The sequence below is a fragment of the Streptomyces ficellus genome, assembly GCF_030406405.1.
GTDB lineage: Bacteria > Actinomycetota > Actinomycetes > Streptomycetales > Streptomycetaceae > Streptomyces > Streptomyces ficellus_B.
The window spans coordinates 1-57,117 of record NZ_JAUEPL010000016.1 but is presented as its reverse complement, the minus strand read 5'-3'; the positions used below and the strand labels follow the sequence as shown (position 1 = coordinate 57,117).

49 protein-coding genes and 1 pseudogene (1 of these 50 only partly in view) are annotated in these 57,117 nt (G+C 70.9%); 26 read left to right on the top strand and 24 right to left on the bottom strand.

Translation table 11 applies throughout. From position 1 onward, the window contains the following. The 3 genes from QWM81_RS13355 to QWM81_RS13345 form a co-directional block, all read right to left on the bottom strand. Positions 1–1,045, bottom strand: the 5' portion of a protein-coding gene (locus tag QWM81_RS13355) for an acyclic terpene utilization AtuA family protein (RefSeq protein ID WP_290112060.1). 626 nt of this gene lie to the left of the window's left edge; the window shows 1,045 of its 1,671 coding nt (coding positions 1–1,045); its start codon is at positions 1,043–1,045; the stop codon falls past the left edge of the window. After that, the gene (locus tag QWM81_RS13350; protein ID WP_290112059.1) at positions 1,042–1,956 is read right to left on the bottom strand and encodes a TIGR03084 family metal-binding protein; all 915 of its coding nucleotides are present in this window, start codon (positions 1,954–1,956) and stop codon (positions 1,042–1,044) included. Before QWM81_RS13350 ends, QWM81_RS13355 begins: the two co-directional genes overlap by 4 nt. A 102-nt stretch (positions 1,957–2,058) precedes the next feature. Continuing rightward, positions 2,059–2,988 (bottom strand): EamA family transporter, encoded by a 930-nt coding sequence (locus QWM81_RS13345; RefSeq protein ID WP_435372363.1) that lies wholly within the window; start codon positions 2,986–2,988, stop codon positions 2,059–2,061. A 316-nt stretch (positions 2,989–3,304) separates the two neighbouring features. Between QWM81_RS13345 and QWM81_RS13340 the strand changes: the two genes are divergently transcribed. The 3 genes from QWM81_RS13340 to QWM81_RS13330 all read left to right on the top strand — a co-directional run bounded on the left by QWM81_RS13340 (position 3,305) and on the right by QWM81_RS13330 (position 6,012). Continuing rightward, entirely contained in the window at positions 3,305–3,895 is a 591-nt protein-coding gene (locus QWM81_RS13340; RefSeq protein WP_290112058.1) for a GTP-binding protein, read from the top strand. A 108-nt stretch (positions 3,896–4,003) separates the two neighbouring features. Beyond that, positions 4,004–5,122, top strand: coding sequence for a phosphoserine transaminase (serC, locus tag QWM81_RS13335; protein WP_290112057.1), 1,119 nt, complete (start codon positions 4,004–4,006; stop codon positions 5,120–5,122). Positions 5,123–5,334: 212 nt separating this feature from the next. Next, entirely contained in the window at positions 5,335–6,012 is a 678-nt protein-coding gene (locus QWM81_RS13330; RefSeq protein ID WP_290112056.1) for a DUF4360 domain-containing protein, read from the top strand. A 203-nt stretch (positions 6,013–6,215) separates the two neighbouring features. Here the strand turns inward: QWM81_RS13330 and QWM81_RS13325 are convergent, their stop codons facing one another. The 3 genes from QWM81_RS13325 to QWM81_RS13315 all read right to left on the bottom strand — a co-directional run bounded on the left by QWM81_RS13325 (position 6,216) and on the right by QWM81_RS13315 (position 9,841). Then, positions 6,216–7,535, bottom strand: coding sequence for a UDP-glucose dehydrogenase family protein (locus QWM81_RS13325; RefSeq protein ID WP_290112055.1), 1,320 nt, complete (start codon positions 7,533–7,535; stop codon positions 6,216–6,218). A 73-nt stretch (positions 7,536–7,608) separates the two neighbouring features. Further along, on the bottom strand, positions 7,609–8,046 hold the full coding sequence (locus QWM81_RS13320) for an NUDIX hydrolase (protein WP_290112054.1): 438 nt from the start codon (positions 8,044–8,046) through the stop codon (positions 7,609–7,611). Positions 8,047–8,074: 28 nt separating this feature from the next. Next, positions 8,075–9,841, bottom strand: a complete 1,767-nt coding sequence (locus QWM81_RS13315; protein WP_290112053.1) for an asparagine synthetase B family protein — start codon at positions 9,839–9,841, stop codon at positions 8,075–8,077. A gap of 334 nt (positions 9,842–10,175) precedes the next feature. Here QWM81_RS13315 and QWM81_RS13310 point away from each other — a divergent pair, with 334 nt between their 5' ends. Next, complete coding sequence (locus QWM81_RS13310; RefSeq protein ID WP_290112052.1) at positions 10,176–11,567, top strand: NsdA family TPR-like regulatory protein; 1,392 nt, start codon at positions 10,176–10,178, stop codon at positions 11,565–11,567. A gap of 412 nt (positions 11,568–11,979) precedes the next feature. On the opposite strand, the gene QWM81_RS13305 is transcribed toward QWM81_RS13310, so the two are convergent. Next, positions 11,980–12,999: an SdiA-regulated/phytase-like domain-containing protein gene (locus QWM81_RS13305; RefSeq protein WP_435372362.1), complete on the bottom strand. Its 1,020-nt coding sequence runs from the start codon at positions 12,997–12,999 to the stop codon at positions 11,980–11,982. Positions 13,000–13,058: 59 nt separating this feature from the next. Between QWM81_RS13305 and QWM81_RS13300 the strand changes: the two genes are divergently transcribed. After that, entirely contained in the window at positions 13,059–13,745 is a 687-nt protein-coding gene (locus tag QWM81_RS13300) for a GDSL-type esterase/lipase family protein (RefSeq protein ID WP_290112050.1), read from the top strand. A gap of 18 nt (positions 13,746–13,763) precedes the next feature. On the opposite strand, the gene QWM81_RS13295 is transcribed toward QWM81_RS13300, so the two are convergent. The 4 genes from QWM81_RS13295 to QWM81_RS13280 form a co-directional block, all read right to left on the bottom strand. After that, positions 13,764–16,649: a beta-L-arabinofuranosidase domain-containing protein gene (locus QWM81_RS13295; protein ID WP_290112049.1), complete on the bottom strand. Its 2,886-nt coding sequence runs from the start codon at positions 16,647–16,649 to the stop codon at positions 13,764–13,766. A 261-nt stretch (positions 16,650–16,910) separates the two neighbouring features. Next, entirely contained in the window at positions 16,911–17,807 is an 897-nt protein-coding gene (locus tag QWM81_RS13290) for an RNA polymerase sigma-70 factor (RefSeq protein ID WP_290112048.1), read from the bottom strand. Between the two features lie 92 nt (positions 17,808–17,899). Next, positions 17,900–19,108 (bottom strand): NAD(P)/FAD-dependent oxidoreductase, encoded by a 1,209-nt coding sequence (locus QWM81_RS13285; RefSeq protein ID WP_290112047.1) that lies wholly within the window; start codon positions 19,106–19,108, stop codon positions 17,900–17,902. A gap of 478 nt (positions 19,109–19,586) precedes the next feature. After that, entirely contained in the window at positions 19,587–19,997 is a 411-nt protein-coding gene (locus QWM81_RS13280; protein ID WP_290112046.1) for a hypothetical protein, read from the bottom strand. A gap of 82 nt (positions 19,998–20,079) precedes the next feature. On the opposite strand from QWM81_RS13280, the gene QWM81_RS13275 reads away from it, so the two are divergent. The 3 genes from QWM81_RS13275 to hemC all read left to right on the top strand — a co-directional run bounded on the left by QWM81_RS13275 (position 20,080) and on the right by hemC (position 22,272). Then, positions 20,080–20,901, top strand: a complete 822-nt coding sequence (locus QWM81_RS13275) for a helix-turn-helix domain-containing protein (protein ID WP_290112045.1) — start codon at positions 20,080–20,082, stop codon at positions 20,899–20,901. After that, complete coding sequence (locus QWM81_RS13270) at positions 20,898–21,146, top strand: DUF397 domain-containing protein (protein ID WP_290112044.1); 249 nt, start codon at positions 20,898–20,900, stop codon at positions 21,144–21,146. The genes QWM81_RS13275 and QWM81_RS13270 overlap by 4 nt, the downstream gene beginning before the upstream one ends. A 190-nt stretch (positions 21,147–21,336) precedes the next feature. Next, complete coding sequence (gene hemC, locus QWM81_RS13265; protein WP_290112043.1) at positions 21,337–22,272, top strand: hydroxymethylbilane synthase; 936 nt, start codon at positions 21,337–21,339, stop codon at positions 22,270–22,272. A gap of 27 nt (positions 22,273–22,299) precedes the next feature. Here hemC and QWM81_RS13260 read toward each other — a convergent pair whose 3' ends face one another. Beyond that, positions 22,300–22,905, bottom strand: a complete 606-nt coding sequence (locus tag QWM81_RS13260; protein ID WP_290112042.1) for a hypothetical protein — start codon at positions 22,903–22,905, stop codon at positions 22,300–22,302. Between the two features lie 213 nt (positions 22,906–23,118). On the opposite strand from QWM81_RS13260, the gene QWM81_RS13255 reads away from it, so the two are divergent. Both QWM81_RS13255 and QWM81_RS13250 read left to right on the top strand, forming a co-directional pair. Beyond that, entirely contained in the window at positions 23,119–23,748 is a 630-nt protein-coding gene (locus QWM81_RS13255) for a flavodoxin family protein (RefSeq protein WP_290112041.1), read from the top strand. 192 nt (positions 23,749–23,940) lie between these two features. Next, positions 23,941–24,220, top strand: a pseudogene (locus QWM81_RS13250) (transposase); the annotation flags it as partial. 15 nt (positions 24,221–24,235) lie between these two features. On the opposite strand, the gene QWM81_RS13245 reads toward QWM81_RS13250, so the two are convergent. Together QWM81_RS13245 and QWM81_RS13240 are read right to left on the bottom strand one after the other, a co-directional pair. Beyond that, complete coding sequence (locus QWM81_RS13245) at positions 24,236–24,646, bottom strand: hypothetical protein (protein WP_290112040.1); 411 nt, start codon at positions 24,644–24,646, stop codon at positions 24,236–24,238. A 66-nt stretch (positions 24,647–24,712) separates the two neighbouring features. Further along, on the bottom strand, positions 24,713–25,021 hold the full coding sequence (locus tag QWM81_RS13240) for a hypothetical protein (RefSeq protein ID WP_290112039.1): 309 nt from the start codon (positions 25,019–25,021) through the stop codon (positions 24,713–24,715). A gap of 745 nt (positions 25,022–25,766) precedes the next feature. Here QWM81_RS13240 and QWM81_RS13230 point away from each other — a divergent pair. The 3 genes from QWM81_RS13230 to QWM81_RS13220 are packed head-to-tail and all read left to right on the top strand — an operon-like array spanning position 25,767 to position 28,835. After that, entirely contained in the window at positions 25,767–26,891 is a 1,125-nt protein-coding gene (locus tag QWM81_RS13230; protein ID WP_290112038.1) for a tyrosine-type recombinase/integrase, read from the top strand. Next, positions 26,888–27,220 carry a helix-turn-helix domain-containing protein gene (locus tag QWM81_RS13225; protein WP_290112037.1) on the top strand — a complete coding sequence of 111 codons (333 nt, stop codon included), beginning with the start codon at positions 26,888–26,890 and terminating at the stop codon, positions 27,218–27,220. The genes QWM81_RS13230 and QWM81_RS13225 overlap by 4 nt, the downstream gene beginning before the upstream one ends. Before the next feature lie 4 nt (positions 27,221–27,224). After that, positions 27,225–28,835, top strand: a complete 1,611-nt coding sequence (locus tag QWM81_RS13220) for a tyrosine-type recombinase/integrase (protein WP_290112036.1) — start codon at positions 27,225–27,227, stop codon at positions 28,833–28,835. An 83-nt stretch (positions 28,836–28,918) separates the two neighbouring features. On the opposite strand, the gene QWM81_RS13215 is transcribed toward QWM81_RS13220, so the two are convergent. After that, complete coding sequence (locus QWM81_RS13215) at positions 28,919–29,284, bottom strand: YybH family protein (protein ID WP_290112035.1); 366 nt, start codon at positions 29,282–29,284, stop codon at positions 28,919–28,921. A 98-nt stretch (positions 29,285–29,382) separates the two neighbouring features. Here QWM81_RS13215 and QWM81_RS13210 point away from each other — a divergent pair, with 98 nt between their 5' ends. Then, on the top strand, positions 29,383–30,324 hold the full coding sequence (locus QWM81_RS13210) for a LysR family transcriptional regulator (protein WP_290112034.1): 942 nt from the start codon (positions 29,383–29,385) through the stop codon (positions 30,322–30,324). A gap of 95 nt (positions 30,325–30,419) precedes the next feature. Here QWM81_RS13210 and QWM81_RS13205 read toward each other — a convergent pair whose 3' ends face one another. Further along, complete coding sequence (locus tag QWM81_RS13205) at positions 30,420–31,334, bottom strand: recombinase family protein (protein ID WP_290112033.1); 915 nt, start codon at positions 31,332–31,334, stop codon at positions 30,420–30,422. A 201-nt stretch (positions 31,335–31,535) separates the two neighbouring features. Next, a complete protein-coding gene (locus tag QWM81_RS13200) occupies positions 31,536–32,111 on the bottom strand; it encodes a helix-turn-helix domain-containing protein (RefSeq protein ID WP_290112032.1) in 576 nt (191 codons plus the stop codon). 121 nt (positions 32,112–32,232) lie between these two features. On the opposite strand from QWM81_RS13200, the gene QWM81_RS13195 reads away from it, so the two are divergent. The 3 genes from QWM81_RS13195 to QWM81_RS13185 are packed head-to-tail and all read left to right on the top strand — an operon-like array spanning position 32,233 to position 34,492. After that, positions 32,233–33,069, top strand: coding sequence for an EamA family transporter (locus QWM81_RS13195; protein ID WP_290112031.1), 837 nt, complete (start codon positions 32,233–32,235; stop codon positions 33,067–33,069). 28 nt (positions 33,070–33,097) lie between these two features. After that, entirely contained in the window at positions 33,098–33,745 is a 648-nt protein-coding gene (locus QWM81_RS13190; protein ID WP_290112030.1) for an FMN-binding negative transcriptional regulator, read from the top strand. Between the two features lie 39 nt (positions 33,746–33,784). Next, the gene (locus QWM81_RS13185; protein ID WP_290112029.1) at positions 33,785–34,492 is read left to right on the top strand and encodes a B3/B4 domain-containing protein; all 708 of its coding nucleotides are present in this window, start codon (positions 33,785–33,787) and stop codon (positions 34,490–34,492) included. A gap of 65 nt (positions 34,493–34,557) precedes the next feature. Here the strand turns inward: QWM81_RS13185 and QWM81_RS13180 are convergent, their stop codons facing one another. Next, positions 34,558–37,701: a Tn3 family transposase gene (locus QWM81_RS13180; RefSeq protein ID WP_290112028.1), complete on the bottom strand. Its 3,144-nt coding sequence runs from the start codon at positions 37,699–37,701 to the stop codon at positions 34,558–34,560. Positions 37,702–37,834: 133 nt separating this feature from the next. On the opposite strand from QWM81_RS13180, the gene QWM81_RS13175 reads away from it, so the two are divergent. From QWM81_RS13175 to QWM81_RS13165, 3 genes are all read left to right on the top strand, one after another. Continuing rightward, entirely contained in the window at positions 37,835–38,530 is a 696-nt protein-coding gene (locus QWM81_RS13175) for a helix-hairpin-helix domain-containing protein (protein ID WP_290112027.1), read from the top strand. Between the two features lie 114 nt (positions 38,531–38,644). After that, positions 38,645–39,235 (top strand): Uma2 family endonuclease, encoded by a 591-nt coding sequence (locus QWM81_RS13170; protein ID WP_290112026.1) that lies wholly within the window; start codon positions 38,645–38,647, stop codon positions 39,233–39,235. A 62-nt stretch (positions 39,236–39,297) separates the two neighbouring features. Then, positions 39,298–40,287, top strand: a complete 990-nt coding sequence (locus QWM81_RS13165) for an aldo/keto reductase (RefSeq protein ID WP_290112025.1) — start codon at positions 39,298–39,300, stop codon at positions 40,285–40,287. Between the two features lie 200 nt (positions 40,288–40,487). Here the strand turns inward: QWM81_RS13165 and thpR are convergent, their stop codons facing one another. Genes thpR through QWM81_RS13150 form a run of 3 tightly spaced genes read right to left on the bottom strand, consistent with a single transcriptional unit; the run spans position 40,488 to position 42,929 of the window. Then, positions 40,488–41,057, bottom strand: coding sequence for an RNA 2',3'-cyclic phosphodiesterase (gene thpR, locus QWM81_RS13160; protein WP_290112024.1), 570 nt, complete (start codon positions 41,055–41,057; stop codon positions 40,488–40,490). A gap of 31 nt (positions 41,058–41,088) precedes the next feature. Continuing rightward, positions 41,089–42,438, bottom strand: a complete 1,350-nt coding sequence (locus tag QWM81_RS13155) for an MFS transporter (RefSeq protein ID WP_290112023.1) — start codon at positions 42,436–42,438, stop codon at positions 41,089–41,091. 44 nt (positions 42,439–42,482) lie between these two features. Next, complete coding sequence (locus QWM81_RS13150) at positions 42,483–42,929, bottom strand: MarR family winged helix-turn-helix transcriptional regulator (protein WP_290112022.1); 447 nt, start codon at positions 42,927–42,929, stop codon at positions 42,483–42,485. Positions 42,930–43,059: 130 nt separating this feature from the next. On the opposite strand from QWM81_RS13150, the gene QWM81_RS13145 reads away from it, so the two are divergent. Next, positions 43,060–43,242 carry a ribbon-helix-helix protein, CopG family gene (locus QWM81_RS13145; RefSeq protein ID WP_290112021.1) on the top strand — a complete coding sequence of 61 codons (183 nt, stop codon included), beginning with the start codon at positions 43,060–43,062 and terminating at the stop codon, positions 43,240–43,242. A gap of 1 nt (position 43,243) precedes the next feature. Here QWM81_RS13145 and QWM81_RS13140 read toward each other — a convergent pair whose 3' ends face one another. Beyond that, positions 43,244–44,698 (bottom strand): NCS2 family permease, encoded by a 1,455-nt coding sequence (locus QWM81_RS13140; RefSeq protein WP_290112020.1) that lies wholly within the window; start codon positions 44,696–44,698, stop codon positions 43,244–43,246. Between the two features lie 213 nt (positions 44,699–44,911). Between QWM81_RS13140 and QWM81_RS13135 the strand changes: the two genes are divergently transcribed. From QWM81_RS13135 to QWM81_RS13125, 3 genes are all read left to right on the top strand, one after another. Then, positions 44,912–45,184, top strand: a complete 273-nt coding sequence (locus QWM81_RS13135; protein WP_290112019.1) for a DUF2530 domain-containing protein — start codon at positions 44,912–44,914, stop codon at positions 45,182–45,184. Between the two features lie 117 nt (positions 45,185–45,301). Beyond that, positions 45,302–47,752, top strand: coding sequence for an HAD-IC family P-type ATPase (locus QWM81_RS13130; protein WP_290112018.1), 2,451 nt, complete (start codon positions 45,302–45,304; stop codon positions 47,750–47,752). 130 nt (positions 47,753–47,882) lie between these two features. After that, entirely contained in the window at positions 47,883–50,426 is a 2,544-nt protein-coding gene (locus QWM81_RS13125; RefSeq protein WP_290112017.1) for a hypothetical protein, read from the top strand. A gap of 89 nt (positions 50,427–50,515) precedes the next feature. Here the strand turns inward: QWM81_RS13125 and QWM81_RS13120 are convergent, their stop codons facing one another. Both QWM81_RS13120 and QWM81_RS13115 read right to left on the bottom strand, forming a co-directional pair. Beyond that, the gene (locus QWM81_RS13120) at positions 50,516–53,620 is read right to left on the bottom strand and encodes a sacsin N-terminal ATP-binding-like domain-containing protein (RefSeq protein ID WP_435372361.1); all 3,105 of its coding nucleotides are present in this window, start codon (positions 53,618–53,620) and stop codon (positions 50,516–50,518) included. Between the two features lie 263 nt (positions 53,621–53,883). After that, positions 53,884–54,807, bottom strand: a complete 924-nt coding sequence (locus tag QWM81_RS13115) for a DUF3027 domain-containing protein (protein ID WP_290112016.1) — start codon at positions 54,805–54,807, stop codon at positions 53,884–53,886. Positions 54,808–55,094: 287 nt separating this feature from the next. Here QWM81_RS13115 and QWM81_RS13110 point away from each other — a divergent pair, with 287 nt between their 5' ends. Both QWM81_RS13110 and QWM81_RS13105 read left to right on the top strand, forming a co-directional pair. Next, positions 55,095–56,441 (top strand): MFS transporter, encoded by a 1,347-nt coding sequence (locus QWM81_RS13110; protein WP_290112015.1) that lies wholly within the window; start codon positions 55,095–55,097, stop codon positions 56,439–56,441. Positions 56,442–56,468: 27 nt separating this feature from the next. Next, a complete protein-coding gene (locus QWM81_RS13105; RefSeq protein WP_290112014.1) occupies positions 56,469–56,951 on the top strand; it encodes a DUF2771 domain-containing protein in 483 nt (160 codons plus the stop codon). The last annotated feature ends 166 nt before the right edge of the window (positions 56,952–57,117 follow it).

Genomic DNA, 57,117 nt, shown 5'->3' with positions numbered 1-57,117 from the left:
TCGCCGTCTCCTCGGTGCCGGCGTCCGCGCGGTCGGTGCGGGCCAGCTCCCACCGCACGTCGGCGCTCTTCGCGACGGCGCCCGCCAACTGCTCGCGCACCAGCCGCGCCTTGGCCTCGATGTCGAGTCCCGTCAGCACGAACACGACCTCGTTGCGCCAGCCGCCGAGCCGGGTCAGCCCGGCCTTCAGCGTCGGGGGCGGCGCCTCGCCGCGTACGCCGGAGATCCGCACCCGGTCCGGGCCGTCCCGGTCGAGGCGTACGGTGTCGAGGCGCGCCGTCACGTCGGGTCCCGCGTACCGCGCGCCCGCCGTCTCGTACAGCAGTTGCGCGGTGACCGTCCCGATGTCCACGACCCCGCCCGTACCGTCCTGCTTGGTGATGACGCACGACCCGTCCTCGTGCAGCTCGGCGACCGGGAAGCCGGGCCTGCGTACGTCATGGCCGGTGAAGAAGGCGTAGTTGCCGCCCGTCGCCTGCGTCCCGCACTCCAGGACGTGCCCGGCGACCACCGCGCCCCCGAGCCGGTCGTACTCCTCGGGCCCCCACCCGTGCCACCACGCCGCCGGCCCGCTCACCAGCGCCGCGTCCGTGACCCGTCCGGTCACCACGACGTCGGCGCCGCCCCGCAGGCAGGCCGTGATGCCGCCGCCGCCCAGGTACGCATTGGCCGTCAGCGCCCCGTCCGGCACCGGCAGCCGGTCGCCCTCCACATGCCCGACGCGCGCCGGAACCCCCAGCCGGCGGGCCAGGGCGCCGAGCGCCTCGGCAAGCCCGGCCGGGTTGAGGCCGCCCGCGTTGGCGACGATCCGCACGCCCCGCTCGTGGGCGAGCCCGAGGCCCTCCTCCATCTGCCGCAGGAACGTCTTGGCGTAGCCGAGCCCCGGGTCCTTGAGCCGGTCGCGGCCGAGGATGAGCATGGTGAGCTCGGCGAGGTAGTCCCCGGTCAGGACGTCCAGTTCGCCACCGGTGAGCATCTCGCGTACGGCGTCGAAGCGGTCGCCGTAGAAGCCGGACGCGTTCCCGATCCGCAGCGGCCGCTTCACGCGGCCCCCTTCGGCGCCCGGCCCGCTCCGGCCGGGCCCGCGAAGGCCTGGGCGATGTCCAGCCACCGGTCGGCCTCGGCGCCCTCGGCCCGTACCGCCAGGTCGTCGCGGTGGGCCCGCTGGGTGACCAGCAGGCAGAAGTCCAGGGCGGGGCCGGTGACCTTCTGGGCGGCGTCTTCGGGCCCGTACGCCCATGTCGTCGAACCGTTCGAACCGCCCGAACCGCCCGTACCTTCCGGACCTTCCGGACCTTCCGGACGGTCCGAACCTTCCGGACCTTCCGGACGGTCCGAACCTTCCGGACCTTCCGGACGGTCCGTACCGTCCGGACCGTCCGGCGCGGTCAGCTCCACACGGAAGGGCTCCTCGGGCGCCGGGATGCCCCGCACCGCGTAGGCGTAATCCCGCGCCCGTACGCCGATCCAGGCGACGTGCCGGAGGCGGGCGGTCGGCCGGCGTACGGCGCCGAGGGCGTCAGCGACGTCCTGGCCGTGCGCCCAGGTCTCCATCAGGCGGGCGGTCGCCATGGACGCGGCGCTCATGGGCGGCCCGTACCAGGGGAAACGGGCATCGGCGGGGGCTTTGCGAAGGGCGTCCTGGAGGCGGTCGCGGCCCTCGCGCCAGCGGGCGAGGAGCTGGGCGGGCGGTTGCGCTGCGCCCGCGTCGGCGCCCTCGTCGACGAAGGCCTCGGGCGCGGCGCGCGCCTTCTGGGCCTGCGCCGCGAAGCCCTCCGCGTCCGTGACGGCGAGCAGCGCGGCGGCGTCCGTCCATGCCAGGTGCGCGATCTGATGGGCGACCGTCCAGCGGGGCGCGGGGGTGGGCGTGGCCCAGCCTTCCGGTTTCAGGTCCGCGACGAGCCGGTCCAGCTCCTCGCTCTCGTCACGCAGATCGTCCAACAGGGCACGGGACACGGTGCGTCGCTCCCTCCGGGGCACGGGGCACGGGGCACGGGGCACGGCAGTGCGTGCCCCGGAGCATGGCAGCACCCGGAGAAACAAGCAAGCATGCTTGCTTTACAAGTCTGGCGCTCGGCCGCGCACCGCGCCCATGCTCGCCGCGATGACCAGCGCGATCGCCAACGCGTCGGTGACGGAAAGGGCTTGGTGCAGGACCAGGAAGCCGGCCGCCGCCGCGATCGCCGGCTCCAGACTCATCAGCACGGCGAAGGTCGAGGCGGGCAGGCGGCGCAGGGCGAGCAGTTCGAGGGTGTACGGCAGGACGGACGACAACAGCGCGACACCGAGGCCCAGCGCGAGCGTGGACGGCACGAGCAGCTTGGACCCGGCCTCCGCGACGCCCAGCGGCAGCGTGAGCACCGCGCCCACGGCCATCGCCAGCGCCAGCCCGTCGGCCTGCGGGAAGCGCCGCCCCGTACGGGCGCTGAAGACGATGTACGCGGCCCACATCGCGCCCGCCGAGAGCGCGAACGCCGCGCCGACCGGATCGAGCCGGTCGAACCCGCCCCCGCTGAGCAGCACCACCCCGGCCAGGGCGAGCCCGGCCCACACGAGGCTGATCGGCCTGCGGGAGACGATCACCGACAGGGCGAGCGGCCCGAGCACCTCCAGCGTGACCGCCGCGCCGAGCGGGATACGGTCGGCGGCCTGGTAGAACAGCACGTTCATCGCGGCCATGACGGCGCCGAACGCCACCACCGTGCCCCAGTCGGCGCGTGTGTGCCCGCGCAGCCGTGGGCGGCAGACGACCAGCAGCACGGCGGCGGCGAGGATCAGCCGCAGCGTGACGACACCGAGTGCCCCGGCGCGCGGCATGAGCAGTACGGCGATGGCCGCGCCGAACTGCACGGACAGCCCGCCGGCCACCACGAGCGCCACGGGCCCCACCGCCCGGCCCCGCCCCCGGACGGCGCCCTCGGGGTGCGCGGCGGCGGTCTCGGGCAGCGTGACGGCGGAGGCGTCAGCGGTACGGGACGTGTCGTTCACCGGGCGATCCTCATGACTCTCTTCACCAAGCACATTGCAATGGACTAGCCAGTCCAACATACTGGACCAGATCCAGGACCCCCATCCACCGTAAGCAATTACGGAGCCGCCCACGGAGCCGGCCACCGGAGAGGCCCAGGGAGCCGGCGATGCGGCGGGCACGCCCGGAACGGCTCTCGCGACGGCTCCGCGATCTCTGCGAGAAAGCCCACGAAGACTTCCCCAATTGATCGCCAACTCTCCTATAGTGACCCGCAATTGCCCGCGCATTGACGGCTCCAGCTCCCCATGCCCCCAAGCCCTGAGGACTGACGATTTGCGCCCCCTCACCAGCCCCGCCGGCGACGGTCTGAAGATCGTGATCGTCGGCGGCTTCGGGGTCGGCAAGAGCACCCTCGTCCGGTCCGTCAGCGAGATCCGGCCCCTCTACACCGAAGAGCGGATCACCCGCGCGGGCGAGGCCCCCGGCACCGCCCAGGCGCACACCGCCCCGGCGCACACCAAGACCTCCACCACGGTCGCCTTCGACTTCGGCCGCATCACGCTCGACCCGCGCAACGTCCTGTACCTCTTCGGCGCCCCCGGCGAGGAACGCTTCCGGTTCCTGTGGGACCGGCTCTTCTCCGGCGCCCTCGGCGCGGTCGTCCTCGTGGACACGCGCCACCTGGCCGACTCCTGGTACGCGAGGTACGCCATCGACCGGCTGGAGCGCCACGGCACGCCGTTCATCGTCGCGTGCAACGACTTCGGCGGCCCGGCCCACACCGAGCAGGAGATCCGCGAGGCGCTCGGCCTCGCCGCTCACGTACCGCTGGTGGAGTGCGACGCCCGCGACCACTCCTCCAGCAAGTACGTCCTGATCAACCTCCTCGGCCACCTCCGCGCCCCGCGCCGGCAGAGCCCGTAGCGCCCGCGGACCCCGGCGCACACCCCCGCGTCCCACCGGTCTCATTTCCACGTCTCACCGGACGGACACGGTCCTCGGCCGCGTCCGTGACGGGCTAGGCTCCGAATCGTGGCTGAGATCCGGATTCCCGCTGACATCAAGCCCGCCGACGGCCGTTTCGGCGCGGGCCCCTCCAAGGTGCGTACGGAGGCGCTGGACGCCCTGGCCGCCACCGGCACTTCCCTCCTCGGTACGTCCCACCGCCAGGCCCCGGTCAAGAACCTGGTCGGCGAGGTCCGCGCGGGCGTACGCGACCTGTTCTCCCTCCCCGAGGGCTACGAGGTCATCCTGGGCAACGGCGGCTCGACCGCCTTCTGGGACATCGCGACCCACGGACTGATCGAGAACAAGTCGCAGCACCTCTCCTTCGGCGAGTTCTCCTCCAAGTTCGCGAAGGCCTCGAAGCTGGCCCCGTGGCTGGCCGAGCCGACCGTGATCTCCTCCGACCCGGGCACCCACCCGGAGCCGGCGGCCGAGGCGGGCGTCGATGTGTACGCGCTCACGCACAACGAGACCTCCACCGGTGTCGCCGCCCCGGTCAAGCGCGTCGCGGGCGCCGACGAGGGCGCCCTGGTCCTCGTCGACGCGACCTCCGGCGCGGGCGGCCTGCCGGTCGACATCACCGAGTCGGACGTCTACTACTTCGCGCCGCAGAAGTCGTTCGCCTCGGACGGCGGCCTGTGGATCGGCGTCTTCTCGCCCGCCGCGCTGGACCGCGCCCAGCGCATCCACGCCTCGGGCCGCCACGTCCCGGAGTTCTTCTCCCTCCCCACGGCGATCGACAACTCGCTGAAGAACCAGACGTACAACACCCCGGCCCTCGCCACCCTCTTCCTGCTCAACGAGCAGCTGAAGTGGATCAACGGCCAGGGCGGCCTGGACTGGTCGGTGGGCCGCACCGCCGCCTCCGCGCGCACGCTGTACGGCTGGGCCGAGGAGTCCAAGTACGCCACGCCGTTCGTCGCGGACCCCGCGAAGCGTTCGCAGGTCATCGGCACGATCGACTTCTCGGACGAGATCGACGCGGCGGCCGTCGCCAAGGTGCTGCGCGCCAACGGCATCGTGGACACCGAGCCGTACCGCAAGCTGGGCCGCAACCAGCTGCGGATCGCGATGTTCCCGGCGATCGACCCGGCGGACGTCGAGGCGCTGGCGGCGTGCGTGGACTACGTGATCGAGAAGCTGTAAGCGGTACGCGTACGGAAAGGGGCCCGGCCCGGCGGTTGACCGTCGGACCGGGCCCTTTTCGTATGCGGCCGATAACCGCTCTATCGGCCCCCGGTCCCCTTCCCTACCATCCGAAGCACTCCGTGAGCAGCCCGGTGAACCACCGGCTAGTTGTCATGCTCACGACTCTCATGGTTGACCCCCCACGTCGGCCGGCAACCGATTGGATCACTATGTCCGCGATCTCCAGATCCTTACCCGTCTGCGGCGCGGCCGCGGCGGTCCTCGCCACGACCCTCCTCGCACCGGGCGGCGCCTCGGCCGCCCCAGCCGCCCCGCGCGGCATCGTGGCCCCGCCCGACAAGATCGTCATCGAGATCGCGACGGTCAACGGCTCGGGTTGCCCGCAAGGGACGACCGCCGTCGCCGTCTCACCGGACAACACGGCCTTCACCGTCACCTACAGCGACTACCTCGCCCAGGTGGGCGTGGGCGCGCAGCCCACGGACTTCCGCAAGAACTGCCAGCTCAACCTGATCGTGCACGTCCCCCACGGCTTCACCTACGCCGTCGCCAGCGCGGACTACCGCGGCTACGCCCACCTCCAGCCCGGCGCGAGCGCGGTCCAGAAGGCGTCGTACTACTTCCAGGGCTCCCCCGACACGGCGTCCCGAAGCCACCCCTTCCGCGGCCCGTACGACAACAACTGGCAGGCGACCGACGAGACCGACTGGGGCCAGCTGGTCTGGGCCCCCTGCGGCGTGAAGCGGAACTTCAACATCAACACCGAGCTCCGCGTCAGCGCGGGCACCTCGGACCCGGCCAAGACCAACAGCTTCATCGCCATGGATTCGACGGACGGCGACATCAAGACCATCTACCGCCTGGCCTGGAAGGAATGCCCCAAGTAGGCGCCCCGCCGACCGGGTGGGCCCGCGCCCCCTCCGAGGGCCCACCCCCCTGGCAGTGAGTTCAGGTGATCACGCAGTGATCCGCGTTTGCACACTTCGGTAGAGAGCTCATGAGACCAGTGTGACGGTCGCCACTGACACCGTGGAATACGACGATCTCCTTCGCGGCGTGCGAAGGAGCATCGTCGGACACGCTCCGCTGGTCAGACGCGTCCCAGGGCCCGGGTGATCCAGCCGGCGTCGCGCCACTGGTCGGTGTTGAGGGTTCCGCGGGCGTCGATGACCTTGGGGCTGTGGGTGCGGGCGGCGAGTCGCTCTGGGTCGATGTGGGAGAACTGCGGCCACTCGGTCAAGTGCAGCAGCAGGTCGGCGTCCTCGACGGCGGCCATCGGGTCCTCGACGTAGTCGAGCTCGGGGTGGAGCTTGCGGGCGTTGTCGAGGGCCTTGGGGTCAGTGATGGTGACGCTGGCGCCGAGGTCGTGGAGGGCTTGTGCGACAGCGAGGGCGGGCGAGTCGCGGATGTCATCAGTCCCGGGCTTGAAGGCGGCGCCCCAGACGGTGATCCGCTTGCCTCGCAGGTCGGTGCCGAGTTCCTCGCGGGCGAGGTCGACGATGCGCCGGCGGCGGCGGGTGTTGACGGCGTCGGCTTCCCGAAGGATCCCGGCCGCCTCGCCGGCCCCGAGTTCGTCTGCGCGGGTGATGAAGCCGCGGACGTCCTTGGGCAGGCAGCCGCCGCCGAAGCCCAGGCCGGGCCGCATGCCACGGCGACCGATGCGGATGTCGTGGCCGAGGATGTCGGCGAGTTCGGCGACGTTGGCGCCGGCCTTCTCGCAGACTTCGGCCATCGCGTTGATGAAGGAAATCTTGGTGGCGAGGAAGGAGTTCGCGGCGCCCTTGGCGAGCTCGGCGGTGGCCCAGTCCGTGACGATCGTCGGCGTCCCCGACTCGATGATCTTGCCGAACGCCTGCCGCAGCAGGGCCTCGGCCCAGGAGTGCTGGGTGGTGAAGCCGAGGACGAGCCGGTCCGGGCGGAGGGTGTCCTCGACGGCGAACGACTCGCGCAGGAACTCCGGGTTCCAGGCGACCTCGATGAGGCCCCCGGCAGGGGCGTGTTCGCGCAGGAGCTCGGCGACGCGGGGTGCGGTGCCGACGGGGACGGTCGACTTGACCGCGACGACGGCCGGCCGGGTCAGGCCGGGGGCCAACTTGGTGACGGCGTCGAAGAGGTGGGTGAGGTCGTACGCGTCGCTGTCGGGCTGCTGCGGGGTGCCGACGCCGATGAAGTGCAGGTCGGCGAAGTTGGCGGCCTCCTGGTAGGAGGCGGTGAACTTCAGCCGGCCCGACTCGGTGTGCTTGGCGAGGAGGTCGTCCAGGTCCCGCTCGAAGAACGGAGCCTTGCCGGTGTTCAAGGTGTGGACCTTGTCGACGTCGGAGTCCATGCCCAGCACCTCGTGGCCGAGCTCGGCCATGCAGGCGGCGTGGGTGGCGCCGAGGTAGCCGCATCCGATCACGGTCATCTTCATGAGCGGGGTGTCCCTTCGGGTGGGGCCGCCGTCGGTGGCCCCACCCTTGCCCCGCGCGGTAAGGGCGGGGTGATCAGGAGGGCCGGGCGGCCAGATAGCGGCGGATCCCGTGCCGGATGAACGGCGGGATCGTGAGAATGTCGATGTGCTCGGGGGCGAAGAACTGGAGCTTGACGCCCTCGCTGAGCGGGAGGCTGGTCTCGTCGCCGTCCCAGTTGGCGGAGAAGAAGGTGATGATCTGCCCGGAGCCGCGGTGGTCGGTGATCTCGAACAGCTCGGTCAGCTTCGAGGCGGTGAGGCCGGCTTCTTCGTTGAGCTCGCGGACGACCGCGGTGGCCGGGTCCTCGCCGGGGTCGCAGCCGCCGCCCAGGAGGCTCCAGTGGGCGGGCCAGGCGATGTGCGGCAGGTCGTCGCGCAGGTGGAGGAGGATGTCGCCGCGGCGGTTGGTGATGATCGCGACGGCTCCGCGGGCGGCGCCCGGCTCCGGGCTTGCGGTGGTGTCGGAGTGCATTCCGACACGCTAGTGGGCCGGTTGGGGATCATGCGGCAGCCCGGACGGTCCGGTCAGAAAACCAGGCGGCTGCCATCAGGGCCTGCATGCGGGTGCGGTCGAACCGGCCCCCGCGGGCCAAACCCCCCTTGAGGAGGGGGTGGAAAGGCGGCGGAGCGTCGGTCAGGGCGGTGTTGATCTGGGCATCGGCCCACTCGGCGAGGTCGCCGTTGAGCCAGGCGGGGACCGGGGAGGCGAAGCCGAGCTTGTCCCGGCTGGCCCAGACCTCGCGGGGCAGGCCGAGGGCCCTGGCGGCGTCCCGCAGGATCCGCTTGCCCTGTGCCGGGTCGGTGATCTTGTAGTCGAGGGGCAGCCGGTAGGACAGCTCGACCAAGTCGCGGGCTAGGTAGGGGGACCGGCGTTCGAGCGCGTAGGCGGAGGCGAGCTTGTCGCTGGTCATCACCAGGGGCCGCCATGCCGTCGCCAGGTCGGCCAGGGTCAGGCCGCGGGCCAGGTCCCCGCCCGCGCGGGCCATCGCGTCGGCGACCAGGTCCCTCACCCGCCCGTCCGGATCCGGCCCGCGCAGGATCAGCCGGGCGGCTGCCTCCGCCGGGTCGAGCGGCTCACCGGCGGTGTGCAGGAGCTTGACGGCCAGCGGCCGGTATGCCTCCATCCCGGCGTTCAGGACGGCGTCGGGGCCGAAGAGGACCAGGGCCTGGCGAACGTAGCCCATGAGGAACTCGTCCGGCCCCAGCCCTCCGATCACGACGCGAAGCCCCAGGTCGGAGACCTTCCGGTAGGCCATGTGCTCGGAAAACGTGGATGCGTTGCCCATGGGGTAGTCCAGGGCCCGCATCATGTGCGGCAGGGCATGCGTGAAGTCGACGTGGTCCGGCTCGACCACCACCAGCTCGGCCTTGATGTCTCGGGCGATGATCGCGGCGGTGGAGGACTCATCGAGGCGGTCCTGGCCCGGGTAGCGGACGGTGACGCATACCGGCGGCCGCATCAGGTAGGCCAGCACCGCCGAGTCCAGCCCGCCGGAGAGGAGGAGGGCGAAGTCGCAGGCCGGGGACCTGAGCGGGATCTGCTCGGCCAGGACTGTGGAGAACTTTGCCAGGGCCTCGGTGTAGGTGCTGGCGTATGGGGCCCGGTCCTCAAGGTGCCACCAGGTCATCTGGTCGATGGAGCCTGTGGTGACGTCGAACGTCAGCAGGGTGGCCGGGGCCAGCAGCTGGATGCCCTGGAACGGGGTGTCGACCCCGACGGGCGTCTCGATCGCGGTGACTTCCGGTCGTAAGACCAGCGGGGCCGGGCCGTAGCCGGTCAGCGTGGTGACCTCGGAGGCGAACGCGAGCCGGCCGCCGTCCAGCCGCCAGTAGAGCGGCTTTTCCCCCAGCCGGTCGCGGGCCAGGAACAGCTTCGCGGTGCGGGGGTCATAGACGGCGAGGGCGAACATGCCGTCCAGCCCGTCCAGGCAGGACGGGCCGATCTTGGCCCAGGCCCGCAGCAGGAAGTGGGCGTCCGACTCCCGCTCGGCGATCTCGATGCCCCAGGCGGTGGCCTGCTGCTGCCAGTTGTAGATCTCCCCGTTGAAGGCCAGCAGGACGCCGGTGGCCCGGTCGAGGTAGGGGCCGGGCATGGCCTGCGGGTCGACGATCAGCAGGGTGTTCATGGCCAGCACTGCCCGCCCGTCCTGGCTGGCGGCGTGCAGGGTGCCGTCCGGGCCGCGGTAGTGCTGCGAGTCGCCCATCGCGGCGACGGTCTTCTCGTGCCGGACGGCGTCGCCTCCGGCCAGTCCTGCGATTCCGCACATCTGGTTCACCCCCGAGCGTGAAGTCGTGGTGCCTGGCGACGGCCGCCGCCGGGAGCCCCTTCCTGGCGTCCCGGCGGCAGCCTGTGCCCACATCACACCCGCCGGGCCCGGATGCCGGGGAGGGCTCACACAGGGGCTCACAACTCGCGAACCCGGTTCGCCCATGGTCCGCAGGGCAATACCCTCAGTGCCTCAAGACGCGGGAAGGGCATACGCCTTTCCGTGCCCAGCCGGAATGCGCACGACCGGAAATGCCAGTCGAAGCAGACCGGCCCCATGGCGTTTCCTCGTCAGCGACTTCACCTTGCTGACCTGGTGAAAGAGGGGTCTGAAGGTGGCGTCGACCAGCCGTCGGAAGCGTCCGCCGAACGCGGACCTGGCCCGGCTCATCGAGACCTGCGGCGCGAGCCACAAGTCCCTGGCCCTGCGGGTCAACCAGCTCGCCCAGCAGGCCGGCCTGGAGACCGACTACTCGCATACCTCCATCGCGAACTGGTGCCAGCGGGGCATGATCCCTAAATGGCCGGTGCCGACACTCCTCGCGCAGGCGATCGCCGAACGGCTCGGCCGTCCGGTGTCACTTGGCGAAATCGGAATGGGCGATGCGGAGACACCGGACGCGGATGTGGGGTTGCATTTCCCGCGGGACCGCGGCGATGCGGTCCGAGTGGCCACTTCGCTCTGGAGTTTCGTGAACCGCCGCGACTTCCTGACCGGGTCCGGCTTCGCCGTGTCCGCGTTCACCACCCCCGTGACCCGCTGGCTGGTCACCCCCGCCGACGAGGCCGCCGACATGGCCGGCGGCAAGCAGGTCGGCCGGGCCGACCTGGAAGAACTCCGGGACGCGGCCGACGAGGCCCGCCGCTGGGACTCCAAATACGGCGGCGGCAACTGGAAGGCCAACTCCGTCACCGTCTGCCTCCAGGACCGGGCCGCCCCACTGCTGCGGGGCTCCTTCACCGACGCGGTCGGTCGGGACCTGTTCTCCGTCACCAGCGAGCTGTCCCGCCTGGCCGGCTGGACGGCATTCGACGTCGGCCAGCACGACGTCGCCCAGCGGCACTTCATCCAGGCCCTCCGCCTGGCCCGCGCGGGCGGGGACGTCGAGCTGGGCTGCTACGTCCTGACCACGATGGCGATGCAGTCGCTGCTGCGGGGCTTCGCCTCCGAGGCCGTCGACATGGCCCAGGGCGCCTTCGAGCGGGCCAAGGCCCAGGCCGCCCCCCGGGTGCTGGCCTTCACTAAGCTGATCGAGGCCCGTGCCCATGCCCGCGACAGGGACGCCAAGGCCGCCTCCCGGGCCCTGAAGGCTTCTGAGGACCTCCTGGGCCAGGCAGAGGCTTCCGGTGGCTCGGAGCCCGCCTGGATCGACTTCTACCACTATGCCCGCCTCTCCGCGGACGCCGCTGAGGTCTTCCGCGACCTGAAGAACCCCAAGGCGGCCCTGGCCTGGAACCGGCAAGCCGCCGCCATGCCGTCCGGGGTGTTCACCCGCTCGGTCGGGATGCGGCTGGCGATCGTGGGGACCGCCCACCTCCAGGCCCGCGACCTCGACCACGGCCTGGAGCTCGGCAACCGGTCCGTGGACATCCTCGCCCGCGTCCAGTCCTCCCGGGCCAAGGACTACGTCCGCGAATTCAACACCGCCCTCGCCCCCTGGCGCCGGGAGCCGGCCGTCCGCGAGTTCATCCACCGCACCCGCACCGAACTCGGCATCGCCGCCTGACGGCCGTCCCCCTCTTCGAGGAGGGGGACGTACCAACGGTGAAGTGCGGCAGCAGGTGGTCGCCGACGGTCTGCAGACAGCGGTCGAGCTCCGGGCCGCGCGGGGTGGGGATGACGCTCATGCTGTCGTCCCTCCGGTGGCCTTGAAGCAGAGCCAGACGATCCTCCCGAACGGGCGTGACCTGCCCGCTCCCGCGGGCTGTGCGTGATCCACCAGCCGGACTACCCACCCGCTGAGCACTCTGGCCAAGCTGTTCGCGGCGGACTACTGGACCGTCCTGAAGGGACGTGCGGCTCGCCCGCCGTGACTACCAGCACCGAGCCCGACTCGTCGACCTCTACGACCCGACCCGGCAGCGGTGACCCACCGTCCGTACCGCCCAGCGGCCGGGTGACGCGCCGGGTGAGGGGTGTCAGCCGCGGCGGCGGAGCCTCTTCAGGCTGAGTACGAGAGCGGCGGCGCCGGCCAGCACCAGGGCGCCCAGCGTGACGTTCCCGCCGCCGCCCCCGCCGGTCTCGGCGGCGCCGGCGCCCGGGGGCGGTGAGCCACCCGTGCTGCCCGGCGTACCGCCCGCCTCGGGCGGCGGACGCTTGTCGACCTCCACCCGCACGACCCGGCCCCGCTCCCCCTCCGTGCCGAACATCAGCGCCGACCCGTCCGCCGTGTACGTCACCGACTCCGCCTGGCCCTGGATCGGCGCGCTCACCCTCTTGTCGACCCCGAGCCGGCCGCCCTTCCAGGCGTACGCCCGCGCGCTGAAGTAGCTCCGCAGCACCAGTTCCGTACCGTCCGGGGAGAACGCCCCGTCCGTCACCCACGGCACCTCGCCGATCCGCCGGAAGACGTTCGCCCCGTGCGCGGTCAGCCGCTGCGGCCCCTCGTAGAGGCCGCCGCCGTCCTCGTGCTTGGAGGCGATGTAGACCCGCCCGGTCTTCGGGTGCACCATCATCGCCTCGGCGTTACGGGGCCCGTCCGCGTACGTCACCGTGTACTGCGTGGCGTTCACGCTCTGGTCGCGCAGCCGCCCCGGCTCGGGGAAACGGTAGATCCAGACGTGGTCCCAGGACCCGTTCAGGTTGTCCCCGATGTCCCCGACGTACACGTCACCGTCCGGCCCGACCGAGATCGCCTCCATGTCACGGGGCTTGCCGACCCCGCGCAGGGTGACGGTGGCGACGGTCTCGCCGGTTCTGGCGTCCACGGCGAACACCCGTGGCTCGTCCTGGTCGTTGTGCGTCCAGTAGACGCCGGGGTGGGCGCGGCTGGCGGCCAAGCCGCTGGACTCGGTGATGCGCGGGTCCTCGACGGTGAACCCGTCATCGTCCGCCGCTGCCGGACTCGCGGTGGCGACCACCACCGCGACCGAGGCCGCGACCGGACCGACCGTCCTGCGCAACGAAGCCAACCAAGCCAACCAAGCCAGCGAAACCATGCACCCAGTGTCCATGGTCACATCGCCCGCCCACGCCCCGGTCGGGGATGATGGCCCCCATGCGTTTCATGTTCGTCGGCGACAGCCAAACCATCGGACGCGCCGGCGACTACACCTGGCGCTACCGGATGTGGCAGCACCTCAACGCCTCCTTCGGCGGCCCGTACCGGATCGTCGGCCCACGCACCGAGCTGTACGACCCGACCGCCGACGCCGCCGTCTCGCACGCCTACGCCGACCCGGACTTCCCCGCCAAGGCGCGCAAACACCTGGCGGGGTGGGGCGAGGGCTGGCTGCACATGGCGCCGCTCATCCGGGAGACGGTCGCCGCGACCAAGGCGGATGTGCTCCTGGTCTCGCTCGGCCTGATCGACCTGGGCTTCTACACGGACGCCGACCAGACCTCGGAGAACGTACGTTCCTTTTTCGACCAGGCCCGCGCCGCCAACCCGCACCTCCGCGCGGTGGTCCTCCCCGTGATCCCCAACATCCGCGCCGAGAACGAGCCGTCGTTCGCCGCCGACTGCGCCCGCTTCAACGAGCTCCTCGCCAAAACGGTCGCCGACCTCGACCAGCCCGCCTCGCCTCTCCTCCTGGCCTCGCCGCCCGAGGCGTACGACCTCCACACCGACACCTACGACGGCACCCACCCCAGCGAGCCGGGCGAGCACAAACTCGCGGCGGCCTTCGCCACGGCCATGCACCAGGCCTGGGACCTGGGCGCGCCCTACACCCCCACCCCGTGAGGGCGGACGACACGCCACCTACGGCACGTACGACGCCGCCCTCGCCGTGCTCACCACCCGCCGCCCGTCCTCGGCGCCCAGCAGCCCGGCGGCCACCCACGCGTCCACCACGCCCTGCACCCGCTTGACCAGCGCCCGCGCGTTCCGGAAGGGGGCGGCGGCCCAGATCTCGTCGAGCAGGGTGGTGCCGTCCGCCCTGGCCGGGTTGGCGACGCCGGAGTCGGTGCCGCCGAAAGCCACCCGCGGCTCGGAGCGCCGGAAGTAGGCGTGCGTCGGGTCCTCGGTGCCTTCGGCGAAGGGCGCGAACTCGATGCCGTCCAGGGTGAAGTGGAGCGGCTCGCCCGCGACGGGCGTGAACGTGGGCAGCAGGTCGCCGGAGAGCGCGGCGTTGCGGTAGAGCCCGACCGGCAGGAAGGTCTGGCGGGGGTCGCGGGCGACGAGGTTGACGGGCCCGTAGAACAGGGTCTGCACCGACGGGTCGTCCAAGGCCTTTTCGACGCGCATCCTGAAGGGCATGGTGACGGCGACGGTGTCCCCGTCGCGCCAGGTCCGGGAGACCGTGACGTAGCTGCCGGGCTCAGCGGCCCCGGTGACGCGGGCCCCGTTCACCCTCACCTCGAACCCGCCCCCGCCCCCGCCCCCGTCTCCGTCCCCGTCCCCGTCCCGCGCCCAGGACGGCACGCGCAGCAGCAGGTCGAAGCGGGCGGTCCGGCCCCGGACGGTGATCCGTGACCGCTGTTCGGCCGGATACGCCGTCTCCTGCGTGACCGTGACGCCCTTCTCCTCCCATGTCAGCGTGGACGGGCTGTAGAGGTTGACGTACAGCGCGCTGTCGTCGGCCCTCGTGAAGTACACGGAGTCCTGGTACTTGGTGGCGCTCTCCATGCCCGTGCCCTCGCAGCACGTCGTCCCCTGCTTGGGCGTGTAGTCGCGCACATGCCCCGGCACCAGCCCGGTGAAGTAGGTGACGAGCGGCTTCTCGGCGTCCGGCTTGTCCTGCTTGGAGCCGAGTACCTGGTTGTAGAGCGCCCGCTCGTAGTAGTCCATGTACGCCGGGTCCTGCTCGTGGAAGAACAGCATCCGGCTCAGCTTCAGCATGTTGTACGCGCAGCAGGTCTCGGCCGTGACGTCGCTGAGCGCCCCGGCGATGACGCCGCGCGCCTTCCAGAACTCCCGGTCGCTGGTGCCGCCGATGCCGTACATCCGGGCCGGTACGACCATGCCCCAGAAGTTCTTCGCCGCCTTCAGGTACCGCTCCTCGCCCGTCTCGTCGTACAGCCGGACCAGGCCGGTGAAGATCGGGATGTGCTGGTTGGCGTGCAGCCCGTCGAGGATGTCGTGGCCCGCGGCGCACGCGTCGATGAGCTTGTCGAGGTCGAACAGCCGGGCGAGGGCGAGGTGTTCGGCCCTGCCGGTGACGGCGTGCAGGTCGCATATCGCCTCCACCATGCCGCCGAACTCGCCGCTGGAGAAGATCCCCCACATGCGCTGGAGGGTGCTCTCGGGCAGCTTGGACAGCCGCGAGTACATCCAGTCGCACATCCCGGAGGCGAGGTCGAGCGCCCGCGCGTCACCGGTGTTGAGGTACGCGTCCAGCAGCCCGCGCAGGATCTTGTGGGCGGTGTAGTACGGCGCCCACACCACCGTGTAGTCGCCGCTGGTCATCGACTCCAGGGTGATGAACTGCGTTTCGGGGTACGCGGCGAGGAACCCCGGATGGCTGGACCCGCCCCACGTGCGGCGCAGGGTGGCGTGCCGTCCGCGGCCGGAGCGGTCGGCGAAGGTGCCGCCGGTCGTCTCCTCGAAGGTGTACGAGGCCAGGTCGCCGGCGCCCGCGGCCGACCCGGCGGCGGGCTTGTCCCGCAGCTCCGCGACCTCCGTGGCGCTCAGCGCCCGCGACCAGATGTTGACCTCGTCGAAGGCTCCGGCGAAGACGGGGTCGGCGGCGTAGGTGGACCGGCCGAGCCAGTGGTTCTTCAGGGTGCCGAGGGCGGCCGGGTTGAGGGTCATGGCGGTGTTCTTCGCGACGGCGACACCGTTGACGTACAGCGTGCCGGTCGTCCCGCCGATCGTGACGGCCAGATGGCTCCACTGGTTCAGCGGCAGTGGCCGCGTCCCGTTGATGCCCTGCTCGCCGCCGCCCCCGCTGGTGGTGATGGCGAAGCGCGGGACGCCGCCGGCGTTGCGGGCGGCGAGGTAGAGGTAGCGGGAGGTGGTGCCGTCCCCGCAGTCCAGGACGCGGGTCCAGTTGGCGTCGTGCGTGGGCTTCACCCAGGCGGACAGGGTGAGGGACGCGGAGCCGCCGAGGACGGTGTCCGGCAGGTCGACGTACTGGTAGGACCCCCGTACGTTCTCGGCGGCGGTGCCGAACCTGCCCGGCACGCTGAGCACGGCCGGATCGCGCCGCAGCGCCTCGCGCACCTCGACCAGCGCGCCGACCATGTGGCGGATCTTGTCGGCGTACGCCTTGTCGCCCGTGCTGCCGTACGCCTGGGACAGCATGGTGAGGAAGTGGCCGGTGTAGTGGCCGCGGAGGTTGCCGTTGGCCTCGCCGTCCAGCCCCTCCCAGCCGCCGGGGGCGACCGCGCCGCCGGTGGACAGCCCGGCGTTGGCGCGGAACACCTGGAGCAGCCGGTTCACGTCGTAGCCCCGCGCGTGGCCGAGCATCAGGCGCCGCTTGGCCGCGAAGACGCCCTCGCGCAGGGCCACGTCCTTCAGCGCGAACGGGCGCACGGACCAGGCGGAGGGCGCCGCGAGGCCGCCCGCCGCGAGCGTGCCCGCCCCGGGGTGGGCGGCTCCGGCCACGGCCGCCGCGCGTCCGGTGGGCAGTGCGGACAGCGCGGGCGCCGCAGCGGCCAGGGCGGCGGCACGGAGAACGGCTCGTCGGGCGAGGGGTGACGCCATAAGTGCCTCTTTCCTGGACCGATGTTCGAGATACCGGACGCAGTTCGATGAACCGACCAGAACCTAGAAGGCCGGTGGAGGCGCGTCAATGGCTACGACGAGATCACCCAGACGTTCCCGCCAGGAGACGCCCTTGGGGCCTCCAAGTCGCTGCAGGCGAGGCGGAGTTCTCCGTAGGCGACCTGGCCTGACCCTGGCTCGGGGATCCTTGTCCCCAGTCAGTGGAGGAGTTGACCTCCGCGCGTCGGGGACTGGTGGTGTTCAGTGCAGGGTGAGCGGGGTCGCGGATGTGACGTGGGACAGTTTCTCGGGGTTGCGGACGTAGTAGAGGCCGGTGATGCGGGCGTCCTCGACACTGATCGCCATGACGCCGTCGATCTCGCCGTCCAGGCGGACGAGGAGTGCCGGGTTGCCGTTGACCACGGTCGGTTCGGTGGTGAACCTGCCCTCGAACCTGCGCATGCCACCGGCGAACATACGGGCCACCCGCTCGGCGCCGATGACCGGCCGTCGCGCGGCGTGTTTGATGCCGCCGCCGTCGCCGATCAGGACGACCTCGGGGGCGAGCACGTCAAGGAGGGCCTGCGGGTCGCCGGTTTCGACGGCGCGCCGGAACGACTCCAGGACCGCTCGGCCCTCGTTCGAGGAGACCACCCGGCGGGGGCGCCGGGCATCGACGTGCCGGCGGGCGCGGTGGGCGATCTGGCGGACGGCAGCGGGGCTCTTGTCGACGGCCGCCGCGATCTCGTCGTAACCGATGTCGAAGACCTCGCGCAGCACGAAGACGGCTCGCTCGGTCGGTGACAGCGTCTCGAGAACGAGCATCAGCGCCATCGACACGCTTTCGGCGAGCTCCACGTCCTCGGCCACGTCCGGCGCGGTGAGTAGCGGTTCCGGCAGCCAGGGGCCGACGTATGCCTCCCGGTGGCGCTTGATGGTGCGCAGCCGGTTGAGCGCCTGGCGGGTGGTGATCCGGACCAGGAAGGCGCGCTGGTCGCGCACCTGCCCCTGGTCGGCCTTGACCCATTGCAGCCAGGTCTCCTGGAGGACGTCTTCGGCGTCGGCCGCCGATCCGAGTACCTCGTAGGCGACGGTGAAGAGCAGGTTGCGGTGGGCGAGGAACGCCTCGGTGGCCGGTTCGGTGGCGTCGTCGCTCAACTCTCGTTCCTTCTCCCTGTCCTGCGCGGTGGGCCCTGGCCGCCGACCGCGTTCGCGTGCGTCCACAGCAAGATCCTCCCAGCAGGCGCCGGTCAGGCTGCCCGGTCGGCGGCGGCCGGTGCCTCGGCGCGGTGGGCGCGCAGCAGCCGCCGGCGCTTGGCGACACCTCCCGGCATGCGGTGCAGGCTGAACGAACCGGGCTTGCGCGCTTCTCCGGCCAGGTGCTTGGGGATGCCCTTGCAGACCAATTCCTTGATCCTGGCGCCCAGGCCGTCGTCGATGTGCAGCCACACCGCGACGTCGGACCTGTTGGCGAACTGGTAGATGCCCGCCCTTCGGCCCAGGCTGATGCACTGGGCGTACATCGACTGGTGGAGGTTCTCCGGCTGCTCACCCGCGAGCCGACTGAGCACCGTGTCGGCGGCCCGCGCGCCCAACGGCGTCGCGTTCAGGCAGCTCATCCGCAGCGGCACGCCGGACGGTGCCGCCGAGTCCCCGGCCGCGAGGACACGCTCGTCGTCCACGCTCGTCAGCGTCTCGTCCGTGAGCAGGCGGCCCATGGCGTCGGTGCTCAGCCCGCTGCGCGCGGCCAAGTCAGGAACGCCGAAGCCGACGGTCCAGACGGTGACCTCGCTCGGCAGCTCACGGCCGTCGGCGAGCCGCACGGCGTCGCGGGCCACCGCCGTCACCTTCGTGCCTGCGCCGTCGATGACCGTCACACCGAGCTTGGCCAGCCGCTTGGCAACCGAGCGCCGACCCCGGGTATGCAGGTACGGGCCGAGAACGCCGCCGCAGACCAGGGTCACCCGGCGGCCCTGCTCCGCCAGCTCGGCGGCGGTCTCGATGCCGGTGGGACCGGCGCCGACCACCGTCACAGCGGCCGTCGCGGGCGTGGCGTCGAGCACCGCACGCAGCAGTTGCGCCTCGTCCAGGGTGGCGATCGGGTAGGCGAACTCAGCCGCCCCGGGCACGCTCGGTTCGGCGCTGCCGCTACCCACGGCGTAGATGAGGTAGTCGTAGCCGAGCGTGGCATTGGCCGCCAGCGTCACGCTGCGCTGGGCCACGTCGATCCGGGTCACGGTGCCGACCACAAGCCGGACACGCTCGGCCAGGACGTCCTGATAGGCGACGACCGCGTCGTCGGACCCGCCCACCAGCTGGTGCAGGCGGACCCGGTGGACAAGGTGGGGGCGCGGGTTGATCAGCGTCACGGTCACGTCGTCGCGCAGCGTCAGCCGGTTCGCGGCCATCACGCCCGCGTAACCGCCACCGATGACGACCACATGCGGGTTCCCAGTCATGGTGCCTCCTCCGTTTCCAGGGGTTCGGCCTTAAGTCACCGCGTCATCGGTCGCTGTGACAGGGTGTGAGCGAGGTCACTTGACTGGCGCTCGGCTGCAGCTGTGCTCGCATTGAGGGGTTTCATCCTGAAAGTCGCAGGTCACCGGGGCCGGCGGGGACGATCCTGATCACCTGCCGGCGATCAGGCACCCGACCAGCCCGAGACCCCGGCCGATGCGGGTGGCAGGCCGAAGAGGGCCTTCGCCGTCCTGCGCACGCCCCTCGCGTTCCAGCGGGGCCAACATCGGAGCTTCATGCCCAGGTCTTCCGAGTGGACACTGAGGGGCTTGGCGCACGCGCTCCCGGCGGCCCCTGCAGGTAAATGACGAGGATCTTGGCGTCGCTGTTCAGGCGCGGATCGCCCACGACATCAGGTCCAACGCCGGTGTTGGCGCACGACCGAGGACCGCTCCGTTTGCACAGGGAGCGTGTGTGCGATCACCGCGCAGCACGTACAACCATTTCATGCAGCAAGTCCGGTTCCACGAACGGCACTTCCTCGGTCGGCCGCGACCTCCAGTCCAGCGGCCAGGTCAACCCGTCGAGGGCGGGGATGCCGACGAAGGCGCTACTGCGCCCGTCCCGGCTCAGCGCCCGCGCCCCGGCCGGCCACGCGTACGCGGCGGCGGTCCGCGGCGGCAGCAAGAAGTACAGGTTCCGCTCCCCGGTCGCCTCGCGGACGATCGGCCCGGCCCGGAAGTCCGTGAACTCCATGAGCCTGTACGCGACTTCCTCCCCGAGCAGCCCCCCGATCCGTACGGCATCGAAGTGAACGCCCGCATGCCGCAAAGCATGCCCGGACGCGGGAACCCAGGGCGGCACCCTGTCAAGTGAAATGCGCGGATTCATGCGACCAGCTTCGCGGCCCCTGTCTACTGTGACCAGCACCACACACGTTCTGTGACGGGCTGTGCACCTGGGGAGGGCGCGCGTGAACATCGGAAACACCGGAAGCCCCGGCGCCGCGAAGGCCTTCGGCCGGCTGCTGCGCTTCCACCGCGAACGGGCCAAGGTCTCGCAAGAGGCACTGGGCAAGCACACGGGCTACTCCAAGTCCCAAGTGGCCATGATCGAGCGCGGCGAGCGCAGGCCGAGGGGCAACTTCGTCGAACTGGCGGACGAGCTGCTGGGTGCACAAGGTGCACTGCTGGAGGTGGCGGAGGAGCTGACAGCCAGTGGTGTGGCCGCTTGGCTGGAGGACTACCTGGCGGAGGAGTCGAAGGCCGCCACTGTCCACAAATACGAGACGCATGTGATCCCGGGCTTGCTTCAGACGGAGGACTACGCCCGCGCGGTCTTCCGCTGCGCAAGCCCACCGCTGGACGAGGAAGAGATCGAGGCGTCAATTGCGGCGCGGCTGGCCAGACAGACGCTGTTCGAGCGCAAGCCCAAGCCACCCCTCATCAGCTTCGTGCTGGAGAAGGCGGCGCTGACCCGGCCCATTGGAGGACCCGGGGTACTGAAGGCCAACCTCCTGCACATCCTCAACGTGGGACAACTGCGGAACGTCGAAATTCAGGTGATGCCAGAGGACAGACAAACCCATGCTGGTCTCGACGGCCCGTTCATCCTGCTGGAGACCGCCGAGCGCCGAAGCCAACTGGTCTACGTCGAAGGTCAATGTGGTCGCTACTTTCTCAGCGAACAGCCTGACGTAGGTAATGTGTTCGGCCGATATGGCATCCTCCGAGCACAGGCCCTCAACCCGGAAGACTCCGCCAAACTCATCGAACAGGTGGCACACGAGCTATGAGCACCAACCTCAACTGGTTCAAGAGCAGCTACAGCGGCAGCCAGCAGGGCGAGTGCGTCGAGGTCGCCTTCGCCTGGGCCAAGTCGTCCTACAGCGGCGACCAGGGCGGCGACTGCGTCGAGGTAGCCGCCTGCCCCCACACCGTCCACGTCCGCGACTCCAAGGACACCACCCGCCCGGCGCTTACCCTCTCCCCCTCCGCCTGGTCCGCGTTCCTGGACGACCTTGACCTCGACCGCGCTTGAGGTCGTCGGATGGATGACGCGTCCCACGCTGAACCTCTTGCCGCAGGCGACATGGCCTTCCGACCATCAGGAACGGGTGGACCGGTTCCTGGCCCACGCACCCGGACAGCCCAACCTGCTTGCCACATCGCTGAGATGGTCGTCCGGGCTACTCATCGGGACGCGAGTCTGAGGGTCTATCGTGGGCGGCATGTCCGCCCCTGAGCTGATCCGTATCGTCTCGCGCGACTCGCCCATGGCCCTGGCCCAGGTGGAGCGTGTCCGCGCCGAGCTGGCCGCGCTCCACCCGCACATCCGCACAGAGGTCGTCCCGGTGAAGACGACCGGCGACAAGTGGATGGGTGACCTGTCGCAGGTCGAGGGGAAAGGCGCGTTCACCAAGGAAGTCGACGCCGCCCTGCTCGCCGGCGAGGCCGACCTCGCCGTGCACTGCGTCAAGGATGTGCCCGCAGACAGGCCCCTTCCGGCCGGTACGACGTTCGCGGCGTTTCTCAAGCGCGACGACATCCGCGATGCCCTTGTCCACCCCGGTGGGCTCGGCCTGGACCAGTTGCCGTCCGGGACCCGCATCGGTACCTCCTCCGTGCGGCGCGTTGCCCAGCTCGCCGCATCCCACCCGCACCTTCAGTGCGTGCCGTTCCGTGGGAACGCGAACAGGCGCCTGGAAAAGCTGGCAGCCGGTGAGGCGGACGCTCTGCTGCTGGCGGTGTCCGGCCTTGAGCGCATCGGGCGCGCCGACATGATCACCGAGGTGCTGTCGCCCGAGGTGATGATGCCGCCGATCGGTGCGGGGATCCTCGCGCTTCAGTGCCGCCAGGGCGACACGGCGCTCATCGAGACCGTCAGCGACCTCGGTGACCCGGACACCCACCGGGAAGCCACCGCCGAGCGTATGTTCCTGCACGTCCTGCAAGGGCACTGCAACAGCCCCATCGCGGGGTATGCCAAGGCGGAGCGCGGCGGGGAGCTGTCGCTGCGGGCGTGCGTGTTCACCCCGGACGGCAAGACGGTCCTCAACGCGCACGAGTGGGCAGGCCGTCTCGATCCGGCGACCCTCGGTACATCCGTCGCCGTTTCACTTCTGCGTCAGGGGGCCCGCGACCTGATCGACTCCATCGCGCACTGACTGGCCTTTGCGCGTGACCGTGCCCGGTCAGCCGAGTGTGAGCTCCCAGGACGCCGTTTCCCGATAGCCGGCGTCCGGTGGCGTCACTTCCACCGTGACCGGCATTCCCTTCCTGCTGCCGGTCACGCGCACCGGCACGGTGACGCTCTCGTCCTCGGCGAGCGGCGGCAGGAGCTTTTCCCCCGCCTCCAGGTAGTTGAGCCAGTCGATGTCGTCGAGCCGGGTGTCGTCGTCGTAGCGCTGTCCGGCGCGTACGACGAGAGGGGCCGATCCGTGGGCGTAGGTCGAGACGCTGGCGTCGGCGGAGGTGTCGCCCGGGGTCAGTGGCCGGTCCGTCCCATTCTCGTACGTGACGGTGAAGCTGTACGTACGCCCGTCCGGCTCCCGCCGCGGCACGCTGACGGTGACCTTGAGCCCGTCCTCGTACCGCGCGGTGGTGCCAGGCGTCAACGGGCTGTAGGAAGCCCCTCCCTCCAACTGCCCGTAGCCGTCCAGCCCCTTTTCCACCTCGTGGAGTCCCCACAGCCCCAGGGATCCGAGGACGACGAGCACGATCAGCGCCACCGCGCAGCCCTGGGGCCACCGTGATTCCGTTGTGCGGGCGTTGTCCGTGGGTGTCTCGTCCGTCTCCATGCCGGCCAGGCTAGAAAGCGTGGCGCCGGGACTCCTGAGCGGTGCTACCCAGATCCGGCTGAGTACCGGTCGGTTGAGCGGCCCGCTGAAGCGTGGAATACCGCTCGCTGTACGGGAGTTGGAGACGGACAACGCACTCACCGCATCCCCGGGCGGCGGTCGGCGTCACGCCCCTTCGGCGACCTCGCCCGCGAGTCCCAGACCGGAGCAGACATGACCACCGACACGACCCGTGACACGATCCGCGACACGGACCGCTCGTTCCTCTTCGTCCTCGGCAGCTCCCGCCCCGAGGGCAACACCGAGATGCTGGCGCGGGCCGCCGCCGCGCAGTTGCCCGCCGGTATACCGCAGCGTTGGGTGGACCTTGCACAGGTGCCGTTGCCCGACTTCCAGGACGGCCGGCACGAGACGGATACCTGGCCGGTCGGGGAGAACGAGGAAGCGCTGCGGCGGGCCACGCTGGAGGCCACCGACATCGTCATCGCCTCGCCCCTGTACTGGTACACCCTCTCCGCGCAGACCAAGCGCTACCTCGACTACTGGTCGGGCTGGCTGGGCGTGCCCGGCCTGGACTTCCAGGAGCGGATGGCGGGCCGGACCCTGTGGGGCGTGACGGTCATGGCCCACGACGAGGAGGTCGTCGCCGATGGGCTGGTGACCACGCTCCACCACACGGCGGCGTACCTGCGGATGCGCTTCGGCGGGGTGCTGTTCGGCAACGGCTCCCGGCCCGGTCAGGTGCGGGACGACGAGCGCGCGATGATCCGCGCCAAGACCTTCTTCCAGCACGAGGCCCCGCTCGCCCGGTTCCCCTATGAGAAGCCGGCCGAGGAGGGATAGGCGGTGGCCTCTCCCAGGGCCGGGTCACCTGGTGGAGGCCCGGCCAAGCGCTGAAGTACCTGTCAGTACAAGGGCGGACTCTGCCGGAGACATCGACTGGCTCCTGTCGGTTGACTCCACGATCGTTCGGCCACCAGCACGCCGCCGGGGCACGAAAAACCAACGACTGCACCCAGTTCACCGCCGTCATCCAAGGGCTACAGCTCCAAGGCCATCCGGGCCTGGCTCCGGGGGCGTGGCATCGGACACACCATCCCGGAACGGGCTGACCAGATACGCAGCCGACTCCGGGCGCGGCAGCCGGGGCGGACGCTCGCCCGCCTTCGACAAGGAACTCTACAAGCGGCGCAACGTCGTGGAACGGCGCTGCGACCGCTTGAAGCAATGGCGCGGGATCGCTACCCGATACGGCAAGACCGCCGATTCCTACCAAGCATCCGTCACCCTCGCGTCATTGCTGATGTGGGCGTGACAGTCGAAACCACCCTTAGAGAGACTCTCCGGCGTGACGGTCAGTCCGAGAAAGAACTCCGGTAACGGATGCTGAGAACGGCTCTCGTTCGGTGCGCGGCAGCGATACCTCGACCAGTTTGCCGTCGTAGATCATCCAAAGGCCGAAGCAGTCGTCGTCCTCGTCGCGAACGAGGACTTGGACGGAGTGCGGATCCGGCCATGCCAGAGATTCCAGGTGGCTCAGCAACCCGCGCCAGTTGTGGCGGATGAACTGGACAACCCACGCGTAACACTCATCGGACGGCATGCGCGACCCGTCGAACATGCCGTCGTCCACACGCGTGAAGCACTGGTGCCAGTCCCGGTCCTCGTCCGGGCGGGTGAGGGGTTCCATGACCTCTTCAGCCCTTCGCGCCAGGACGATGACCTCTGTGTATCTACTCATCAGCCCATGATGATCGTGCCCCGTTCGAAGGAGACCGAAAAGACGATCACACTTTGACGACAGGTCCTAGGCCCGTCCCACCCATTTCTCAGGCACGAGTGGTACTGGCATCAGGTAGCAGATGAACGCGAGCTGGACCATGATCTGGAACAGCAGGGGCTCAGCCGTGCTGGCCGCCAGGCAGGGAAACGTGAACACCAGCATCGGCGCCACCAACGCGCCCCGGAACCGACCAGGCTCCATGCGCTTGTGCGCGAGGCCCGCGCCGATCGCGAGCAGCAGCGTGGGCGTACCGACGAGCGCCAGCATGCCAAGGCCGACCATCATGACGTGCCCGAAGGATTCCGCCCAGGGCGCCAGCAGGCCGATGATCACCCACGCCACCGCATGGAGGAGGACGTACGTCAGCAGGCAGCGCCCCACTCGTTGCCGGACGCGGGGCATCCCAGCGGAGGACCGCTCTTCCGCGTACTGCATCAACATCCCTTACACACTCGCCGTCCGTCCAGCTCCTGGAACGGGCCCCGTACCGGGCTGGCGGGATCATTTTGCTCGGCGGGTCCACCATCCCGGTGACGCGGGCAGTGCCGTTCTTGAGGGCGGTACGACGGCCCAACGCATCGAAGTCCGTGTGCAGCGACACCCCACGCGCGTCCAGCACGTCCGTGACGCGCTCACCAGTGTCGTACGTCGACTTGGTCCGCCCCTTGTCGGGGTCGTTGGCCTCGATCTGACGGCCGCGGACGTCGTACGTGTACGTCCACTTCACCCCTGACGGATCCGTGACCTCGACGAGCCTCCCGTGCTTGTCGCAGGCGTGCTTGGTGACCTGGAATGCGGTGCGGGCAGGATCCGTCTTCCAGCGCGAGGCCCCGCTCGCCCGGTTCTCCTACGAGGAGTCGGCCGAGCAGCGGGCGTAGCCGCAGAGCCTGACTACCGGCCTAACATCGGATGTATGGCACGAAATCGTGCGCTCTCCCAGAACGGCAGGATTGTGCGACATCCCTTGGGTTTCCCTGAGCCCCGCTAAGTCTCCGTACCCGTGGCCAGGGGGTTGTTCCCCCTTCGGGTGACCTGAGGTCTCATGACGTAACTTCGGGATTCTTGAAGCGTTCTCACTATGTCCGACCGATCCACAGTCGGGCTGAAGGTGAGGGGGCTCGGGTTGGCGGCGCTGGCAGTTGTACGGGACCTGCGTGAGCACTGGACGCCCGCGTCGGCGGAGGAGCTGGAGCGGTTCGAGACCGATGTGCTGTCCGGGTTCGTCCTCGCACGGGCCTCGGCGGGGCTGGCGGACGGCACGATCCGCGGGGACGTCGGTCACCTGGATCAGATCAGGACCTGGTTTGGCCGGCCCTTGTGGGACATGGAGCCCGCTGACGCGGACGTGTACTTCGGGAAGGTTCTGCGGCACTCGCCCAGCGGCACCCGGCTGGGCCGGTCGCAGGCGCTGAGCACGTACTTCATGTTCCTGGAGCTGCGGCACAAGGTCGAGATCCACCGGATGACCGGCCGGGTGGTCGAGTGCCCGATCGACGAGATGAACCGGCCGCGCGGGGCCAAGGACGCCCAGCTGCGGATCCCGCCGAGTGAGCCGGAGATCGAGACGTTGTTCACTGGGTGGGGCGGCGAGCTGGCCACCTGCCGGAAGTTCGCCCCGACCGCCCGGAACTACACCGCCTCGAAGTTGATGTCCCAGGTCGGCCTGCGGGTGAGCGAGGCGTGTGGGCTCGACCTGGACGACATCAAGTGGGACCTGGGCCGCTTCGGCAAGCTCCACGTCCGCCACGGCAAGGGGGCCCGCGGCTCTGGACCGCGCGAGCGGATGATTCCGCTGATCAACGGCGCCGACCGGACACTGCGGTGGTTCATCGAGGACGTGTGGGGCCAGTTCGACGACGATCACACTCGCCCTGGTGCCCCGCTGTTCCCCTCCGAGCGCAAGAACACCGACGGCTCCGCCCGCCGGGTCGGCGACGACGCCCTGCGCAACGGGCTCGACAACGCGGTCCAGGCTCATCTGCCGAGCTGGACGGACAGGTTGACACCGCACGTCCTGCCGCATTTCTGCGCGTCCCAACTCTACGGAAACGGGCCGGACTTGCTCGCAATCCAGGAGGTCTTAGGACATTCCTGGATCGCCACGACCATGCGGTATATCCACGTGCAGCAGACCCGGGTCGAGGACGCCTGGGCCGCCGGGATGGAACGGGCCGCGAAGCGGCTGGAAGGACTGGCCCGATGAGGTGGAACCTGCGGCTGACCGCCGCGAACAAGGGCATCTGGAAGGCTTCCGAGCTCCAGCGGAGCCTGGCCGAGCACGGCCTGGTGATCTCGGCCGGCAAGATGTCCGGGCTGTGGTCCGGCCAGCCGGTCTCGCTCAAGCTGGAGGACCTGGACGTCATCTGCGTGGTCCTCGGCTGCGAGATCGGAGACCTGCTGATCCCCGAACCGGAGAAGGTCCGCCGCCCTGGCCAGGCAGAGGAGACGGAACGGGCCGCGGTCGGCGCGGGAACCGCCGCACCGAAGGTGGTCCCCAAGCGCCGGGACGGCCGGTCGCTCCCGCCGGAGTGATCCGGTGGCACGGTTCCCGAAGGGCTACGTCAAACCCACCGACTCCTGCGACAGCTGCCTGGCCTGGGGAAACTTCAGCGGCCGCCTCTGCCCCACCTGCTACATGTTCGGCCGCGGCCACGACGCGGCCGCATGCATCGGCTGCCGCCGCGTCCAGCCGCTGAAGTGGAACTACTGCCGCCTGTGCTGGTGCCAGGCCCGCCTCAGTGCGAAGGCCGTCGTCGGCCAGCCCACGGACGAGAGGGACGTGCGGGACCGGCTCGCCGCCGTCCGACATCACCAACTGTTCTTCGCCGGGATGCACTACCGCAGAAGACCGACCCCCGCAGCTCGGACGCGCGGAGGACGGCGGGGAGCCCCGCGCAAGCCGCCTCCTGCACCGGCCCGGCGTCCGGATCCCGGCTGGCGGCAGCTACCGCTGTTCGCACAGATCCCCCGTGACTACAGCTGGCTCGCCCTGGCCGACGCCGACCTGGCCAGCCCGTGGCTGGCCTGGGCAAAGTACCTTGCCCACCGGCTCGCCGAGACCCGCGGCTGGGGACGCAACATCCGCTTCGCCGTCAACCGCGGCCTGGCCCTCGTCCTCACCGGCTACGTCGAGGGCGACGTCATCCGGCACACGGAGATCGTCGCCCCGCTGCGGGCCCTGGACCTGCCGGTCGGCCACACCGTCACGGTCCTGGACGAGATGGGGATCTTCGAGGACGACAGCGAACCCTCCTTCGAACACTGGCTCGCCGAGAGGCTGGAGGGTCTCGCACCCGGCATCCGCTCGGAGGCCGAGCGCTGGACCCATATCCTGCGCAACGGCGGCCCCCGCAGCCTCCCGCGACGGGAAGGCACGGTGTGGCTCTACCTCAACCGAGTCCGCCCGGCCCTGCTGGAATGGTCGAACCCCTACGACCACCTGCGGGAAGTTACCCGCGACGACGTCCTCGCCTACATCAAGACACTGCACGGCCACCAGCGCCACGACCAACACGTCGCCCTGCGCTCCCTGTTCTCCTGGGCCAAGCGGAACGGACTGATCTTCCGCAACCCCACCAGCCGGATCAAGGTTGGGCAATACGAGTACGCCGTGCTGCAACCACTCGTCCCCGAACAGGTCGACCGCTCCGTCGCGGCGGCCACCACCCCGGCGACGCGGCTCATCCTCGCCCTCGCGGCGGTCCACGCCGCCCGGGTCGCCCAGATCGCCAACCTCATGCTCGACGACGCGGACCTCGGCAACCGCCGGCTGACCATCGCCGGACGCGTCCGCCCGCTCGACGACCTCACCATGAAGGTGCTGCTGGACTGGCTGGAGCACCGGCGAAACCGGTGGCCGAACACAGCGAACCTCCACCTGCTGATCAACAACCAGACCGCCAACACGACCGGCCGCGCCAGCAACCACTGGATCAGCGCTCCGATGCGCGGACAGGACGCGACCTTGGAGCGGCTCCGCGTCGACCGCCAACTCGAAGAGGCCATGGTCAAAGGCCCCGACCCTCTCCACCTCGCGGAGGTCTTCGGCCTCGACGAGAAGACTGCGATCCGCTACTCGAGCTCCGCTCGCGCTCTCATGGAACGGCCCCTGGAAACCGACCCCGCAACTTCACCACGAACCCACTGATCAACTCCTTGACACTGAGGGCACCGACCTCTCGGGGCCACGCCCAACAGCCTTCAGTTCCGCGAACTCGCGGAGGCGAGGGGTCAGCGGGTGGGTGGGACGAACTCGGGCTGGTCGAGCAGGCGCAGCCAGCTTCCATCAGGCTGGCGCCGGACGACCTGTGCCCGGGCACCGGCCCCGTCCTTCGGAGGAGTCGAGGTGAGGGCGATGTCGCCACTGATCACCGTCGGCAGCGGCTGTTCCTGCTCGAAACGGGGACGGTTGGCCAGCACCTTCTCCCACAGCGCACGAATCGCCTCCCGGCCCACCGTCTGGTCGCCGGGTGGGTAGGCCATCACCGCGCCCTCTTCGTAAAGTGCGGCGACCCCGGCCGCGTCACCGGCGTTGGATCGTTCGACGAACAAGCGGGTGATGTCCTCGGGCCGCATGGCCTTCTCGTACTCCGGCATGAGTTCCTCCTGACGTCGGGCTTCGACGCTTCCCAGCGTGGCCGCCGACTGGCCAGAATTCCAACAGATGAATCTTCTGGAAACTAGAATCTGCAGTCATGGAGCTGAGGCAGCTGGAGTACTTCATCGCGGTCGCCGAGGAGCAGAACTTCACCCGGGCAGCCGAGCGGGTGCACATCAGCCAGTCCGGCGTCAGCGCCCAGATCCGCCAGCTGGAACGGGAACTCGGAGCCGAGCTGTTCGACCGGTCGGCCCGCACCGTCACCCTCACCGTCGCGGGAAAGGCCGCACTCGAACACGCACGCGTCGCAGTAGCCGCCGCTGAGGCAGTCGGCCAGGCGGTGGGCGAGGTGACCGACCTGATCCGGGGGCACATCACCGTCGGGATGGTCATCGGCTGCACCCTCACCCCGCTATTCGACGCCCTCGCCGCGTTCCACCAGGCACATCCCGGTGTGGAGATCTCGCTGCTGGAGGACAGCTCCGACCGGCTCATCAAGGGGGTGCGCACCGGCACCGTCGACCTGGCACTCATCGGGGCAGCAACCGCCACACCCGACGGACTGGACGCGCTGACCATCATCAGCGAGCGGCTCGTCGCGGCAGTCCCGGCCGGGCACCCTTTGGCGAAACAGCGGCGGGTCACCCTGCGCGACCTGATCGCCTACCCGATCGTGTGCATGCCGCCCGGCACCGGCCTGCGCACGGTATTCGACCAGGCCTGCGCCGCACAGAGCCTCCAACCCGCGATCACTCTGCAGGCCAGCGCCGCGGACGCCATTGCCGCCCTCGCCGCCCGCGGGCTCGCCGTCGCCGTCCTCAGCGACTCCATGGCCGCGAGCTACCGCGACCGGCTCACCGCCCGCACCATCGATGATGTCGATACACCCGCATTGCTCGCCCTGATCTGGAAGAACACGTACAGCCCAGGGATGCGAGAACTGCTCGTGCACAGCCGGCAAGTATTCACCAAGCCCGACCCCGCGACTTCACCGCGAACCCACGGGCCTACCCCTGACATCAGGGCGACAGACCCTTGAGTTCGCACCGAAGTGCCTTCAGTTTTTGCGAACTCGCGGGCCTCGGCGGCCTCGGGGAACATCGGTACAGCGGTTGGCGCTGAGAACGATCATGGTCAGGGAGTGAGTGCGCTGACCCGGTTCTCGTACTCTCGGCGGGCCTTGCGCTGTGCCGGGACTGCGGGGAGACCCTGGCCGCCGTCGAGCGGCTGGCAGCGGGCGAGGAGCTGATGGTGCACGGCGGGGACGGCGCTGACGCGCAGGGTGTAGTTCTGGCCGCGCCGTACGGTCACGCCCTGGTCGAGCGCGGCCCGCTCGGCGGGCTCCAGCTCCGCGGTGCGGAGGTAGTCGGCGACCTTGCCCGGCATGTCGAGGGTGACCGGCAACTCCGGGGCGGCCGCGTCCTCCTCGGCGGCGGAGCGGTCGGGCAGGAGGTCGGCGACGGCCGTACGGATCGCGCCGCGGCTGACCCGGTGGTCGCGGGCCAGGGCGGCGATCGAGCGGCCTTCCAGGTACGCCGTGCGGACATCGTCGGTCTTCGCGGCCGCCACGGCGGGGCGTCTTCCGCCCTTGCTGCCCTTGGCCTCGGCGGCGCGCAGTCCGTCGTAGGTCAGCTCGCGCTGCAGGTCGCGCTGGAGTTCGCCGGCGGCGAGGGTCTGCACCATGAACTTCACGGTGGACAGCAGCTCGCCGGTGCGGGGGTGGCGGGCGGTGAGGTCCATCGCGGAGAACGCGCCGTCGTGGATTCGCAGCGCGAGGCGGTCGCGGTGCAGGACGTCGAGCACGTCGAGGATGTGCTGGTTGCCGCGCACGAGGCGGAACATCTCGGAGATGTGCACGGTGTCGCCCGGCCGCGCGTAGGTCAGCAGCTCGCCGAACTTCGGGCGCTGGAGCGGGTGGAGGCGGCTGGAGGTTCCCGGGTCCTCTTCGAAGACGACCGGGTCCTCGATCCCGGCCTCGGCCAGGACGAGGTCCTGCCGGGCGGTGGACTGCTGGTCGGTCGAGACCCGCTTGTAGACCAGGTTCGCCACCGAAGGGCCCCTTCCGTACGGAGGATCGGACCCCATCTGTCGTCAAACCCTGTCAGCAATCACCATCGGATCTGATCGGATTCGCGCCGCCGTGAACCCGGGATTGCACGGGTTCATTGAACGCGTCGGTCGCCTGTCGGCAAACGATCGTTTGTCGACAGGAGGCCGGATGTTGTCCGGCCTCCTGGGGCCATCGGGACGCTACCCGGCTCCCGGGGGCAGGTGGACGGTCATGATCAGGTGGCAGGTCTGAGTGCCCATGCCGCGGTAGGTGTGGGTGGTGTCGGCGTCGAAGGTGGCGGTCTGTCCGGCGGCGACGGTGTAGTCGACGCCGTCGACGACGAGCACCATCTCGCCCCTGGTGACGCTGATGGTCTCGGTCACACCGGCCTGGTGGGGGTGGCTGGGGTATTCCTCGCCGGGTTCCAGTGTCCAGCGCCAGACTTCGGTGGCCGCCGGTCCGCTGGTGGTCAGCATGAGCCGGGCCTCGCTGCCGTGCTCGCCCTTCCACAGGGGCATGACGGTGTCGGCGCTCACTACCCGCACCCGCTGTTCGGGGCGGCCTTCCATCAGGGCGGAGACGGAGGCGCCGAGGGTGTCGGCGAGGCGGACCAGGGTGGCGAAGTTCGGATTGCCCTGCGCTTTCTCCAGGGCGACGAGGGCACCCTTGCTGACCTTGGCCCGGCGGCCGAGTTCGTCCAGGGAAAGTCCGGCGCGGGTGCGGGCCGCACGGACGTTGTGCGCGAGCGTCCGCAGCGCCGCCTCGGTCTCTGTCATCGCTATCACCCCTCCAAGCAGGTGGGTCACTGCACTGGTCCGTGCGGTCGTTCGGTTGGCGACTTACGGTCGGTGCGTTGTACGGTGTAGTCGTTCCATTGATAGTAAGGGATGTACACCTGTGATCGCTCTGCTGCTGGCCCTGGGCAGCTCTCTGGCCTACGGATGCGCCGACTTCCTCGGCGGTCTCGGCGCCCGCAAGGCCCATGTCCTGCGCACCGTGATGATCGCGGCCCCGGCCTCGCTCACCGTCGAGCTGCTGCTGTGGCCCTTCCTCGGCGCCTCCTTCGCCCCCGCCACCCTCGCCTGGGGTGCGGCCTCCGGTGTCGCCTCGGCCGCCGCGTTCGCCCTGCTCTACAAGACCCTGGCGATTGGGCCGATGAACGTGCTGTCCCCGGTCACCGCGCTGGTGTCGGCGATGCTGCCAGTCGGCGTGGGGCTGGTGCAGGGCGAGCACCTGGGTCTGGCCGGGCTGCTCGGCCTGCCGCTGGCGCTGGCCGCCGTGGTGCTGGTCAGCGCCGGGCACGGCGCGAAGTCGGCCCGCCCCTCGCGTACCGCGCTGCTGCTGGCCCTTGGAGCCGGGGCCGCCATCGCCCTGCAACTGGTCTTCCTGCACCAGGCACCCTCCGACAGCGGCGTCGGCCCGCTGATCATCGGACGCGCCGTGTCCTCCGCCGTCACCCTGGCCGCCGCCGGAGTGATGTTCCGGCGCCTGGGCTTGGAGAAGCCCGCGTACGGGATCTCGGCGGCGGCCGGTGTGCTCGACTCGGTGGCCAACCTGCTGTTCCTGCTCGCCGCCCGCAGCGGCGACCTGGCCGTCGTCGCCGTGATCACCGCCCTGTACCCGGCCGGCACCGTCCTGCTCGCCCGCAGCGTCCTGGCCGAACGCATCCACCGGGGCCAGCTGATCGGCCTGGGCACCGCCGCCGTCGCCGTCAGCCTTCTCGCCCTCACCTGAACCACCACCCATACGGAAGGAGCCCGGGATGTTCATCCAGCCCTGGGACGCAGCCCTTGACGACGCTGAATGGCAGACCTGGATCGCGGAGGGCCACGACTTCGGCATCCTGAGCGTCAACGGTCTGCTCGGACACGCGCCGATCGTCGTGCCCACCCATTTCACCGTCGACGGCACGGCCCTGCTCGTGCATCTCGCCCGGCCCAACCCCGTCTGGAAGACGATTGAGGTCGACCCGAACGTCACCTTCACCGTCACCGGCGACTACGCCTTCATCCCGGGCCCCTGGCGCGCCAAGCCCGGCACCGAGCCCACCGACGGCGTTCCCACCAGCTACTACGCCGCCGTCCAGTTCACCTGCCAGGCCACCATCGTCGACGAACCGCAGGCCAAGGCCGAGTTGCTGCGCCGGCAGATGGCCCACTTCCAGCCCGACGGCGACCACGCCCCCATCGACCCCGACCAGCCTCCTTACGGCCGGATGCTGCCCGGCATCCGCGGCCTGCGCCTGGACGTCACCGAGGTCCGCGCGAAGTTCAAGTACGACGACCACAAACCCGCCGAGCAGCGCACCGACACCGCCCGCCGGCTCACCGAACGGGGCACCGCCCTGGACGCACCCACCGCCGCCCAGCAGCTCCGCCGCCTGGACCGCGTCGGCACGTGGAAGTCCTGACCACCCCCGGCCCGCTCACCGAACGGAACTGCTCCCACGATGACCGCCTTCCGCATCAACCCCGACGTCGCCGACGCCTTCCCCGACACCCTCATCGCCGTCGTCACCGCCACCGGCCTGAACGGCCGCGAGCCCTGGCCCCATACCACCGAGGCTCTGGAGGACCTGGAGGCCCAACTCGCCGACGGCACCTGGACCCCCGCCGACGAGAGCGACCCGCGCATCGAGGCGTGGCACACCGCCTACCGCTCATTCGGCACCAATCCCCGCCGCATCCGCCCCAGCGTCGACGCCCTCGGCCGCCGCCTGGCGAAGAAGGGCACCCTGCCTCGGATCAACCCGGCCGTCGACTCCTACAACGCTGTCTCCGTCCGCCACGGCCTGCCCGCCGGAGCCTTCGACCTTGACCACGTCACCGGCGACGCCGAAATCCGCTACGCCGACGGCACCGAGACCTTTACCCCGCTCGGCGAACCCGACACCGTCGAAAACCCCAAGCCCGGCGAGATCATCTACACCGACACCACCGATGTCCTCACCCGCCACTGGAACCACCGGGATGCCCACCGCACCCGCGTCACCGAAAACTCCACCCACGTCGCCTTTGTCCTGGAAACCCTCCACGCCACCCGCGACGGCCACCTCCTGACCACTGCCGCCGACGAATTGCAGGCCCTGCTCACCGAACACTCCGCCCAGAGCACCATCCACTACCTCAGCCCCGCACACCCGCAGGCCACCCTCTGACACCGCGCCCCCTGGCATCCCAGTGGCAGCACAGGCTAAACAGCACCTCGTTCGGGCCTCGGCGCTCACTCCTGGCCACCGCCACCACCGTCATCGTCCTCGTCCAGCTCCAGCGCGTCCGGATCGCGCAGCGGACGCAGGGCGCCGGCGGCCGGGGTCGAGGCGGTGAAGCTGTAGCGGCCGAGCAGGTTCAGGTTGCGGTGCTTGAGCGGGGACAGGCGGGCGATGTCCTCGTCCCGCAGTTCGTGGCCCTCGGCGCGGAGCTGGGCGACGGCGGCGTCGATGTACTTCGTCGTCCAGAGCACGATGGCGTCGAGGACCAGGCCAAGCGCGCCGAGCTGGTCCTCCATACCGTCGCGGTACGCCTGGTGGATCGTGCCGCGCTTGCCGTGGCACACGTCCCTCGCCAGCTTGTGGCGGGACTCCTGCACGGTGAGCTGCCGGTTCATCTGACGCCGGTAGGTGTCGTCCACCGGGTCGACCACCCGCAGCAGGTGCTCGGTCTTGGCGATCCGCCCGTACTCCGCGAACGCCGCCCCGAGCGGCGTGTGGCGACCGTCTCGTCCGAACATCCGCAGCAGGTCGTAGGCGCGGACCTGGTTGGTGACCAGGGAACCGGCGACCTTCAGCATGTCCGGCCAGTGCGTGATCACCTTGTTCAGGTTCACGCGGTTGCGGGCCAGGTCCTCCACCGCGCCGTACGTTCCGGTCTCGACGCCGGGCATCGTGGCCCGCCAGAACCGCTGGTCGTCCAGGTCGCGGAACCGCGGGCTGAAGTTGTAGCCGAGGATCTTGAACAGGCCGAACACCATGTCGGAGTAGGAGGCGTTGTCGGTCGCCACCATCTCCGGCTTCACGCCGCCGTCGAGGTTCAGCAGTGCGTCCAGGATGTGCAGGGAGTCGCGCGGGGTGCCGGGGACGACCATCTGCCCGATGCCCGCGACCTGGTCGTTGACGGCGTTGAGCCAGGTGATGCCGCGCTTGAACCCGAAGTACTTCGGCGACGGGGCGGCGTTGATGGTGCGCACCGGCACCTGGAAGCGCAGCCCGTCGACCGAGGCGAGGAGCCCGTCGCCCCAGTGACGCACGATCGGGATGCCGGCCTGGGCGGCGATGAGAGCTGTGTTCGCCGCGGCGATGGTGTCGGCGCGCAGGTAGTACTGGTCGACGTGCACGAGCCGGGCCCGGGTCAGGGCCTCGTGCCCGGGGGTGACCACGGGGGCCAGGCCGATGTTGCACGCCTCGGAGACCAGCAGCGCGACCATCGAGGTGGGCAGGTCCTTCATCCGGGTGGTGCCGTCGCCGAGGTGGACGAAGGCGTCGAGGAAGCCGGTCCAGGCGTTCACCTCGAACAGCAGGTCTGGCAGGTCGATCTTCGGGAGCATCTTCTCGACCCGCTTGCGGAGCCAGGTCAGGGACTTCGGTTCGCCGAGCGCTCCGAGTTTGTCGACGTTCAGCTTTAGCCGGCCGTCGTCCTGCACCTCGATGGAAACCTTCGCCGCCGGCCCGGCCTCTTCCAGGCGTTCGGCGAGCTGTTTCCATCCGGCGTCCAGACCCCGCACCAGCTCCGCCAGGTGTTCCTGGACGGGCATGTCCAGGCTCAGGGCCGCCAGGATGTCCTCCTCGACCGCGTCCCAGTCGGGCCCGTCCAGCAGGCGGGCGCGCGGGTTGGACCAGCGGTGCGACGGTGCGGCGAAGACGTCGCGGTTGTTCAGGGCCCGGTGCAGCTGCTCCAGCACGCACACCACGTACGCGTCCCGGTCGACCGCGCCCTGCGGCAGGCCGGGGTTGGCGTACACCGCCTTGCGCCACGCGGGCGGCACGAGCTTGTCGTCCACCTCGCGCGGCAGCAGCGGCTTGACCCCTGTCTTCCGCCGGGCCAGCGCCGGCAGGCCGCGCACCCCGGCCAGGACGCGTTTCCCGGCGCTCGCCGCATCCAGCGCCTTCGACTCGCCCAGCAGCGCGAGGAACGGGCGCACAGTGGCGTACCGGTTCGTGAGTGCGGCCCGCGTGGCGATCTCGGCCGAGTTCTCGTCCTCGGGCACCAGCGAGACCACCATGGCCGCGGCGGTCATCACGGCGGCGCGCGGGGCGACCTCCTCCACCGCCGCCCACAGCGCGGCCACGTCCAGGTCCGCCTCCTGCTCCTCGACCAGCTCCAGCTCCTCGAACAGCACCTTCGCCGCCCGCGCGAGCACCCGCGACGCCTTCTCCAGATGCGGCAGCGTTGACAGCCGCTCCTTCTCCGTCTTGCGCTTCGCCGTGTTCAGCAGCCGGGTGGCCATCAGGACCTGGAACAGGTCCAGGGCCTCGTCGATCGCCTTCGCCTCCAGGTGCCGCATCACCGCGGTGAGCATCGCCGTGCGCTTGGGCTCCGACGCCCGCTCCAACAGCGGCGCCTTCGACCCCAGCGCGTACCGAGCCAGCGCCGCCATCCGGTTCGGCGGGATCTGCGACAGCCTCAGCCGCCCGAGCCGGTACGCGCCGATCTCGTCCACCCGCTCCAGCGCGCGGGCGAACGCCGTGCCCGTCGTCCGCGTCGGCGGCCGGCGCAGCCGCTCCAGCTCTGAGAACCGGGAACCCTCCGGCGTCTTCAGCGTCGCCACCGGATCCCCGGGCAGCGCCGGGTCCGCGCGGCGGGCAGCGCCCGCGACCGTGGCGTGCAGCCGCTTCTCCGCGACCTTCCGCACCTCCGACACCTGCCGGGCCAGCACCGACACCCCGGGCAACAGGACCCGGTTGCGGCGCAGCCAGCCCACCGCGTGGTCGAACAGCGCCTTCGGGCCCTCGGCGTGCGTCCACGCCCGACCGTGCAGGAACGTACGGAACCGTCGGGACCACTCCGCATCGTCGTACTCGTGGTACTCGTAGGCGTCCCGGATCTCCCACGCGTGCTCGTACGCCGTCTTCGGCCGCTCGGTGTACCGCTTCACCACCGACGCGTCCTCGATACCGAGCTGCGCGGCCAGGTGCTCGACCACCGGCCACGGCGCATCCAGCGGGTCGTCCGGGAGGAACCGGCCGATGTAGCGCACGGTGCACATCTGGAGCGCGAAGCCGAGCTGGTGGTGCGCGGAGCGTCGCCGGGCGATCAGATCGCGGTCGACGTCGTCCAGGAAGAAAAACCGCTCCAGCTCGGGACGGGTCGGCTCCTCGGCGAACTTCCCGTACGCCTCGGCCTGCTCATCAGTCAGAAACTCCACTGGCACGAGCGGACCATAGCCAGCCCCGCCACCCGCCCAGCGATCTTTCCGCAAACCCCAGCGGAGCCCCCAACCCGTGTGCTAGCCAACCATGATCGTTCTCAGCGCCAACCGCTGTACCGATGTTCCCCGAGGCCGGATGAGCCCCAGGGGCAGCGTTCTCTGGGCGCTGCTCCCGCTGCTCACCCTGGGCATCGGGGCGACGTTCGTCCTGGGGTGGGCGGCCTACCGGCTGCGGTCACGCTGGCTCGCCCTCGGCGCCGCTGCGGCGCTGGTCGTGACCATCGTCGCTTTTTCGCTCCTCGGCTCGCCACCCGACTCCGGGCGGGAAACCACGGCAGGCTTTCTGATCATCGCGCTCATCGGAGGCGGCCTCGCGATCACGTTCACCATCCGTGGTCGGCTGGTCGATCCCCGCCGTATTCCCTTGGGCGCCCCTGCGGCCGACCCCGCTGCCGGGCGGCCCATCGGCGGCTGGGCGGCGGCACGTCAAGGCGGCGGGGACCGGGCCGTCGAGGAAGCCTTGGAGCGCAGACGGAGACGGCTCGAAGCGCGGCGCCTGCTCGAACAGGACCCCGCCCTCGCGCGTGAATTGCGGATCGGCCGCCCCGACCTGCCCCGGCGGTTCGACGACGGCGGCCTGGTGGACGTCAACCACGTCCCGGCCGCGGTCCTCGCGGGTCTCCCGGGGTTCACCCCGGAGATGGCCGAACATGTCGTGCGGGTCCGCGACGAACGCCACGGGTTCGCCTATCCGCAGGAGCTGGAGGTCTTCGCGGACCTCCCCGACGGCTTGGCGGACGAGCTCTCCGAACGGCTGATCTTCCTTCGATAGCGACCGCCCCGGCGGGGCGTGGCGAGTTCTCGCCACCGGGCGTGTCGGTCACTGTGCGTATCGTTGTACAAGGCGGCTGCATGCCATCACGCGGCAGCGGGGAGGAGCGCCACGATGGCCGTCGTAGAGACCGACAGGGCCGACATGGCCGAGAGCGGCGACGAGCGGACCCTGGACGAGATGTTCGAGGCGCTCGAGCGGATGGGCGTCCCCGAGGGTTACAAGGCCGAGATCGTCGGGGGGCACATCTTCATGTGGCCGCAGCGGGACACGCATTGGGACATCATCCTGGACATCATTGAGCAGCTGAGGGCCAAGCATCCGAGGCAGCGGGTCAAGTCCGACGTCCGCATTGATTACCCGGGCCACCTCAACGGCTTCGCGACCGACGTCACCCTCATCGCCGAGGGTGCCACCAAGGACGACAAGGGCCTGTGGCACCACGAGGACGTCGCATTCGTCGCCGAGGTCATCTCCCGCAGCACCGGCATGAACGACTACGGGCGCAAGAAGGCCGCCTACGCCGCCGCCAAGGTGCCCGTCTACCTCATCGTCGACCCCTACACCGGCAGGTGCGTCCTCCACACGCACCCCAAGGGCGAGGACTACACCGTGGACGCCCGGTTCGACTTCGGGGAGCCGATCGACCTGACCGAGACGCCGGCCGGGATCGTCCTCGACACCTCGGACTTCCCCCGGGGCTGACGCACTGCCCCGCGCCGGGCGCTCTTGCTTCGAGTGCGCTCCAAGGCGTTGGCTGTACGGTCATGAAGTACACGCAGCTCGGACGCACCGGACTCAAGGTCAGCCGACTTGTCCTCGGCACGATGAACTTCGGGCCCCAGACCGACGAAGCCGGCAGCCACGCCATCATGAACGCCGCGATCGACGCGGGCATCAATTTCTTCGACACCGCCAATGTCTACGGCTGGGGCGAGAACAAGGGCCGTACGGAGGAGATCATCGGCTCCTGGTTCGCCCGTGGCGGCGACCGGCGCGACAAGGTCGTCCTCGGTACCAAGGTGTACGGGAACATGGCGCCCGACGGGAACCTGTGGCCCAACCACGACCGGCTCTCCGCCGTGAACATCCGGCGGTCCGTCGAGGCCAGCCTCAAGCGCCTCAACACCGACTACATCGACCTCTACCAGTTCCACCACATCGACCGGCACACGCCCTTCGACGAGATCTGGCAGGCCATCGACGTACTGATCCAGCAAGGGAAGATCCTGTACGCCGGGTCCTCCAACTTCCCCGGATACAAGATCGCCCAGGCGAACGAGACCGCCGCCCGGCGCGGCATGCTCGGGCTGGTCAGCGAGCAGTGCCTCTACAACCTGGCCGAGCGCCGCGCCGAGATGGAGGTCATCCCGGCCGCCCAGGACTACGGCCTCGGCGTCATCCCCTGGTCGCCGCTGCACGGCGGGCTGCTCGGCGGGGTGATCAAGAAGGAGACCGAGGGCGCGCGGCGCACCACGGGCCGCTCGGCCGACGCCCTCGCCAACACCGACGTACGCCTCCAGATCCAGGCGTACGAGGACCTCCTCGACAAGCACGGGCTCAAGCCGGGCGAAGTGGCCCTGGCATGGCTGCTCAGCCGGCCCGGCGTGACCGGGCCGATCGTCGGGCCGCGCACCGCCGACCAGCTCGACTCCGCGCTGCGGGCGGTGGAGCTGGACCTCTCGGCCGAGGTGCTGACGGAGCTGGACGCGATCTTCCCGGGGCCGGGGCCGTCCCCGGAAGCCTTCGCCTGGTAGCCGTAGCAGTAGCAGTAGCAGTAGCAGTAGCAGTAGCTGCGGCTGTAGCAGTAGCGGTAGCCGTCGTGGAACCCGGGTAGGACCGCCGGGCGGCCGCGGCTCGGTCAGCCGAGCGCGGCCGCCAAGGCGATGATCACGAACATCAGCACAAGTACACCGGCCATGATCCGGTTACGCGTCTTCGGGTCCACCCTTCGAGGTTAGCTCGCCCGCCCGAGCGGCCAGGACCCGACCGTCTCGTACCGCGGGCCCTCCCCCGCCACGCCGCTCCGGGGGAGGTTGCTGCGTACGAGGGTGAGCTCGGCCACCTGCCAGCGGGTGCCCTCGAAACGCTCCAGCTCGGCGACGTACGGGCGCAGGTCGGTGTCCGCGCGGCCGCGCGCCAGCGTCAGGTGGGCCTGGTAGCGGCGGTGCTCGTCCATGAGGATGCCCGACCGGCGGGCGGCCGCGTCCGCGCGTTCGGCCAGCAGCCGCAGCTCGTCCAGCCCGCCCGCGGCGCCCGCCCACAGGGCCCGCCGCCCGAACCGGCCGCCGCCGTGGAGGCGCAGCGGGAAGGACGGCGTCCGGTGCGCGGCGCGCGCCAGCCGGCCCCGCAGTTCCGGCAGCACCCGCTCGTCCACCTCCCCCATGAACGCGAGCGTGAAGTGCCACCCCTCAGGCCCGGTCCAGCGCAGCTCGTCGGCGCCCGGGAGGGCTCTCAATCCGTCGACGGCGGCGGCGAGTTCGTCGACGGCCACACGGCTCGGCAGCACGGCAGCGAAAAGCCTCATGCCGCCGAGGTTACGCCGCCACCGGCAGCGGCTACGCCGCCGTCGTCAGCTGCTCGCGCTGTACGAAGCGCACATGCGGGTGCCCACGGCGCAGGTCGACCTTCAGGCGCAGGCCGCCCACGCGGGCCAGGATCAGGCCGATCACCACGGCGGCGGCGAGCGAGACCGCGCCGCCCGTGGCGAAGCCCACGCGGGCGCCGTAGGTGTCGGTGATCCAGCCCAGCAGGGGCGCGCCCACCGGCGTACCGCCGACGAACACCATCATGTAGAGGCTCATCACGCGTCCCCGCATCACCGGGTCGGTCGCGAGCTGGACCGACGAGTTAGCGGTGACGTTGACCGTCAGGCCGAACATGCCGATCGGGACCAGCAGCAGCGCGAAGAGCCAGAAGGACGGCGAGAGCGCCGCCGCGATCTCCAGCACGCCGAACGCCACCGCGCCGCCGACCAGCAGCCGCAGCCGCGAGGCGCCGCGCCGGGCGGCCAGCAGGGCGCCGACGAGCGAGCCGACGGCCATCAGGGTGTTGAGGAAGCCGTACGTACCCGCTCCGACGTGGAAGACCTCGTCGGAGAAGGCGGTCAGCCAGATCGGGAAGTTGAAGCCGAAGGTGCCGACGAAGCCGACCAGCGCGATCGGCCAGATCAGGTCGGGCCGCCCGGCGACATAGCGCAGCCCTTCGCGCAGCTGCCCCTTGCCGCGCGGCGCCCGCTCCACCTTGTGCAGCTCGCCGGTGCGCATCAGCAGCAGGGCGGTCAGCGGGGCGAGGAAGGACAGGCCGTTGACCAGGAACGCCCAGCCGCTGCCGATCGAGGCGATCAGCGCGCCCGCGACGGCGGGGCCGATGAGCCGGGCCGACTGGAAGTTGGCGGAGTTGAGGCTGACGGCGTTGCGCAGTTGGCCCGGGCCGACCATCTCGGAGACGAAGGACTGCCGGGCCGGGTTGTCGAGGACCGTGACCATGCCGAGCAGGAACGCGATCAGGTAGACGTGCCAGACCTGGATGTGACCGGAGAGGGTCAGGACGGCGAGGGCCAGGCCGCACAGGCCGAGGGCTCCCTGGCTGAGCAGCAGCAGGCGCCGTTTGGGGTAGCGGTCGGCGATGACACCGCCGTACAGGCCGAAGAGCAGCATCGGCAGGAACTGGAGCGCCGTGGTGATGCCGACGGCCGCGGCGGAGCCGGTGAGACTGAGGACCAGCCAGTCCTGGGTGATCCTGGCCATCCAGGTGCCGGTGTTGGAGACGATGGCCCCGGTGAAGAAGAGCCGGTAGTTGCGGACCTTGAGCGAGGAGAAGGTCCCCTTGCCCGCCGAGGTCGCGGTCGTGCTGGTGTTGTCGTGGTTGTGTGCGGGTGCGGAGTGTGCTCCGTGTCCCGTACTCAAAAGCGTCGCCTCCTTGTGACGGATCGCGGACTGCGGAATGCGGGTTATTGCAGATGTGCGAGTTTCTCCAGCACGGGGGCGGCCTCGCGCAGCTTCGCCCACTCGTCCTCGTCCAGGCTCTCGGCCAGGGACGCCAGCCAGGCGTTCCGCTTGCGGCGGGACTCCTCCAGCATGACCTCGGCCTGCTCGGTCGGGCTGACCACCTTCTGGCGGCGGTCGTCGGGGTGCGGCTCCAGCCGGACGAGGCCCTTGGCTTCGAGCAGCGCCACGATGCGGGTCATCGACGGCGGCTGGACGTGCTCCTTGCGGGCCAGCTCACCGGGGGTGGCCGAGCCGCAGCGGGCGAGCGTGCCGAGCACCGACATCTCGGTGGGGCTCAGCGACTCGTCGACGCGCTGGTGCTTGAGGCGTCGGCCCAGCCGCATGACGGCGGAGCGGAGGGCGTTCACGGCGGCTGCGTCAGCCGGCTCACCGTGCAGGAGGTCAGGCATGTCTTTAGCTTAACTCATTACCCTCCCTAAATACACCTGGTGGGCAAACAGGGATGAGTGTCACCCGAACGAGTGAGAGCATGCCGGAAAGTGACGCGCGTGACCGGATGAGATGACAACCCTGGGCGGCATGGGATCGACAGTGCTCAGCCTGCGGATAGACGGAGAGCTGCTCGACCGGGTCCGGCGCCATGCCGCCAGAAGCGGAATGAGCGTCCAGGACTATGTGGTCCGGACGCTCATTCGGGAGGATTTCGACCAGCGCTTCGAGGCGGCGGTCGACGAGACGGAACGGTTCTACGGCCTTACCTGACTTACGTCAGGCCGAGCGCCGGCATGGCGTAGTAGAAGGCGAAGACCGCCGAGACGACGTACATCGCCGCCGGGACCTCACGGGCGCGGCCGGCCGCCAGGCGGAGCACGGTGAAGGCGATGAAGCCGATGCCGATGCCGTTGGTGATCGAGTACGTGAACGGCATCATCACCATCGCCAGGAACGCCGGCACCGCGATGGTGAAGTCGCTCCAGTCGATGTCCCGCACCGACCCGGCCAGGATCAGGAACCCGACCGCGAGCAGCGCGGGCGTGGCCGCCTGGGAGGGGACCATCGTGGCGAGCGGCGTGAGGAACAGCGCCACCGAGAACAGCGCGCCCGTGACGACCGAGGCGAGGCCCGTACGCGCGCCCTCGCCGACGCCCGCCGTGGACTCCACGAAGCAGGTGGTGGCCGACGACGAGCTGGCGCCGCCGGAGGCGACGGCGAGGCCGTCGACGAGGAGGACCTTGTTGATGCCGGGGAAGTCGCCGTCCTTGTCGATCAGCTTCGCCTCGTCGCCCACGCCGAGGATCGTGCCCATCGCGTCGAAGAAGCAGGAGAGCAGCACGGTGAAGACGAAGAGGCAGCCGGTGAGCAGGCCGACCTTCCCGAAGCCGCCGAAGAGGCTCACCTCGCCGACGAGCCCGAAGTCGGGGGTGGCGAGCGGGTTGCCGGGCCACTTCGGGGTGGTCAGGCCCCAGGACGGGATGGTCGCGACGGCGTTGATGACCATCGCGACGACCGTCATGGCGACGATCGAGATGAGGATGGCGCCCGGCACCTTGCGGATGATCAGGGCCAGGGTGAGCAGCGCGCCGAGGACGAAGACCAGGACCGGCCAGCCGCTGAGGTGACCGGTGGCGCCGAGCTGGAGCGGGACGGTGGTGTGGGCGGCGTCCGGGATGCGGGAGACGAAGCCCGAGTCGACCAGGCCGATCAGCATGATGAACAGGCCGATGCCGATGGCGATGCCCTTGCGGAGCCCGACGGGTACGGCGTTCATCACCCGCTCGCGCAGGCCCGTCGCCACGAGCAGCATCACGACGAAGCCGGCGAGGACCACCATGCCCATCGCGTCCGGCCAGGACATGCGGGGCGCGAGCTGGAGGGCGACGACCGTGTTGACACCGAGACCGGCGGCGAGCGCGATCGGGACGTTGCCGATGACGCCCATCAGGAGGGTGGAGAAGGCCGCGGTCAGCACGGTGGCGGTGACGAGCTGGCCGCTGTCGAGCTGGTGCCCGTACATGTCCTTGGCGCTGCCGAGGATGATCGGGTTGAGCACGATGATGTAGGCCATGGCGAAGAAGGTCGCGAATCCGCCGCGTACCTCTCGGGCGACCGTGGAGCCACGTTCGGAAATCTTGAAGAAGCGGTCCAGGCCGCTGGTCGGCTGCTGGGGGGCCGGTGGCTGGGCGCCGGCGTCCACGAGCGCGGTGACCGAGGAGGGCATGCGAAACCTCATGGTGCGGGGGGCGGGAAGGGTGCTCGCCTGATCGTTCTCGTACGTTCACACGAACAAAAGGAGACAGGCGTAAGCCGTTTCAGTATGAACACATAATCGAAAGATCGGTATCTCCGCGCGTAGAGCGGCCGTGACCGGCGCACCAGCCGGCTCGCGGCGGCAGGTGCCGACCGCCACGGGGACCCACATACACTCGGGCTCATGGCGAAGTGGACCCCCAAGCACGAGGCACCCGAACCCCTGGAGGGGCCGGTCGTCGCCACGATCACCGGCGGCACGATCATCTGGTTCGTCCTCTTCCTCGCGCAGGTCCCCTTCTACGCCTGGTTCGCCGACCGCGATCTCACCTGGTGGGTCTGGACCTGCCTCGCGGGCGCCGGGCTCGGCCTGATCGGCATCTGGTACGTACGCAGGCGCGACGCGGCGCTCAAGCGCGCGGCAGCCACCGGCGAGGACGACCGGCCCGCCTCCTGACCGCCCCGGTACGTCGGCGCACCTGGTACGACCACAGGACCATTCGCCTCGTACCGTGGTGGGATCTTTGCCCCGCTCGGGGGGTGGCCGCGCCGCGACGGTCGTACCGTCGAAACCATGACGCAGCGGGCGAAGATCGAGACCGGCGGCCCCGAGCCCGGTGGGCGCACCATCGACGCCGGGGCCGGACTCGACCCCGTACACCCCGCGCCGCCACCCGCGCAGCACCGGCCCGGCGGTCTGTCGGCCGCCGAGGTGGCCGAGCGGGTGGCGCGCGGCGAGGTCAACGACGTACCCGTACGCAGCTCCCGCTCCACCGTCGACATCATCCGGGGCAACGTCCTGACCCGCTTCAACGCGATCATCGGCGTCCTGTGGGTGATCATGCTGATCGTCGCGCCGATCCAGGACAGCCTGTTCGGGTTCGTCATCCTCGCGAACACCGGGATCGGCATCGTCCAGGAGCTGCGCGCCAAGAAGACCCTCGACGGGCTCGCCGTCATCGGCGAGGCCAAGCCGACCGTCCGGCGGGACGGGGTCGCGGCGGAGATCTCCACCTCGGAGATCGTCCTCGGCGACCGCATCGAGCTCGGCCCCGGCGACAAGGTCGTCGTGGACGGCGAGGTCGCCGACGCCGACAACCTGGAGATCGACGAGTCGCTGCTGACCGGCGAGGCCGATCCCGTCCTGAAGAAGCGCGGCGACCAGGTCATGTCGGGCAGCTTCGTCGTCGCGGGCGGCGGCGCGTTCACGGCCACCAAGGTGGGGCGGGAGGCGTACGCGGCGCAGCTCGCCGAAGAGGCGTCCCGCTTCACGCTCGTGCACTCCGAGCTGAGGTCCGGGATCTCCACGATCCTCAAGTACGTGACCTGGATGATGGTCCCCACCGCGATCGGGCTCATCATCAGCCAGCTCGTCGTCAAGAACACCAACGTCAAGGACTCCATCGCCCGTACGGTCGGCGGCATCGTGCCGATGATCCCGGAGGGGCTGGTGCTGCTCACCTCCGTGGCCTTCGCCATCGGCGTCATCCGGCTGGGGCGCAAGCAGTGCCTGGTGCAGGAACTGCCCGCGATCGAGGGGCTCGCCCGCGTCGACGTCGTGTGCCTCGACAAGACCGGCACGCTCACCGAGGGCGGCATGGACGTCACCGAGCTGCGCGCCTTGAACGGCACGGACGAGGCGTACGTACGCGGAGTCCTCGGCGCGCTCGGCGCGTCCGACCCGCGGCCGAACGCCTCGCTCCAGGCCATCATCGACGCCTGCCCGGACGGCGAGGAGTGGCGGTGCACCCAGGCGCTGCCGTTCTCGTCGGCGCGCAAGTACAGCGGCGCCGCCTTCAGCGAGGGCGACGGGCGCACCAGCACCTGGCTGCTCGGCGCGCCGGACGTGCTGCTGCCGGACCACGACCCCGTCCTCGCCGAGACCGAGGAGCTCAACCAGAAGGGGCTGCGGGTCCTGCTGCTGGCCCGGGTGAGTGGCGCCCTTGACGACCCCAAGGTCGCCGAGACGGCCGACGCCGCCGCCCTCGTCGTACTGGAACAGCGGCTGCGGCCCGACGCGGCCGACACCCTCGCCTACTTCGCCGACCAGGACGTCGCCGCCAAGGTCATCTCCGGCGACAACGCCGTCTCCGTGGGCGCCGTCGCCGGCAAGCTGGGCCTGCCCGGCGCCGACCACACCGTGGACGCCCGGCGCCTGCCGGCCGAGCGCGACGAGATGGCCAAGGTGCTCGACGAGGGGGCGGTCTTCGGGCGCGTCACCCCGCAGCAAAAACGCTCCATGGTCGGCGCGCTCCAGTCGCACGGGCACACGGTCGCGATGACGGGCGACGGCGTCAACGACGTGCTCGCCCTCAAGGACGCCGACATCGGCGTCAGCATGGGCTCCGGCTCGGAGGCGACGAAAGCCGTCGCGCAGATCGTGCTGCTCAACAACAGCTTCTCGACGCTGCCCGCCGTCGTCGCCGAGGGCCGCCGGGTCATCGGCAACATCACCCGCGTCGCGACGCTCTTCCTGACCAAGACGGTCTACTCCGTGCTGCTGGCGATCCTGGTGGTGTGCTCGCAGGTGGAGTACCCCTTCCTGCCCCGGCACCTGACCCTGCTGTCCACGCTCACCATCGGCGTCCCGGCCTTCTTCCTGGCCCTGGCGCCCAACAAGGAACGCGCCAAGCCGCACTTCGTGCGCCGCGTCATGCGGTACGCCATCCCCGCCGGGGTCATCGCCGCCACGACCACGTTCGCCACCTATCTGCTGGCCCGCACGCACTACAGCGGGGCGGGCGCCCTCGCCGCCGAGACCAGCGCGGCGACGCTCACCCTGTTCCTGGTGTCCCTGTGGGTGCTGGCCATCATCGCCCGCCCCTACACCTGGTGGCGGGTGGGGCTGGTCGCCTCGATGGGCGCGGGCTTCCTAGTGGTGCTCGTCGTGCCGTGGCTCCAGGACTTCTTCGCACTGAGGCTGGTGGGCCCGACGATGCCGTGGGCGGCGGTGGCGATCGCGGCGGTGGGCGCGGTGGTCCTGGAGCTCTCCTGGCGGTACGTGGGGCGGAGATTCCCGGCCTGACCGGCCGGTTTACGCTGTGCCGTCAACAGCGTGACGCCCGTGGCGAGATGGCCGGGGCGACGAGGGGGGAGATCCGCGCGTGCGGGACACCTTGGCTTTCCGAAGAACCCGAAGAAGCACTGCGGGGGGCGTGGCCGCGGCGCTGCTGGCCGGCGCCCTCGCGCTCGTACCGGACGTGAGCCGCGCTGCCGAGCCGGCACCGGCATCGGCATCGGCATCGGCACTGTCCACGACGGCCGCCGGGCCTGCTTCCGGGTCAGGTCCCGGGTCCGGGTCCGGGTCCGCCACGCTCGCCAACGGTGAGCGGCTCGAACTCATCCGCGGCGACGCCGGGGAAGCGGCCGCACCCGGCTTCCGCGTCGTGCCGAAGACCGGCCACCGGTCCGGCCGTTACGCGTACGCCACCACGGGCAACAAGCTCAGCGTGCAGCCGGTGGGCGAGCGGGAACCGCTGCCCGCCACCACGATCACCACCGGCGCACCCAGGACGTCCGCACCGGCCCCCAGAGCCGCCGCGGCCTCGTACAGGGTGACCATCAAGCTCGCCAACGCCGACCACATCGGCCCCATCATCCGGGTGTGGAACCGCAGTACGTGGATGAGCTATGACGTGGCGGCGGAGCAGTACGGCTCCTCCGGCACGATCGCGCTGCCGCCCGGTGACTACCTCACCGCCGGCCTCTACACCAGCTGGCAGAAGCCCGGCCACCTCCTCACCAAGACGTTCACGGTGAAGGACCGGGGCCTGACGGTGACGCTCGACGCGAGCCTCGCCAAGGAGACCGCCCTCACCGCCGACGAGCCGACCGCGCGCCCCTACGCCACCGCCGTGTGGCTGAGCACGCCGAAGGGCGGCATGATCGGCTTCGCGGGCGGCTGGGGCGGCGCCACCAAGGTGTACGTGACCCCCTTCACGCTGCCGGGCGTCTCGCTGCGCATCCACAGCCTCCTGGTCAAGGACGGCGCCACGGCCAACAACCCCAGCCCGTACCGCTACGACCTCTTCCACGGCTTCGACGGCGCCGTGCCCGCGACGCCCAAGGTGCAGGTCCGCACGGCCGACCTGGGCAGGACGGTCACCACCCTGCGCTCCGCCGGCCAGGACACCACCGGCTCCCTGCTGTCGTCGCCCTCGGTCGGCGACTCCTCCGGGGCGGGCATCAGCACGCCGGTCCGCATCCCGTCCACCGTCACCGAGTACATGACGCCCGGCATCGCCTTCACCCGGATGGCGTTCCACGACGGGGGACCGCGGTTCGACGGGGTGCCGCGCACCCTGGTCAAGGGCGCCAACGCCGGCGAGACGTTCGGCGGCGCGGCCTACGCCGTACAGACCCACGAGTCCGCCGCCACCCTCCGGGGCTCCCGGCTGAGCGTGTACGAGCCGTGGGGCTTCGGTGACGCGGCGGGCCACCGCGGATCCGACTCCGACGCGGTGCAGGACTTCCGCCTCACCTCGAACGGCGCGACGGTCGCCGAGGCCACGAACTTGAGCCCCCGCCAGTCGTTCAGCGCCGACCTGGCCCAGACACAGGCCCGGTACCAACTGGTCCACACCGTGCGCCACACCGGCAAGCCGAACCGCCTCACCCCCCGCCAGACGAACGAGTGGGCGTTCACGGCGAGCGGCTACGGGGTGGACACCCGCCCCCGTCTGACCGACGTCGCCCTGCGCGTCGACGGTCTCGACATCCGCAACGCCGCGGGCACCTCACCCGTCACCGTGCACGCCCACGCCACCTCCCGCACCCCGTACGCGACGGCGAAGGTCACGGGCCTGGAGTTCTCGTTGGACGACGGCGCCACCTGGACCGCGCTGCCCTTCACGGCCGCCGAGGACCGCGCGTCGGCCCAGCTCACCGTCGCGCAGGACACCCGGTTCGTCTCGCTGCGCACCACCGGCGAGGACGACGGCGGCTCCACCGTGCGCCGCACGGTCATCCGCGCCTTCGCGGGCCCGGCGCCCCTCACCGACGAGAACGTCGGCGCCACGAGGATCAGCGATGTGGCCGTCAACGGCCGGCGCGTGATCGCGCCGGCCACCTACGACGACCCCTACGCCCCGCCGTACACCGTGCGGTTCACGGCCACCGACCCCTCCGGCATCGCCGCCACGGGCGCGGTCCTCTACCGGGGCGCCCACGACCGCCCCGACGCGGTCATCCCCGTCCAGGTGCCGCAGTGCACCGAGGTGGACGCCACCACGTCCACCTGCGAGGCCGGCTTCTGGCTCAACGCCCGCACCCAGCTCGGCCGCAACGACCTCGCCGGTGAGTGGAGGCTCGCGGTCTGGGCGTACGCCGCGGACGGCCAGGGCTTCACCGACCTGAACACGGCCGGCACCGCGCTGATCCTGCGCCAGACGCGGGTGACGATCAAGGCACCCACCACACCCGTCACCGCGGGCACGCTGTTCACGATCAGCGGCATCGCCGGCATCAACGACTGGTCGACCGGCCGCTGGAACGCCCTCGCCGGGAAGTCGGTCAAGCTGGAGTACCGCAAGCCGGGCGTCTCCACCTACACCACGGCCGCGACGGTCACCTCCGACTCGACCGGAACCGTCAAGGCCACCGTGAAGGCCGCCCACGACGCCAACTGGCGCTGGCTGCTGCCCCGTACGCCCGGCGTGGGCGCCGCGGCGTCGCCACTCGCCTTCGTGGACGTCCGCTAGCGACCCGTGAGAAGGGGGCGCCGGTCATCACGACCGGCGCCCTCTTCGCGCTTCGGCGAGCGGCGGCTCAGTCGAGGCTCGGTCGAGGCTCAGTCGAACCAGCGGTCCCGGGCCAGCTCCTCGGTCCGCGAGGGGTCCTCCAGCAGTGCCGCGACCTCGAAGCGGCGCGGCCACTGGCCGGCCGCCCACGCCAGGCCCGCCGCGACGCCCTCCAGCGTCGCCGCGTGGAGGGTGCCGTCCGCGGTGCGGCGCCAGTCCAGTTCGGCGCCGCCCGCGCGCAGCTCCTCGTGCTCGATGTACGTCGCGGGGGTCGCCGGGCCGAGCAGGGCGCGCACGGCCTGCGGGACCTCGCGCTCCTGGCCGTCCGTCGTGACGTCCGCGTCGACCTCCTCGCTGAGGCGCCGCACCTGCAACAGCTCCGCCAGCTCCGCCGCCCGCGTCGGGGACACCGGCAGCAGCGGCCGCCCGGCCGTCAGAGGCAGCAGGTCGGGCGCGTCGGCGACCAGCGCGTCGGCCGCGTCCACCACCCGCACCTCGCCGTCGACCACGGCGCGCAGCTCGTCGGGCAGGGTCACCTGCTCGGGGTCGAGGTCCGCCAGCGCCGTGTACAGGGCGTGCAGCTGGGCCCCGGTGACGCGGCGCTCCGGGTCGGCGAGGCGGGCCAGCAGCTCCGCCGCGCCGCCCGGCTCGTCGAGGAGGGCGGCGACGGAGGTGCGGACGCCCAGGGCCCGCAGCACCTGCGCGTCGGCGAAGCCGGTCGTGTCGGCCGGGTCGTACAGCCCCTCCAGCAGCGGATCGGCGCCCGCCGCGCGCAGCCCGGCCGGGCGGCGGCCGCCCAGCACCGGGTGGTCGCGCAGCCACCACGCCGTGTAGGAGCGGACGTTCTCCGTCGTGCCGTCCGGCAGCAGGACGCGCACCGGCTGCGTGAGGGCGTCGCGCAGCGGCGGGCGGGCCAGCAGGGCGAGCGCCTGCGGCCACGCGTCGTCGTCCACCAGGTCCAGGTCCCGTACGGCGACGATCTCCGTGGCGACCGGCGGCACCGGCGTCTCGGGCAGCCGGTCGAGCACGTCCTCGCACCACACGTCGACGGCGTCGAGCAGGCCGACGTCGTCCGGCTCGGCGTAGTCGCCCTCGCGCGGCTCCAGCTCGTCCGGGTCCAGGACGACATCGGTGGCCCGTACGAGGGCGAAGTTGGCCAGCACGCCGCACGCGGCGAGCGGCTGCTCGCCCCACCGCTCAGCCAGCTCGGCGTCCACCAGCGCCAGTTCGTCCTCGCGCATGACGGCGACGAAGGGGCTGCCCGGCATCACCAGCTCGCCCGCCGGGGCGAGTTCGCCGTCCTCGTCGGGCAGCGCGAGCGCGCCCAGCCACGGCTCGTCGCCCGGTTCCAGACCCGCGTCGCGTACGAGGGTGAGCACGGTCTCGGCCAGCTCCTCGGCGTCGGGCGCGTCCTCGTCCCACACCTCGGCGGCGTCCAGCGACGCGGCGACCGCCGCCCGCACCTGCGGCGTGGTGAGCACCGCCCGCGGGGTGGCGGGCAGCGCGCCGAGCTTCTCCAGGATCGGGTGGGCGGCCTCGGGGTGGGCCACCTTCAGGCCCAGCCGCGACAGGTCGGCGGGCGTGTCGGGCAGCGGGAGCAGCACATGGCGCGGGCCGGTCGCGGTGCGCCCGCCCACCAGGGGTACCGGCAGGCCGGTCAGCCGGTCGGGGTCGACGCCCGCGAGCGACTCGTACAGCCGGTGCCACCACTCCGGCGTGCGCTCGGTGCCCGCGAGCCGGTCGATCGCGTCACCGAGCGGCAGGCGCGCGACACCGAGGGCGCGCAGCTCGGTACGGCGCTCAAGGCCGGCGGGCAGCAGCGTCGGCAGGACTTCCGCCAGCACGCGTACGGTGTCGGCGCCCGCGCCCTCGACGACCTCCGCCTCGAACGGGCGCAGCGCGGTCAGCTCCTCCGTGGGCGCGGCGGGCGCCAGGAACGCCACGCGCGGCAGCAGCTCCAGCGCGGCCGCCCTGATCGCCCCGTCGAGGACGCCCTTGCCCAGCGGGCCGGGGACGAGGTCGATCGTGGCGGTCGACACGGGCCGCCAGTCGGCGAGCAGCTCGGCGTAGGCGTCGGCGGCGCGGCGCACCAGGAAGTCGGTCAGCGGGCCGGGCGCCGGGTGACGGCGGGTGGTGTCGAGCGGGAACGTCGCGATGAGCAGCGCGGGGACGCCGAGCGGCTCGTCGGTGGGCGTCGGCGCGTGCACCACCGGGGCGGTACGGGGCCGCACGGGGGCGCCCTCGTCGTCCACCGGGACGGCCCAGGTGACGGCCCAGTGGGGGCGCAGCCGCTCCTCGACGGGGCGGTCCTTCAGCAGCTCGGGCTCGATGGCGCCCTGGTGGCTGACGGTGCGCCAGCGCCGCGTGCCGCTCTCGCTGTCCTCGACGCAGACGTACTCCTCCCGCTGCGTACGGGTCAGCACGCGCCGCCCGCCGGGTGTCTCGACCACGACCTCGGTCAGCCCCGGCAGGGTCAGCAGGAGCGCGTCGTCGATCCCGGCGAGCAGCCGCTCGACCAGGTCCACCGCGGCGGCGTCCCGCAGCGGCAGGATCACCACCGTGTCGTACCCGGCGGGCGCGGTGCCCTCGGCGGGCAGCGGCAGCCGCAGCAGCGGTACGTGACCGTCGCGGCGGCGCAGTTCGTCGCCCAGGCCGGGGCTGACCCGCGCGGCCTCGGCGGCCATCTCGCGCGCCTCCCGCAGCGACCAGCGGACGCCCCCGTGGCGGCCCACGATGGCCGGCTCGTCGCTCACCGCGAGCACCGCGGCGAACCCGACGCCGAACCGGCCGACCACGCCCTCGTCGCCCTCCCGCTTGGCGGACGCGCGCAGCGTGCTGAGCGACTCGACACCGGCCGCGTCCAGCGGCGCGCCCGTGTTGGCCGCCGCGAGCACGGCGGGGCCGTCCGGGCCCGCCGGGTGCAGCGTCAGCCGCAGCCGTCCGGGCACGCCGGCGCGGGCGGCGGCGTCGGCGGCGTTCTGCGCGAGCTCCACGACGAGGCGGTCGCGGTAGCCGCCGAGGGCGAGGTCCTCCTCGGCGTTGGCGTCCTCCCGGAACCGCGCGGGCCCGGCACCCCACGCGTCGAGCACCCCGCGCCGCAGCCGCGCGGTCCCGAACGGGTCGGCCCCATCGGTCGCCGTCGCCCTCACGCTCACGTTGTGCTCCGCTCTCTTGGCTGTGCCTTACGGGGCCCGAAGGTACCGCGTGCCCAACCGCACACGCTTTTCCCCCACCCCGCCCCTTCCCGAAACCGGGGACTCCACCCCCGGCGCCCTGACCAGGGCAACACGGGAACGGCCCAGGGCCCCACGGAGCGGCGCAGACGGCAACCAGGCCCGCCCGGGCAACCGCCCACGCGGACAACGCCCCCGCCCCGGGGGCAGCCACGCCCGCAGGGCGGCCCCTGCCCGGGGGAGGGCTAGCTGTGGCCCAGGTCCTCCGACGCCGCGTCCGGCGAGACCGGTGGCACCGAGCCCTGGTCGCGGGCCGGGCGCAGCGGGAATTCGTCGGCGCGCATGGAGTCCAGCACCGGCGGCGCCGGCCGCGGCGGCTTGGGCATGATGGCCGCCTCGGAGTGCGCGCCGCAGCCGTACATGAGCGACACGACGTGCCCGTCCGCCGGCGAGAACTCATTCGCGCACACGCCGAACGCCTGCTTCAACGAGCCCGCCAGCGGCATCAGGAACCCGCACGAGACGCACGGCGCGGGCGCCGCCTGCGCCATCGGGGTCTTCGCGCCGAACGCCTCTTCCCACCGGTCGGCGGCGGTGTGCAGCCCGTACCGCGACAGCACCCGCGCACGCCGCAGGCCCAGTTCCTCGGCGACCGCCGCGATGGAGCCGCGCGAGGGGGTACGGGAGACGAACTCGGCGTCCTCGGCCTCGACCAGCTCGGCCATCTCCTCCGACACTGCGGAGTTCGGCGGCGGCGCGTCCTCGCCGGTGAAGCCGGGCTCCAGCCGCAGGTCGTCCTGCTCGGTCGGCAGCAGGTCACCGGGCCCGAGGTCACCGGGCCGCAGCCGTTCGCTCCACGGCACCCACTCGGGCGCGAGGAGCGCGTCCTCGCCCGGCAGCAGAACGGTCTCGTCGAGCGTGACGACCTTCGCGCGGGACGCGCGGGCGACGGTCACCGCCCAGCGCCAGCCCCGGTAACCGGGCTCGTGGCACTCGAAGAAGTGCGTGACGACCCGGTCACCCTCCGAGACCACCCCGGTGTGCTCGCCCACCACCCCGGGCGCGGCGACCTCCTCGGCCGCTTCCCGGGCGAAGTCCACCGCCTCGGCGCACAGGCGGTCGGGGGCCGGGGTACGCGGGGTACGGCTTCGCGTCGTCGCAGCACTCACAGGTCTCGCTCATCTCCTACGCCGTCTCACAGATGCGCCGGCCGATTCGCGATGTACCGGGCGGCGGGCGGAGCGGACCAGTGGGCCGCATCGACGTCCGCGCCCGACGTGTCTCGGGCACACCTACCGTCATCCATTCTGCGGGATGCCGAAGAGGCGCGCGGCCGAGAACTTCCGCCGGTGGCGCGCTACGCACGCTACCCCCTCCGCAGCCCGCCGCCCACCTGCCCGCCCCAAGTAGCCCTCATCACGGTTCGCCGAAGCGGCTGCTGGGGCACTATGACGAGGTGGCAGCCGCGGAGTCGCCCGAGGGTGCCGGCCCCCTGCGCAGGGCGGGCCGGCGGCTGGGCCGTGCCCTGCACCTGCCGTTCACCGGCACGGCCCGCGGTATCCGGAAAGCGACGCACGCGCACGGGGCCGGGGAGTCCGGTCTCGGCAAGCTGATCGAGCTGCACGCCGTGAACGGCGCGGGTGACGTCATGATCACCGTCGCCCTCGCGTCCACCGTCTTCTTCTCCGTACCGACCGACGAGGCACGCGGCCGGGTGGCGCTGTACCTGGCCATCACCATGGCCCCGTTCACCCTCCTCGCGCCCGTCATCGGGCCGCTCCTGGACCGGGTGCCGCACGGCCGCCGCGCGGCGATGGCGGGCGCGATGCTCACCAGGGTGCTGCTCGCCATCGCCCTGTCGGGCGCGGTCGCGACGGGTGACCTGGAGCTGTATCCGGCGGCGCTCGGCGTGCTCGTGGCGTCGAAGGCGTACGGAGTGGTCCGCAGCGCCGTCGTGCCGCGACTGCTCCCACCGAACTTCTCCCTCGTGAAGGCGAACTCCCGGGTGACGCTCGCGGGCCTGCTCGCCACGGGCGTCGCCGCGCCCGTGGGGGTGGGCCTCCAGCAGATCGGGCCGCAGTGGCCGCTGTACGGCGCGTGCGCGCTGTTCATCGGCGGAACGCTCCTCGCGATGTCGATGCCGCACAAGGTGGACTCGGCGAAGGGCGAGCGCAAGGCCCACATGCTGACGCACGGCGAGCGCAAACCGAGCCTGCGGACGGTCGGCCCGTCCGTCCTGCACGGGCTTCAGGCGAACGCCGCGCACCGCGTCCTGTCCGGGTTCCTGATCTTCTTCCTGGCCTTCCTGCTGCGTGAGCATCCGCTGTCCGGCCAGAGCGCGGCCGTGTCGCTGGGCATCGTCGGTGTCGCGGCGGGTGTCGGCAACGCGTGCGGTACGGCGGCCGGCGCGCTGCTCAGGTCCCGGGCCCCGGAGGCGATCGTCGCGACGATGCTGACGCTCGCGCTGTCGGCGGCGGCGCTGGCGGCGGTGTTCTTCGGCGGGGTGGCGGTCGCGGTGCTGGGCGCGGTGGCGGGCCTGTCGCAGGCCCTGTCGAAACTGTCGCTGGACGCGATGATCCAGCGGGACGTGCCGGAGGTGGTGCGCACGTCGGCGTTCGCCCGCTCCGAGACGCTGCTCCAGATGGCGTGGGTGGTGGGCGGCGCGATCGGCATCGCCCTGCCGCTGAACGGCTCGCTGGGCATGTCGGTGGCGGCGGCGATCCTGTTCCTGGGTGTGGTGGTGACCGTACGGGGCCTGCTGACGGCCGCGCGGCACGGCACGCCGCACCCCCGCGTGGCGTGACCGGGGGCGGCGTATAGCCTTCCAGCCATGACCGTTGCGTTCACTTCCGGTAAGGCCCGCCGGGCCGGCGTCGCTCTGGGTGCCGTCTCCGCCGGACTCCTCGTACTCTCCGCATGCGGCGAAAAGCCGACCCCGCTCGCGACCGTGACGGTCGGGTCCGACTCGGTCAACGCCGAGGCGACCTGCTACAACGACGGCGAAGCGATCAAGGAATCGCAGATCCAGTCCTGCCTGAACAAGAAGGCGGGGAAGACCATCACGGTCTCCATGGACGACAAGATCCGCTTCGGTGTCGACCCCGAGATCGCCGAGCACGGCTGGACCCTGTTCATCGGTGGCCAGCAGGCCGAGCAGGAGCCGTACAAGAAGACGTACCGCACCATCCCGGCCAGCGCGTTTCTCTCCAGCCAGACCGGGGAGACGTCGAAGACGGCCCGGATCAGCATCGTCGAGACGAACGGCAAGAAGCTGACGGGCATCTGGCACTTCGAGCTGAAGAAGGAATCCTGACCCTGCGCGTCCTGGTCGTGACGGCGGTGGCGGCGGAGGCGCAGGAGCTGACCCGGGAGGCCGGGCGGTGACCGGAGACCACCAGACCCTGGCGCTGCTGCTGTTCAGCGCGTTCATCGCGGTCACCCTCGGGATCACGACATGGGTGAGCCGCAACCGGCGCGGT

Bases quoted from the DNA above. Each gene is read 5' to 3' on its own strand.
- QWM81_RS13330 (WP_290112056.1), top strand. From the start codon at position 5,335: ATGTCCGCGATCTCCAGATCCTTACCCGTCTGCGGCGCGGCCGCGGCG.
- QWM81_RS13325 (WP_290112055.1), bottom strand. From the start codon at position 7,535: ATGAAGATGACCGTGATCGGATGCGGCTACCTCGGCGCCACCCACGCC.
- QWM81_RS13320 (WP_290112054.1), bottom strand. From the start codon at position 8,046: ATGCACTCCGACACCACCGCAAGCCCGGAGCCGGGCGCCGCCCGCGGA.
- QWM81_RS13315 (WP_290112053.1), bottom strand. From the start codon at position 9,841: ATGTGCGGAATCGCAGGACTGGCCGGAGGCGACGCCGTCCGGCACGAG.
- QWM81_RS13305 (WP_435372362.1), bottom strand. From the start codon at position 12,999: ATGGTTTCGCTGGCTTGGTTGGCTTGGTTGGCTTCGTTGCGCAGGACG.
- QWM81_RS13300 (WP_290112050.1), top strand. From the start codon at position 13,059: ATGCGTTTCATGTTCGTCGGCGACAGCCAAACCATCGGACGCGCCGGC.
- QWM81_RS13295 (WP_290112049.1), bottom strand. From the start codon at position 16,649: ATGGCGTCACCCCTCGCCCGACGAGCCGTTCTCCGTGCCGCCGCCCTG.
- QWM81_RS13285 (WP_290112047.1), bottom strand. From the start codon at position 19,108: ATGACTGGGAACCCGCATGTGGTCGTCATCGGTGGCGGTTACGCGGGC.
- QWM81_RS13280 (WP_290112046.1), bottom strand. From the start codon at position 19,997: ATGAATCCGCGCATTTCACTTGACAGGGTGCCGCCCTGGGTTCCCGCG.
- QWM81_RS13270 (WP_290112044.1), top strand. From the start codon at position 20,898: ATGAGCACCAACCTCAACTGGTTCAAGAGCAGCTACAGCGGCAGCCAG.
- hemC (WP_290112043.1), top strand. From the start codon at position 21,337: ATGTCCGCCCCTGAGCTGATCCGTATCGTCTCGCGCGACTCGCCCATG.
- QWM81_RS13260 (WP_290112042.1), bottom strand. From the start codon at position 22,905: ATGGAGACGGACGAGACACCCACGGACAACGCCCGCACAACGGAATCA.
- QWM81_RS13255 (WP_290112041.1), top strand. From the start codon at position 23,119: ATGACCACCGACACGACCCGTGACACGATCCGCGACACGGACCGCTCG.
- QWM81_RS13245 (WP_290112040.1), bottom strand. From the start codon at position 24,646: ATGAGTAGATACACAGAGGTCATCGTCCTGGCGCGAAGGGCTGAAGAG.
- QWM81_RS13230 (WP_290112038.1), top strand. From the start codon at position 25,767: ATGTCCGACCGATCCACAGTCGGGCTGAAGGTGAGGGGGCTCGGGTTG.
- QWM81_RS13225 (WP_290112037.1), top strand. From the start codon at position 26,888: ATGAGGTGGAACCTGCGGCTGACCGCCGCGAACAAGGGCATCTGGAAG.
- QWM81_RS13215 (WP_290112035.1), bottom strand. From the start codon at position 29,284: ATGCCGGAGTACGAGAAGGCCATGCGGCCCGAGGACATCACCCGCTTG.
- QWM81_RS13210 (WP_290112034.1), top strand. From the start codon at position 29,383: ATGGAGCTGAGGCAGCTGGAGTACTTCATCGCGGTCGCCGAGGAGCAG.
- QWM81_RS13200 (WP_290112032.1), bottom strand. From the start codon at position 32,111: ATGACAGAGACCGAGGCGGCGCTGCGGACGCTCGCGCACAACGTCCGT.
- QWM81_RS13190 (WP_290112030.1), top strand. From the start codon at position 33,098: ATGTTCATCCAGCCCTGGGACGCAGCCCTTGACGACGCTGAATGGCAG.
- QWM81_RS13185 (WP_290112029.1), top strand. From the start codon at position 33,785: ATGACCGCCTTCCGCATCAACCCCGACGTCGCCGACGCCTTCCCCGAC.
- QWM81_RS13175 (WP_290112027.1), top strand. From the start codon at position 37,835: ATGAGCCCCAGGGGCAGCGTTCTCTGGGCGCTGCTCCCGCTGCTCACC.
- QWM81_RS13170 (WP_290112026.1), top strand. From the start codon at position 38,645: ATGGCCGTCGTAGAGACCGACAGGGCCGACATGGCCGAGAGCGGCGAC.
- QWM81_RS13165 (WP_290112025.1), top strand. From the start codon at position 39,298: ATGAAGTACACGCAGCTCGGACGCACCGGACTCAAGGTCAGCCGACTT.
- thpR (WP_290112024.1), bottom strand. From the start codon at position 41,057: ATGAGGCTTTTCGCTGCCGTGCTGCCGAGCCGTGTGGCCGTCGACGAA.
- QWM81_RS13150 (WP_290112022.1), bottom strand. From the start codon at position 42,929: ATGCCTGACCTCCTGCACGGTGAGCCGGCTGACGCAGCCGCCGTGAAC.
- QWM81_RS13145 (WP_290112021.1), top strand. From the start codon at position 43,060: ATGGGATCGACAGTGCTCAGCCTGCGGATAGACGGAGAGCTGCTCGAC.
- QWM81_RS13140 (WP_290112020.1), bottom strand. From the start codon at position 44,698: ATGCCCTCCTCGGTCACCGCGCTCGTGGACGCCGGCGCCCAGCCACCG.
- QWM81_RS13135 (WP_290112019.1), top strand. From the start codon at position 44,912: ATGGCGAAGTGGACCCCCAAGCACGAGGCACCCGAACCCCTGGAGGGG.
- QWM81_RS13130 (WP_290112018.1), top strand. From the start codon at position 45,302: ATGACGCAGCGGGCGAAGATCGAGACCGGCGGCCCCGAGCCCGGTGGG.
- QWM81_RS13105 (WP_290112014.1), top strand. From the start codon at position 56,469: ATGACCGTTGCGTTCACTTCCGGTAAGGCCCGCCGGGCCGGCGTCGCT.